This is a genomic window from Candidatus Avelusimicrobium sp. (assembly GCF_056976295.1).
Genome location: NZ_DBMCTG010000006.1, coordinates 1 through 57,671, shown reverse-complemented (window position 1 = coordinate 57,671; position 57,671 = coordinate 1). Strand labels below are relative to the sequence as shown.

Annotated in this window: 51 protein-coding genes and 2 tRNA genes (1 of these 53 running past the window's edge); 24 read left to right on the top strand and 29 right to left on the bottom strand. The window is 46.9% G+C overall.

Annotated elements, in window-relative coordinates; translation table 11 throughout:
* The 3 genes from ACZOTW_RS03835 to ACZOTW_RS03825 all read left to right on the top strand — a co-directional run.
* On the top strand, window positions 1–1,565 hold the 3' portion of the coding sequence (locus tag ACZOTW_RS03835; protein WP_483997535.1) for a ribonucleoside triphosphate reductase. 496 nt of this gene lie to the left of the window's left edge; the window shows 1,565 of its 2,061 coding nt (coding positions 497–2,061); its start codon lies off the left edge, out of view; it ends in the stop codon at window positions 1,563–1,565.
* Window positions 1,566–1,721: 156 nt separating this feature from the next.
* The gene (gene nrdD, locus ACZOTW_RS03830) at window positions 1,722–1,928 is read left to right on the top strand and encodes an anaerobic ribonucleoside-triphosphate reductase (protein WP_428039569.1); all 207 of its coding nucleotides are present in this window, start codon (window positions 1,722–1,724) and stop codon (window positions 1,926–1,928) included.
* A 29-nt stretch (window positions 1,929–1,957) separates the two neighbouring features.
* Window positions 1,958–2,581 carry an anaerobic ribonucleoside-triphosphate reductase activating protein gene (locus ACZOTW_RS03825; protein WP_428037743.1) on the top strand — a complete coding sequence of 208 codons (624 nt, stop codon included), beginning with the start codon at window positions 1,958–1,960 and terminating at the stop codon, window positions 2,579–2,581.
* Between the two features lie 159 nt (window positions 2,582–2,740).
* Here the strand turns inward: ACZOTW_RS03825 and ACZOTW_RS03820 are convergent, their stop codons facing one another.
* Entirely contained in the window at window positions 2,741–3,532 is a 792-nt protein-coding gene (locus ACZOTW_RS03820) for a hypothetical protein (protein ID WP_483997534.1), read from the bottom strand.
* A 103-nt stretch (window positions 3,533–3,635) separates the two neighbouring features.
* Complete coding sequence (locus tag ACZOTW_RS03815) at window positions 3,636–4,841, bottom strand: aminopeptidase (protein ID WP_483997533.1); 1,206 nt, start codon at window positions 4,839–4,841, stop codon at window positions 3,636–3,638.
* A 63-nt stretch (window positions 4,842–4,904) separates the two neighbouring features.
* Between ACZOTW_RS03815 and ACZOTW_RS03810 the strand changes: the two genes are divergently transcribed.
* From ACZOTW_RS03810 to ACZOTW_RS03795, 4 genes are all read left to right on the top strand, one after another.
* Window positions 4,905–5,663, top strand: a complete 759-nt coding sequence (locus ACZOTW_RS03810; RefSeq protein ID WP_428039572.1) for a hypothetical protein — start codon at window positions 4,905–4,907, stop codon at window positions 5,661–5,663.
* A gap of 510 nt (window positions 5,664–6,173) precedes the next feature.
* The gene (locus ACZOTW_RS03805; RefSeq protein ID WP_483997532.1) at window positions 6,174–6,647 is read left to right on the top strand and encodes a zinc-ribbon domain-containing protein; all 474 of its coding nucleotides are present in this window, start codon (window positions 6,174–6,176) and stop codon (window positions 6,645–6,647) included.
* 19 nt (window positions 6,648–6,666) lie between these two features.
* Window positions 6,667–7,212, top strand: a complete 546-nt coding sequence (locus ACZOTW_RS03800; RefSeq protein ID WP_483997531.1) for a uracil-DNA glycosylase family protein — start codon at window positions 6,667–6,669, stop codon at window positions 7,210–7,212.
* Window position 7,213: 1 nt separating this feature from the next.
* Window positions 7,214–8,131, top strand: coding sequence for a hypothetical protein (locus ACZOTW_RS03795; protein ID WP_483997530.1), 918 nt, complete (start codon window positions 7,214–7,216; stop codon window positions 8,129–8,131).
* Window positions 8,132–8,135: 4 nt separating this feature from the next.
* Here ACZOTW_RS03795 and ACZOTW_RS03790 read toward each other — a convergent pair whose 3' ends face one another.
* The gene (locus ACZOTW_RS03790; protein WP_483997529.1) at window positions 8,136–8,399 is read right to left on the bottom strand and encodes a hypothetical protein; all 264 of its coding nucleotides are present in this window, start codon (window positions 8,397–8,399) and stop codon (window positions 8,136–8,138) included.
* 95 nt (window positions 8,400–8,494) lie between these two features.
* Window positions 8,495–8,578: transfer RNA gene (locus ACZOTW_RS03785), tRNA-Leu, on the bottom strand.
* A 199-nt stretch (window positions 8,579–8,777) separates the two neighbouring features.
* Here ACZOTW_RS03785 and ACZOTW_RS03780 point away from each other — a divergent pair.
* Window positions 8,778–9,368: an outer membrane beta-barrel protein gene (locus ACZOTW_RS03780; protein ID WP_483997528.1), complete on the top strand. Its 591-nt coding sequence runs from the start codon at window positions 8,778–8,780 to the stop codon at window positions 9,366–9,368.
* Between the two features lie 197 nt (window positions 9,369–9,565).
* On the opposite strand, the gene ACZOTW_RS03775 is transcribed toward ACZOTW_RS03780, so the two are convergent.
* Window positions 9,566–9,655: transfer RNA gene (locus ACZOTW_RS03775), tRNA-Ser, on the bottom strand.
* A gap of 76 nt (window positions 9,656–9,731) precedes the next feature.
* Complete coding sequence (locus ACZOTW_RS03770) at window positions 9,732–9,998, bottom strand: hypothetical protein (RefSeq protein WP_428039577.1); 267 nt, start codon at window positions 9,996–9,998, stop codon at window positions 9,732–9,734.
* 110 nt (window positions 9,999–10,108) lie between these two features.
* Between ACZOTW_RS03770 and ACZOTW_RS03765 the strand changes: the two genes are divergently transcribed.
* The 5 genes from ACZOTW_RS03765 (at window position 10,109) to rdgB (ending at window position 18,139) form a co-directional block, all read left to right on the top strand.
* A complete protein-coding gene (locus ACZOTW_RS03765; RefSeq protein ID WP_483997527.1) occupies window positions 10,109–11,764 on the top strand; it encodes a phosphoethanolamine transferase in 1,656 nt (551 codons plus the stop codon).
* A 124-nt stretch (window positions 11,765–11,888) separates the two neighbouring features.
* A complete protein-coding gene (locus ACZOTW_RS03760) occupies window positions 11,889–14,600 on the top strand; it encodes a valine--tRNA ligase (protein WP_483997526.1) in 2,712 nt (903 codons plus the stop codon).
* Window positions 14,600–15,964: a peptidase T gene (gene pepT / locus ACZOTW_RS03755; RefSeq protein ID WP_483997525.1), complete on the top strand. Its 1,365-nt coding sequence runs from the start codon at window positions 14,600–14,602 to the stop codon at window positions 15,962–15,964. The genes ACZOTW_RS03760 and pepT (ACZOTW_RS03755) overlap by 1 nt, the downstream gene beginning before the upstream one ends.
* A 145-nt stretch (window positions 15,965–16,109) precedes the next feature.
* Window positions 16,110–17,510, top strand: a complete 1,401-nt coding sequence (pepT, locus tag ACZOTW_RS03750) for a tripeptide aminopeptidase PepT (protein ID WP_177748657.1) — start codon at window positions 16,110–16,112, stop codon at window positions 17,508–17,510.
* Between the two features lie 14 nt (window positions 17,511–17,524).
* Window positions 17,525–18,139 carry an RdgB/HAM1 family non-canonical purine NTP pyrophosphatase gene (gene rdgB / locus ACZOTW_RS03745; RefSeq protein WP_177748766.1) on the top strand — a complete coding sequence of 205 codons (615 nt, stop codon included), beginning with the start codon at window positions 17,525–17,527 and terminating at the stop codon, window positions 18,137–18,139.
* 48 nt (window positions 18,140–18,187) lie between these two features.
* Here rdgB and ACZOTW_RS03740 read toward each other — a convergent pair whose 3' ends face one another.
* The 5 genes from ACZOTW_RS03740 to ACZOTW_RS03720 all read right to left on the bottom strand — a co-directional run bounded on the left by ACZOTW_RS03740 (window position 18,188) and on the right by ACZOTW_RS03720 (window position 22,541).
* A complete protein-coding gene (locus ACZOTW_RS03740) occupies window positions 18,188–18,844 on the bottom strand; it encodes a type IV pilin protein (protein ID WP_483997524.1) in 657 nt (218 codons plus the stop codon).
* Window positions 18,845–19,273: 429 nt separating this feature from the next.
* Window positions 19,274–20,056, bottom strand: coding sequence for a prepilin peptidase (locus ACZOTW_RS03735; RefSeq protein ID WP_483997523.1), 783 nt, complete (start codon window positions 20,054–20,056; stop codon window positions 19,274–19,276).
* A 55-nt stretch (window positions 20,057–20,111) separates the two neighbouring features.
* Entirely contained in the window at window positions 20,112–20,528 is a 417-nt protein-coding gene (locus tag ACZOTW_RS03730; protein WP_177748653.1) for a type II secretion system protein, read from the bottom strand.
* 8 nt (window positions 20,529–20,536) lie between these two features.
* A complete protein-coding gene (locus ACZOTW_RS03725; protein WP_428040787.1) occupies window positions 20,537–21,766 on the bottom strand; it encodes a M20 family metallo-hydrolase in 1,230 nt (409 codons plus the stop codon).
* A gap of 19 nt (window positions 21,767–21,785) precedes the next feature.
* Window positions 21,786–22,541, bottom strand: a complete 756-nt coding sequence (locus tag ACZOTW_RS03720) for a Nif3-like dinuclear metal center hexameric protein (RefSeq protein ID WP_428040786.1) — start codon at window positions 22,539–22,541, stop codon at window positions 21,786–21,788.
* Between the two features lie 24 nt (window positions 22,542–22,565).
* On the opposite strand from ACZOTW_RS03720, the gene ACZOTW_RS03715 reads away from it, so the two are divergent.
* Window positions 22,566–24,482 (top strand): N-acetylmuramoyl-L-alanine amidase family protein, encoded by a 1,917-nt coding sequence (locus ACZOTW_RS03715; protein ID WP_483997522.1) that lies wholly within the window; start codon window positions 22,566–22,568, stop codon window positions 24,480–24,482.
* 130 nt (window positions 24,483–24,612) lie between these two features.
* Here ACZOTW_RS03715 and ACZOTW_RS03710 read toward each other — a convergent pair whose 3' ends face one another.
* The 4 genes from ACZOTW_RS03710 to ACZOTW_RS03695 are packed head-to-tail and all read right to left on the bottom strand — an operon-like array spanning window position 24,613 to window position 27,563.
* Window positions 24,613–25,521, bottom strand: coding sequence for a PfkB family carbohydrate kinase (locus ACZOTW_RS03710; RefSeq protein WP_428037522.1), 909 nt, complete (start codon window positions 25,519–25,521; stop codon window positions 24,613–24,615).
* A gap of 3 nt (window positions 25,522–25,524) precedes the next feature.
* Window positions 25,525–26,208: a SurA N-terminal domain-containing protein gene (locus ACZOTW_RS03705; RefSeq protein ID WP_428039585.1), complete on the bottom strand. Its 684-nt coding sequence runs from the start codon at window positions 26,206–26,208 to the stop codon at window positions 25,525–25,527.
* Between the two features lie 17 nt (window positions 26,209–26,225).
* Complete coding sequence (locus ACZOTW_RS03700; RefSeq protein WP_177748635.1) at window positions 26,226–26,618, bottom strand: bactofilin family protein; 393 nt, start codon at window positions 26,616–26,618, stop codon at window positions 26,226–26,228.
* Between the two features lie 24 nt (window positions 26,619–26,642).
* Window positions 26,643–27,563, bottom strand: coding sequence for a M23 family metallopeptidase (locus tag ACZOTW_RS03695; RefSeq protein ID WP_177748633.1), 921 nt, complete (start codon window positions 27,561–27,563; stop codon window positions 26,643–26,645).
* Window positions 27,564–27,626: 63 nt separating this feature from the next.
* Here ACZOTW_RS03695 and ACZOTW_RS03690 point away from each other — a divergent pair, with 63 nt between their 5' ends.
* Genes ACZOTW_RS03690 through ACZOTW_RS03680 form a run of 3 tightly spaced genes read left to right on the top strand, consistent with a single transcriptional unit; the run spans window position 27,627 to window position 31,120 of the window.
* On the top strand, window positions 27,627–28,106 hold the full coding sequence (locus ACZOTW_RS03690; RefSeq protein ID WP_428045512.1) for a TlpA family protein disulfide reductase: 480 nt from the start codon (window positions 27,627–27,629) through the stop codon (window positions 28,104–28,106).
* A gap of 43 nt (window positions 28,107–28,149) precedes the next feature.
* A complete protein-coding gene (locus ACZOTW_RS03685; RefSeq protein WP_483997521.1) occupies window positions 28,150–30,084 on the top strand; it encodes a DUF2339 domain-containing protein in 1,935 nt (644 codons plus the stop codon).
* A gap of 28 nt (window positions 30,085–30,112) precedes the next feature.
* On the top strand, window positions 30,113–31,120 hold the full coding sequence (locus ACZOTW_RS03680) for an ankyrin repeat domain-containing protein (protein ID WP_483997520.1): 1,008 nt from the start codon (window positions 30,113–30,115) through the stop codon (window positions 31,118–31,120).
* Between the two features lie 37 nt (window positions 31,121–31,157).
* On the opposite strand, the gene ACZOTW_RS03675 is transcribed toward ACZOTW_RS03680, so the two are convergent.
* The 6 genes from ACZOTW_RS03675 to ACZOTW_RS03650 form a co-directional block, all read right to left on the bottom strand.
* The gene (locus ACZOTW_RS03675) at window positions 31,158–31,628 is read right to left on the bottom strand and encodes a type IV pilin protein (protein ID WP_483997519.1); all 471 of its coding nucleotides are present in this window, start codon (window positions 31,626–31,628) and stop codon (window positions 31,158–31,160) included.
* A 280-nt stretch (window positions 31,629–31,908) separates the two neighbouring features.
* Window positions 31,909–33,213, bottom strand: coding sequence for a spore photoproduct lyase family protein (locus ACZOTW_RS03670; protein WP_483997518.1), 1,305 nt, complete (start codon window positions 33,211–33,213; stop codon window positions 31,909–31,911).
* Window positions 33,192–34,130, bottom strand: a complete 939-nt coding sequence (locus ACZOTW_RS03665; protein ID WP_483997517.1) for an aldo/keto reductase — start codon at window positions 34,128–34,130, stop codon at window positions 33,192–33,194. Before ACZOTW_RS03665 ends, ACZOTW_RS03670 begins: the two co-directional genes overlap by 22 nt.
* Window positions 34,131–34,151: 21 nt before the next feature.
* Window positions 34,152–34,445 carry a YbaB/EbfC family nucleoid-associated protein gene (locus ACZOTW_RS03660; RefSeq protein WP_177748621.1) on the bottom strand — a complete coding sequence of 98 codons (294 nt, stop codon included), beginning with the start codon at window positions 34,443–34,445 and terminating at the stop codon, window positions 34,152–34,154.
* A gap of 33 nt (window positions 34,446–34,478) precedes the next feature.
* Window positions 34,479–37,775, bottom strand: coding sequence for a UvrD-helicase domain-containing protein (locus ACZOTW_RS03655; protein WP_483997516.1), 3,297 nt, complete (start codon window positions 37,773–37,775; stop codon window positions 34,479–34,481).
* Window positions 37,772–40,789 carry a PD-(D/E)XK nuclease family protein gene (locus tag ACZOTW_RS03650; RefSeq protein ID WP_483997515.1) on the bottom strand — a complete coding sequence of 1,006 codons (3,018 nt, stop codon included), beginning with the start codon at window positions 40,787–40,789 and terminating at the stop codon, window positions 37,772–37,774. Before ACZOTW_RS03650 ends, ACZOTW_RS03655 begins: the two co-directional genes overlap by 4 nt.
* Before the next feature lie 50 nt (window positions 40,790–40,839).
* Between ACZOTW_RS03650 and ACZOTW_RS03645 the strand changes: the two genes are divergently transcribed.
* Window positions 40,840–41,295 (top strand): SixA phosphatase family protein, encoded by a 456-nt coding sequence (locus ACZOTW_RS03645; RefSeq protein ID WP_483997514.1) that lies wholly within the window; start codon window positions 40,840–40,842, stop codon window positions 41,293–41,295.
* A gap of 3 nt (window positions 41,296–41,298) precedes the next feature.
* Window positions 41,299–42,078, top strand: coding sequence for an undecaprenyl-diphosphate phosphatase (locus tag ACZOTW_RS03640; RefSeq protein WP_483997513.1), 780 nt, complete (start codon window positions 41,299–41,301; stop codon window positions 42,076–42,078).
* A gap of 51 nt (window positions 42,079–42,129) precedes the next feature.
* Here the strand turns inward: ACZOTW_RS03640 and proC are convergent, their stop codons facing one another.
* The 7 genes from proC to ACZOTW_RS03605 are packed head-to-tail and all read right to left on the bottom strand — an operon-like array spanning window position 42,130 to window position 48,493.
* Window positions 42,130–42,924 (bottom strand): pyrroline-5-carboxylate reductase, encoded by a 795-nt coding sequence (gene proC / locus ACZOTW_RS03635; protein WP_483997512.1) that lies wholly within the window; start codon window positions 42,922–42,924, stop codon window positions 42,130–42,132.
* Complete coding sequence (locus ACZOTW_RS03630) at window positions 42,924–44,225, bottom strand: glutamate-5-semialdehyde dehydrogenase (RefSeq protein ID WP_483997511.1); 1,302 nt, start codon at window positions 44,223–44,225, stop codon at window positions 42,924–42,926. The genes proC and ACZOTW_RS03630 overlap by 1 nt, the downstream gene beginning before the upstream one ends.
* An 8-nt stretch (window positions 44,226–44,233) precedes the next feature.
* Complete coding sequence (proB, locus tag ACZOTW_RS03625) at window positions 44,234–45,376, bottom strand: glutamate 5-kinase (protein ID WP_177748605.1); 1,143 nt, start codon at window positions 45,374–45,376, stop codon at window positions 44,234–44,236.
* A 3-nt stretch (window positions 45,377–45,379) separates the two neighbouring features.
* Window positions 45,380–46,114, bottom strand: coding sequence for a RecB family exonuclease (locus ACZOTW_RS03620; RefSeq protein WP_177748603.1), 735 nt, complete (start codon window positions 46,112–46,114; stop codon window positions 45,380–45,382).
* A complete protein-coding gene (gene rsmD / locus ACZOTW_RS03615) occupies window positions 46,107–46,709 on the bottom strand; it encodes a 16S rRNA (guanine(966)-N(2))-methyltransferase RsmD (RefSeq protein WP_428037689.1) in 603 nt (200 codons plus the stop codon). The genes ACZOTW_RS03620 and rsmD overlap by 8 nt, the downstream gene beginning before the upstream one ends.
* A 9-nt stretch (window positions 46,710–46,718) precedes the next feature.
* Entirely contained in the window at window positions 46,719–47,366 is a 648-nt protein-coding gene (locus ACZOTW_RS03610) for a response regulator (protein ID WP_177748599.1), read from the bottom strand.
* On the bottom strand, window positions 47,363–48,493 hold the full coding sequence (locus ACZOTW_RS03605) for a sensor histidine kinase (protein WP_483997510.1): 1,131 nt from the start codon (window positions 48,491–48,493) through the stop codon (window positions 47,363–47,365). Before ACZOTW_RS03605 ends, ACZOTW_RS03610 begins: the two co-directional genes overlap by 4 nt.
* A 117-nt stretch (window positions 48,494–48,610) precedes the next feature.
* Here ACZOTW_RS03605 and ACZOTW_RS03600 point away from each other — a divergent pair, with 117 nt between their 5' ends.
* From ACZOTW_RS03600 to ACZOTW_RS03580, 5 genes are all read left to right on the top strand, one after another.
* Complete coding sequence (locus tag ACZOTW_RS03600) at window positions 48,611–50,731, top strand: penicillin-binding protein 1A (protein WP_483997509.1); 2,121 nt, start codon at window positions 48,611–48,613, stop codon at window positions 50,729–50,731.
* 18 nt (window positions 50,732–50,749) lie between these two features.
* Window positions 50,750–53,884: a transcription-repair coupling factor gene (locus ACZOTW_RS03595; protein WP_483997508.1), complete on the top strand. Its 3,135-nt coding sequence runs from the start codon at window positions 50,750–50,752 to the stop codon at window positions 53,882–53,884.
* A 24-nt stretch (window positions 53,885–53,908) separates the two neighbouring features.
* Window positions 53,909–54,724 (top strand): peptidylprolyl isomerase, encoded by an 816-nt coding sequence (locus ACZOTW_RS03590; protein ID WP_483997507.1) that lies wholly within the window; start codon window positions 53,909–53,911, stop codon window positions 54,722–54,724.
* Window positions 54,708–55,877 (top strand): peptidylprolyl isomerase, encoded by a 1,170-nt coding sequence (locus tag ACZOTW_RS03585; RefSeq protein WP_483997506.1) that lies wholly within the window; start codon window positions 54,708–54,710, stop codon window positions 55,875–55,877. The genes ACZOTW_RS03590 and ACZOTW_RS03585 overlap by 17 nt, the downstream gene beginning before the upstream one ends.
* A gap of 82 nt (window positions 55,878–55,959) precedes the next feature.
* The gene (locus ACZOTW_RS03580) at window positions 55,960–56,892 is read left to right on the top strand and encodes a PdxA family dehydrogenase (RefSeq protein WP_483997505.1); all 933 of its coding nucleotides are present in this window, start codon (window positions 55,960–55,962) and stop codon (window positions 56,890–56,892) included.
* A 46-nt stretch (window positions 56,893–56,938) separates the two neighbouring features.
* Here the strand turns inward: ACZOTW_RS03580 and ACZOTW_RS03575 are convergent, their stop codons facing one another.
* Entirely contained in the window at window positions 56,939–57,571 is a 633-nt protein-coding gene (locus ACZOTW_RS03575) for a prepilin-type N-terminal cleavage/methylation domain-containing protein (protein ID WP_483997504.1), read from the bottom strand.
* Between the last annotated feature and the right edge of the window lie 100 nt (window positions 57,572–57,671).

The window sequence follows — 57,671 nt, the reverse complement described above, 5'->3', positions numbered from 1 at the left end:
TTCACTTGCACGATTTAGGATTGTTGGGTGCTTACTGTGTCGGTTGGGACTTGCAAGACCTGCTTTTAAGCGGTTTTACGGGCGTAGTCGGCAAGGCTGAAAGTAAACCTGCCAAGCACTTACGCACCGCATTAGGCCAAGTGGTAAACTTCTTTTACACCTTACAGGGCGAAAGTGCGGGGGCGCAGGCTTTCAGCAACTTTGATACCTTGCTCGCGCCGTTTATCTACTACGATAAACTTTCTTACAATGATGTAAAACAAGCCTTACAGGAATTTTTGTTTAACGTAAACGTGCCCACCCGCGTAGGGTTCCAAACACCGTTTACCAACTTAACGTTGGACTTAACCGTACCGTCCTACTACAAGGACCAGCCGGTTATTATCGGCGGTAAATTGCAGGATAAAACTTACGGCGAATTCCAAGCGGAAATGGATATGTTGAACCGCGCGTTCTGCGAAGTAATGCTCGCGGGTGATGCCAAAGGCCGCGTGTTTACGTTCCCGATTCCGACGTATAACATTACCAAAGATTTTGATTGGGACAACCCCAAACTTACCCCTCTGTGGGAAATGACAGCCAAATATGGTATCCCGTACTTTGCCAACTTTATCAATTCCGATATGAACCCCGAAGATGCGCGTTCTATGTGCTGCCGCTTACGCATTGATAACCGCGAACTGCGCAAACGCGGCGGCGGGCTCTTTGGTTCTGCCCCGTTGACCGGCTCTATCGGCGTAGTAACCATCAACTTGCCCCGGCTGGGTTATTTGGCCAAAGACGAAAAAGACTTTTTCGCCCTCTTAAAAGACCGTATGGAAGTAGCCAAAACCAGTTTGGAAATCAAACGCAAAATTATTGAGCGCTTTACGAAAGGGAATCTCTATCCGTATATGAGTTTCTATCTGCGCTCGGTGCGCCAACGCTTTGGCGAATTTTGGAAGAACCACTTTTCCACCATCGGGCTTGTCGGCTTAAATGATGCGACCGTCAACCTGTTGGGCGAAGATATCGGCACCGAAAAAGGCAAAAAATTTGCCGAGGACGTGCTGACCTATATGCGCGAAACGCTTGTAAAATTCCAGGAAGAAACCGGCAACAATTATAACTTGGAAGCCACTCCGGCGGAAGGGACCTCCTACCGTTTGGCTAAACTGGATAAAGAGCGCTACCCCGAAATCATCTGCGCCGATGAAGAATTGTACAAGCAAGGCCATCAGCCTTTCTACACCAACTCTTCGCAGTTGCCCGTCAACTATACGGATGATGTGTTTGAAATGTTGGACTTGCAAAGCACTATCCAATCCAAATACACCGGCGGCACGGTGCAACATATCTTTACAGGGGAAAAGATTAAAGACTTGGAAGCGATGAAGAAATTCATCAAAACCGTCTGTGAAAAGTACACATTACCCTACTTTTCCATTACCCCTACGTTCAGCGTCTGCCCCAAGTGCGGCTACATTGAAGGCGAACACTTTGAATGCCCCAAATGCAAAGCCGAACGGATGCAGGAACTGGAACACAAAATTAAACTGTTGGAAGAACAGTTATACAGCAAATAGATCTGTAAGATATTACCTTTTTTGGGTTACTTTGCCCGTCAAAGATAACCCAAAAAAGCGGTTGCGGCCGGCGCTGTAAAGTGCCATAATAAAAGTAACGGGTTTTCACGGGCCCGTTCCCGTCAACATAGGTTATTAATCGTCAGGAGACACACAATGACTGCACAGGAAAAACAAGTAGTTGAAAACAAAATCTCGGAACTTAAAAAAGAATTGAACGACGTTCACGGTTCCAAATGCGAAGTTTATTCCAGAGTGGTAGGCTATCTGCGCCCCGTACAAAACTGGAACAAAGGCAAAAAAGAAGAATTTGCAATGAGAAAAACGATGCACGTCGGTTGCTCTTGCGGCTGTGATAAATAATTTTTTGCTTTGAACGCAACGGATTCGGTATGAAGATAGGCGGATTATTAAAATTTACATTGATTGACTTTCCCGGACGGCCAGCCGCGGTAGTTTTTACGCAAGGGTGTAACTTTCGTTGCCGCTACTGCCACAATCCGGAATTGGTCTATCCGCATATGTTCGCCGAACCCGTTGCCGAAGAAGAAATAGACGCCTTTTTAAAGCGCCGCCAAGGCACACTGGAAGGGATTGTGGTATCCGGCGGGGAACCCACCCTGCACGAAGATTTACCGCAGTTTCTAGCCAAATTAAAAGGGATGGGATATGCCACCAAGTTGGACACCAATGGTACCCGCCCGGAAGTGCTAAAACAATTAATTCAAGGCAAACTGTTGGATTTTATTGCTATGGATTTAAAGGCTCCGCTGGAAAAATATTCACTCATCACGGGAGTGGATTTTAATCCGGCGGTGTTGCGCGAATCTATGAAATTAATTGTGGAAAGCGGGCTTGGGTACGAATTCCGTACCACCTATGACAAGGAAGTGCTGACCGATACCGACATTGCGGCTATCACGCAATTGACTGACGGCAAGCACTACCGCGTACAGGAATGTCTGCCCGTCGCCAAAGAAAAGGCCGCCTTAAAAGTTTTGCATACCGAGTTATAGAATTTATTTCTATTACAAAAACGCGCTTTCGGGCGCGTTTTTTTATGGTTTTTTAGGGGTTTTATCCGCAATAATTTCCCCATTTTTTAATCTGTCTGACTACAAAAAAACCGCCTGGAACGGTTATTGTTCCAAGCGGTTTCTGTGAAAAAAAGGCTATTATTTAGCACCCAAGCGGACCAAATTGTCGCGGAAATCAAACAAATCGTCCTGTACCGGGCCTTGTAAGGTAATGGCATACTCGTTGATGATATCCAACGGTTTTACCGTACCCCAAGAGGTTTTAATCGGCTTTACAAATTCCTTCGCCATAGCCGGGCCCAACTGCGGGTTCTTTTGCAACTGGGCGTTAAATTCGTCCATCGGGTTCATCATACTTTGCAAAATCCAGTTAGCATTAAGTTCCTTGGTGCCACTTACAAACTTACGAAACGCCACCACCGATTCGGCATACGCTTTCGGCAATTTGTTATTTACCGTCACCACATCATATGTATTTAAAGCGTTTACCAAAGCGGTATAGAACGCATCAAATTTCACTTGTTCGCTTTGGGACAAGTTAATCGTTTCCATACGCAAGTAACTTTCAAGCGTTAAGAAATAAGAACCGTTGGCAATCGCCACCGGGCGGTTAATGAATTTGGCAACCTGCGCCGCGGCTTCCGGCGATTTGGTTTGCAGTTTCATAAAGGTTACACGAACTTCATCCATTACCTGAAAGATGTAGTTAAAATCGTGGTATTGTCTGCCTTTAACCGCCTGGGCAAAAGTGTCATAGGCTTCCAGCACGCGGGTCGCTTCGCCAATAGAGGCAGGGGCCTGGGTCGCAATAGTTGCGGCAATCGCCTTGCTTAGTTGCGAATCCAGCGCACCGTTTTTCTCAATTCTCTTTTGAGCAAAGGCCCCTGTTGTCAGCAACAACGCAAGGGCTACTGTTAAAAATCTTTTCATAGTTTTCTCTCCTTTTTTTTAAGTAACTTCCTTATTATTAGTTTAAAATAATACAACCTTTTTTACCAGGGTCTTTGGACCTAGGCCCAAGGGGCAAAAGGTCCTAGTATTTAAATTGGCCCTTTTCATATACCGTAACCAAAGAGCCGTCCTTTAAGCGGGCCGTAACCTTTTTGTCCTCGGTGTTGATTAAATCCCAATGGAGGGAAGAATCGTTAAAGCCCAGTTTTTCTTTTTCGGCCTTAGTCAGTTTATCTTGCGGGCCGGTGTAGGTATCTGCATAACTGGCTCCGACGGCAACGTGGCAATTACCGTATTTGCCGCCAAAGTTTTCATCATACAAGATATCTGCCATAAACTTGGTAATTTTGGAAAAGCGTCTGTCTGTCAACGAAAACTCGCCGATTTGCGCCGCGCCTTTATCCATAGCCAGCATTTTACGCACAAAAGCCGCGCCTTGCTCCGCATCTGCCTTGACGGCGCGCCCGTCTTTAAATTCCAAGCGCACCCCTTTTACATAATTACCGCTCCGGTAAGAGGACAAATCGGCAAAATACACTCCGCGCGTACCGCGCCAATCGGGTGATGTAAAAATTTCAAAAGACGGGATATTGCACCCTCCGCCTGCTACAAAGCGGCGTTTTTCGCCCAAAAGCACTTCAAAATCCATTGATTTAGACTCAATATGCAAGGTACGAATCGGCAAGTTGGAAAGCCAATCGCCGATTTCGGTAACGGCTTGGGCTACCTCTTGCCATTTTGTAACAGGGTCCTTTTCGTTCAAAAAACAGGCACGGGCAATTTGCGCGGCATATTCCTTGCCGGAAAGTCCCGCGCGCTTGGCAAGTTCAGCCGTCGGGTAATTGCATAACGTCCACGCGAAGAAACCCTTTTGTTCCCGCACATCTAAAATTTCGCGCAAGGGTTTATGCGCCACCGCACTTTTGGCAATGCGCGAAGGGTCCACTTTTTTTAAGTGAGTTAAATCCTCCGGCGCGCGCAAGGAAATCAAGCCGTTAATGCCACCTTGAAATTCTTTTTCGCCCGGGGCCAAAAAGGCCAGTTGCTTGTCATCAGCCAAAGAGTAGAAAGTTTTAGAAAAATTTTCCGGCGCGTTCCAACGCAACACAACGTGGTAGCGTTTTTCCAACAATTTGGTATAAATTTGCTCTGCCAAGGGCCGAGCGGAAAAATCACTACGCAAAAGCACCGTATCATACGGTTTAAATTTTCCGTTTTTGCGGGCTGATTCCATCGCCCATATCATTACATCGGCATATTTTTCGTTTTGCTTCTTGGTAAAAAACATTTTATGTTTCCCCCTATCTTATATTAATGTTATAATACAAAATATAATATCCCGAGTAAAAAAATGAAAAAATTATTACTTTTTATCTTTACGTTTTTCTGCTTCTGCCCCGCTTGGGCGGACGTATCTCCCAAGCCGGAAATGGAATTTTCGTTCATCTACGAAACCGCAACCAAACCGGCCATTGACCCCTTGCACAGCGAGCAAATCCAATGTGAGGATAACCAATGTCTTTCTGCCAAACCGCTAGGCTCCTACGGCTTGCAAAAATTACGCTGTACGGAAAACACTTGTTTTTCTATTGCGTACGATTACGAGCCTTTCCAAAAGTTGGTTATTGCGTTTGCAGACGGCTCCAAACGCGAAAGCCAGGTGTTTGCCGCGCCGGACACCTTGCGGGCACATTTTAACGTAAAAGTTGGCGCGGATACGCTAGACGTTACCCCTGCGGGTTTGGCGGAAAATGTCGGCCCTTGGGCGCGCCGGGATGCGTGGACCTCACTCGCCGTTATTTTAATTTTGGAACTCTTGGCTGCGGCGGCTTTTTTAAACTATACGCAAAAGAGTTTCACTATTTTGTACAGCGTGGGGTTAGCAAATTTGCTTACAACGGCAGCCTCGTGGATTTTGCTGGTGCGGTATGTAAAGGAAACGGCGCTTTTGTGGATTTTCTGCCTGTTGGCGGAGACACTCATCATCCGTCTAATGAACCGCAAAAAAATATCCCTTCACGATGCGTTTATGTTAAGTTTAACCACCAATGTAACCAGTTATTCGCTAGGACTGATGATATCCTTTGTGATAGCACCGTTACTCTTTTAAAAATTAACCCCGCCCGGTGCGGGGTCTTTTACGGGCAAATAAAGGAAAGCTGTTGGTGCGCTTCCCTGTATAACCCTTCTAAAATAATATATATAGTTGATAGAAAGAACAGAAAAAATTCTCGGAATAGATTGCCACAATATACCCAAATGTTTTATAATACTGATAAATTGTTAGTAGTTGGAGAAATGTAATTTGCAAAATAAGCCTTAAACGCGGCTTATATATAATTTTATTCTGTTTTTGGAACCGTATGTAGAATACGGTGCGCTATTGGGATACCAACGGCACATGAACACTCCAAAAACAGCCGATTTAGACAGAGTACGCTCGAACTGATCCCTTGGGTGTACTCTGTCGAGTGCTTCCTGCCATATTTTATATATGGCGGGGGCCACGGCTGTTATTATTTGGGTTAGTGTTCATGGCTCAAATATAACAGCCGTTTTTATTTGCCTACTTTTGCTTCTTGTTATAGTTGAGCCTGAAAAATAATAAGGAGATAATATCATGGCGTTAATTAAATGTAAAGAATGCGGAAAAGAATATTCTGATAGGGCTGAGGTTTGCCCTAATTGCGGTTACAGCGAGAAAAAAGCAAAGGAAAAAGAAACTCTTTGCGTAAGTTCATCCAGAAAAAATAAATATGCGGCGGGTGCTTTTACACTGCTCTTCTGGTTTGTTGGTGGGCAATATATTTACCTCGGTTTAGAAAAAAAAGCAACTTGGTATGCGGCTTGTGCACAAGCCTTAATCTATATAAGCATAATCGCGCCCGCATTTTGGATATTGTTGCTGGTTCCTATTATACAGAGTATTTTGTTTTGCGCTATGCCGCAAGAAAAGTTCAATGCAAAATATAACAGAAAAGACTCCCCCAGAATTTCTGTCGGCAGATTGCCGCTAGTATTTTTAGGAATTTTGATTAGATGCTTCCTAATTAATACTGTACTCTTCTTTATATTAAGCGTAATTTTGGGATAAATATTAAAAAGGAATAAAAATGAAACATAAATTTTTATCTAGAAAACTCAACCCGGAGACGGAAATTTTGATTGTCGGAACATTTAATCCTGATGTTTCCAAAAATCCCGCCAATTTCTTTTACAGCCGGGGCCACACCAGTTTTTGGGAATTAATGTCTGCCATTTTTGGGGAGAAATGTTTAAGATACAGCGAGAAACAAGAAAAAGAAGATTTCATAAAACGGCATAAAATAGATTTTGCCGATTTAATTGAGGAAATTGATATAGCTGCGCAAGATCTTTCCTCTTATAAAGATATAACCCTTGATGAGAATTGGAATGTGGTAAAATGCAAAAATCTTCCGCAGGAAATTTCTCATTTGAATAAACTAAAAAAAGTTTGTTTTACGCGAAGAACATTTCAGCATATTCCAAATATTCAAAAAAAGGTGGAAGAGTTGGAACGCTGGTGTAAAAACAAGGGAATTGAATTTAGTTGTCTAACCACTCCCGCAAACTATGGGAAGGTGGATGCCGAGACGCGATTTAACGAATGGAAAAACTTTTTTCAGGAGATAAAATAATATGAAAAAAATGTTTATTTTATGTGTACTCATCAGTACATTATGCGCCTGTAACACTATGCAAGGACTACGAGTACATAACGAAGCCCCTGTGGGAAAGCAGCAAATTAACGGCGGGCTATATTACAACGACCGGCAGGCCATTGGCCACGACGACCAAGTAAAACATAAAGTAATAGATAAAACCCACGCCCAGATTGAAATTCCCGTACAATATCAGGAAACAATGGCGCCACTTTCCAAGCGACTACCCGATAGTTTAAAAGAAGCCCTAAAAGAATATGATTTAAACTCCGTCGGCAAATGCACCTATCCCGGCTCTTTAACAAAACAGGCTCTCACGTTGGATTTGAATTATAAACAAATAGAGGGTGGGGAAGAATTGCTATTATTGTCCGTTTTTATATGGCCATTGTTGCCTTTGACCGTGCCTGCTTATATTTACAACAATACCGGGATAGAGTTGAAGGAGCAAGGAGCGTTCTCCATCGCAAATCCTTTTGAATCCCTCAATGAGAAAAATTTGGGCGTTCAGATAAGTTATGAAGCGGAACCAAAAGAAATGGTTTTGTCTTGTGACAGAAAATCCTGCGCAGTGCAAGACAAACAAGGAAATCCAGTAAATAAAATCAATATAATCAAAAAAATGTCGGTTAATCAAAAAAGAATTAAACAATTACTGGACGCGGAAGCCGCCGCAGCCGCCAAAAGAAAACGTCAAAAAGAGGAGCAAGCCAAAGAAGATGCCAGAATGCGGAAGCAAAGCGACAGAATTTGCCCCCAATTATATGATGAATGGTGGGGTAGTGGCAATTTGCAATACCGCAAAAGCGATGTGATTGCCGTCCATCGTTGGGCTAAGCGATGGCAGTCCTATGAATGCGATTCTTGGCTACAAAGAACAATCGGAGGTTATTAAGTTATTAAGTTTTTTTGGCATACCAATGAAACTCCCCGGGCTTATGCCCGGGGTTTTTAGTGGTTAAAAGTAAAGTCCCTACGCGCACCAAGCAGTTGGTGCGCTTCCCCGTATAAAATGAAAATGCCACCTGAACGGTGGCTTCTAATCTTTTACCGGGGAAAGATACTTCCCTACGGTCTTTTTCCTGACGGAAAAAGCCTTCGGGCCGGGCCTCGCGGTTTTCGCCTTGCGCGATGCGGTACTTTTTGCGCGCAAACTCAAACATCGCTCCGGCCTTCAAGTCCCTACGCGCACCAAGCAGTTGGTGCGCTTCCCCGTATAAAATAAAAATGCCACCTAAATGGTGGCTTCTAAATCTTTTACCGGGGAAGGGACTTGAACCCTTAAGCCCGTGCGGGCAATAGTTTTTGAGACTATCCTGTATACCAATTCCAGCACCCCGGCATAAATCTTACATATTTATTTTAGCAAATTTATTTAAAAAAGAAAATATTTCTTTTTAGTTTTCTCCATTTTCCTTAAAATACCAAGGAAATTACCCTTCGTGCTTTTCTTGTTTTGGCACGCTCATATAAAAAGAGTTATTCTAAGTTAATCAGATTGGGGTATTTAATAAGGGATTATTAGTTGTTAAAATATATTTATGAAACATTTGTTGCTTCTCGCTTTGCTCTTATTTTCTGTTTCATCATATGCTCAAATTTACCGTGCCGAACAGGGTACACCTGTTAATTTTTCCCGTTTAGAAGTTTCCGTCGGTATGGGATTGGCCTCCTCTTCTTTGCAAGACCCGTCCGGCGACACCATCATCCACGATAAAAACTTTACAGATTTCCGCCTATTATACGGCCTTTCCTCTCGCTTTGCCCTAGGCCCGGCAATTTATTTTAGCAAGAAGCAAGACAACCAACCGCTGATTTCCTCGTACAAAACCCGCCGCTTGGGCGTACTGGGCAAATTCAATTTATCGCCTAATACTACTCCGCGCTCGTATGCGGTAGCAGAAGCCGGCGCAATGAAAAGGTCTCTTTCTTATTTGCGGTCGTTGGAAGATTCTTCCACAAGCCCTTACTTAATGTTCGGGCTGGGAACAGAGGTTGATATTTACAGCGGTTTTTTCTTGGGATTAGAAGGACAAGTATCTTATTTTTTTAAAGACAAACTAGGGCCTTTCTTTCAGTTAAACTCCCCGTGGGAAGCCTCTTTTACACTCCGTACCGGATTTCACTTTTAGCCATTAAAAAACACCCTTTCGGGTGCTTTTTAAATTCATACTACAAGAGAAATTTCATTTTACGTCTAACTGCCCTCGGTTTTATTCCTAATAAAAGATTGGGAGTTTTCAAAATAAAAAGCCCTAATTCTAGGTGTTAGCGCGGAGGTATCCGACCGAGCAAACAACAAAGAAGTAAGACTTTTTAGTAAGAAAACTGGCGGAGAGGGAGAGATTCGAACTCTCGATACGGTTTCCCGTATGCAGTCTTTCCAGGACTGTGCCTTAAACCGCTCGGCCACCTCTCCAAAATCGGTGTGCGATCTGATGACTACCTGTTTATTATAGCAAAAAAAGAAGCAGAAGGAAAAGATTTCGTTGAAATTAGCGTTTAAATGTACGCACTTGGAAGCCCAACACCCGCCCGATAAGCATTAGCGGCACCACCACTAACAGGCTAAATGCCGCCACGAGAAGCGTCATTATAAATCCGAGTGCCAATACTAAAACACCGCCGAAAATTCCTCCGTTATCGCCTTTTCGGCGTGCGGAGTCCTTGGGGGTATGTTCTCCCCCAATGGGGTTGCCGTTTTCGTCCAAAATTTCCGGCTCTATAATTTCTTCCGTGCGGACCAGGTCTTTATTTTCCATACTTATATTATGGCATAATCGGGGCCATTTGCACAGCCCGCACCGGCCAGGCAGGCATTTTTCCAAATTTAGTAAAATATAAGTATATATTAAAACAGGAATATCTAAAAATGAGAAAACTACTCTCTCTGCTTGCCCGCAGACCCGAAGTCCCCGCTACCCGCTTGGTGGCTATATTATCCGCCTATTTCTTGGTACTAATGAACATCAGTTTTTGGCGTTTTGTTTTTACGCATATCAGCATATCCGGCTTTACGGACGGAGTGTTTTTACTGTCCTTACCTGTGCTGGTTTTTACCATTATTTATGCAGCCTTTTGCATACTGCTATTGCCGTATGTGGGCAAACCGCTGATGGTACTGTTGCTGGTTGTATCGGCAGCGGTAAACTATTTAACCTATCAGTTTGGCGTGTTTATTGATGCGGATATGATTCGCAACACCTTTGAAACAAACCCCGGAGAAGTAAAAGATTTAATTACCCTGCGTTCCGTTTCGTGGCTGGTTCTATTGGGCATTTTGCCATCGCTTATTTTGTGCCGCGTAAAAATTATTTTTAAACCCTTTTTAAAAGAATTGACCGGACGCTTGGCCCGCGTGGGCATTTTGCTTTTGTGCCTTTTGATATTAACACCGTTTGTATATAAAGAATACGCTTCTTTCGGGCGCAACAACCGCCAAGTGCGCCGCTTGGTAATTCCGCACAATTATATTTATGCCACCATACGTTATTTCCAGATAGAAGCCCAGCACCGCCGACCGTTTACAACGTTGGATAAAGATGCCAAACATATTCCGTATCCGGATGAAAAGAAAACGGTGTTTGTACTGGTTTTGGGAGAAACAGCCCGCGCGCAAAATTTCTCGTTAAACGGATATGAACGGAAAACCAACCCGCGGCTAGCCAAAGAAGATATCGTTAATTTTCCACACGTTACGTCCGCCGGCACGGCTACGGCTGTTTCTGTACCGGCTATTTTTTCGTTTGTTTCACGCAATGATTTTAACCCCACGGATGCGCGCTATACCGAAAACCTGTTGGATTTGTTACAGCAAACGGGCTACAAAGTCTTTTGGCTGGAAAATGATAACGGATGTAAAGGGGTTTGCACCCGCGTACCTAACAAAGAAATGGACGTAAAAAATAAAAAATTTTGCGACGGGCTTTATTGCCACGACGAAATTATGTTAGGTGAACTGCGTGATTATTTAAAAAACTCCAAGGACGAGCACCTGTTTATCGTTCTGCACACTATCGGAAGCCACGGACCGACGTATTTCCGCCGTTATCCCAAGGAGTTCAAAAAATTCACCCCCACCTGCGACACGGAAGAAATACAAACCTGCACGCGGGAACAAATTGTCAATACTTACGACAACACCATTTTGTATGCGGACCATATTTCCGCCAGTGTGATTGATATCTTAAAGGAACACCCCAAATGGGAATCCGGGATGATGTATGTATCCGACCACGGGGAATCATTAGGCGAAAACGGTGTCTATTTGCACGGACTTCCGTATGCGATTGCCCCCGAAACGCAAACCCGCGTGCCAATGGTAATCTGGATGAGTAATACAATGAAGGAAGCCGACCATATTGATTACGCGTGCCTGAAAAAGAAAGCCGCCGAAGGGAAATTCTCGCACGATAATATATCCCACTCGCTTTTAACATTAATGGAATTGCAAAGCAAAGTGTACGACCCCAAATTAGACATCTTTGATTCGTGCCGCACTTTACCGCTTCCGCAAGAACAAAAATAATTTTTCCCCCGGGACTGTCCCCGGGGTTTTTTATGCCGTGCCGTGGGGCGGCATAATTGGTAAAATATATATAGGTTACGCGTGAAGTCACATCACGCAAATTCAAAAAACCGAGGAAGAATTTATGTTACCCAAAGCGTATGAACCGCAAGAAGTAGAACAAAAACTGGCCGACAAATGGCAAAATGCCAAATTATTTGCCGCTAAAAATGATAAAACTAAAAAACCTTTTGTTATTGTTATCCCGCCGCCTAACATTACGGGGGCTCTCCATATGGGGCACGCCTCAACCAATACTTTACAAGATGTTTTAATCCGCGCCCACCGTATGTTTGGCGAGGACGCCTATTGGGTACCGGGTACGGACCACGGCGGCATTGCCACGCAAAACGTCATTGAAAAGAAACTGGCCAAAGAACAACACAAATCCCGCCACGACCTGGGCCGCGAAGCCTTTGTGCAAACCGTTTGGGATTGGTATAAGGAATGCGGCAACGCTATTTTCAACCAGTTCCGCAAAATGGGCTGGGCGTTGGATTTGTCCGATATCCGCTTTACGATGGACGAAAAACGCGCGCAAGCCGTTTACGAGTGTTTCCGCCAATGGTGGGAAAAGAAATATATTTACCGGGGCAAACGCTTAATCAACTGGTGCGTGCGCTGTTCTACGGCGCTTTCCGATATTGAAGTGGAACACGAACAGCACGCGGGCAAATTGTGGTACTTGCGCTATAAAGGCGAAGACGGTTCCGACGGTATTATTATTGCTACCACGCGCCCGGAAACCATTTATGCTGATGCTGCCATTGCCGTCAACCCCAAAGACGAACGCTATAAAGATATGGTGGGCAAAAAAGTAATTATCCCGCTTGCCAACCGCGCTATTCCGATTATTGCTGATGAAGCCGTAGAACTCGGCTTCGGTACCGGTGCTTTAAAAATTACCCCGGCGCACGATGCCACCGACTACGAAGTCGGCCAGCGCCACAATCTGCCCATTATGACCGTTATCAACGATAAAGGCAAAATGATTAACTGCCCCGAAAAATATTTGGGTATGGACCGCGAACTCTGCCGGAAAGAAACGGTAAAAGATTTGGAAGAGGCGGGACTTCTTGTAAAAGAAGAAAAATATAATAATGCCGTTTCCACTTGCTACCGCTGCCACAGCCCTATTGAGCCTTTTATGAGCGAACAATGGTTTGTAAAAATGGATAAACTGGCCGCCCCGGCTATTAAAGCCGCGGAATCGGGCGAATTGCAATTTCACCCGGCCAGTTGGAAAAACCCGTTTTTGGGCTGGCTTAAAAACATACAGGATTGGTGCATTTCCCGTCAAATCTGGTGGGGCCACCGTATTCCGGTGTGGTATTGCCGCCATTGCAGCGAAAAAGGCCTTACTTTTGCCACCGACCAACAAGGCCACGAACAATTAACCAAGGTATCGTTTGAAGACGGTGCTAAACCGATTGTTTCCTTTAAAAAGCCCGAAAAATGCCCCATTTGCGGCGGACACGATTTGGTGCAGGACCCCGACGTGTTAGACACTTGGTTCTCCTCTGCCTTGTGGCCGATGTCGGTATTCGGTTGGCCGGAAAAAACGCCCGAAATGGAACACTTTTATCCCACCAGCGTAATGGTAACCGGATACGAAATCTTGTATCTGTGGGTGGCCCGTATGGTAATGACCGGGCTTGATTTTACGGGCAAATTGCCCTTTAAAGACGTGTATTTGAACGGGATTATCCGCGATAAGCGCGGTAAAAAAATGTCCAAGTCCCTGGGCAACGTCATTGACCCCTTGGATATGACCGCCAAATACGGCACGGACGCGGTGCGCTTCTCGCTCTTAATGCAGGCCGTTCCCAGCAAAGATATTCCTTATTCCGAAGAAAGCATTACAGGCGCACGCAACTTCTGCAACAAGATTTACAACGCCTCCCGCTTTATCTTAATGAATATGGAAGGCTTAACAGGCCCGCTCAAAATGCCGGCGCACGTTACGGAATTGGCCGACCAATGGATTTTGGACCGCTATACCAATGCTATCAAAACCGCACGCGAAGGCATTGAAAAATACAACCTCGCGTTGACCGCAAATACCCTTTACCACTTTTTGTGGGGCGATTTTTGCGATTGGTATGTGGAACTGGCCAAGCAACGCTTCCAAACGGCGGAAAAAGAACAGGTTATGGCGCTTTGCGTACATATTTTGTACGGCACGTTAAAGGCCTTACACCCGTTAATTCCCTACATCACGGAAGAAATTGCCGCCTCCTTGCGCCCTTATGTCGGCGAAACGGAAGAATTTTTGCTAAACCAGTCTTATCCGGAATTTAACCCGGTACTGGTAAACGCCGAAGCCGTAGCCAAAATGCAGGCCGTACAGAATGTTACGCGCGAAATCCGCACGATCCGCGCCCAGTTCAATGTGCCGCCCGGCCTCAAAATTGCAGCCGTGTTATCCGCCAAAGACGAGACTGATTTGGCTGTTGTAAAGGCCTATGAGGGCTACATTAAATTAATGGCTAAAATTGAAAATTTGGATATCGGCATTAATTTAGCAAAACCCAAACAAACGGCTACTGCGGTGGCGGACAATATTGCCATTTATGTACCGCTTACCGGGTTAATTGACTTTGAAAAGGAAAAGAAACGCTTGGAAAAGGACCTCGCTATTGCCAAGGCCAACATTGCATCACGCGAAGCGCGCCTGTCCCAAGAAAGTTTCATTAAAAACGCACCCAAAGAGCAAGTGGAAAAAACCAAAAACGAACTGGCCGCCGCCCGCCTTACCTTGGCGCAGGTTACGGCTTCGTTGGAGGATTTGGCCTAATGAACAAACTTTATGGTACAGTCGCGTGTGTGGCTGCCCTGTGCTTGCCGATTTTTGTGCAGGCACAGGATTTGGAGTGGAAAACCGTAACTAAATACAATAAAGCCGAGGCCAAAAAACAACTGACCGACCGCTTTACCAAGTACGTTACGTTTGATACGCAATCTAACGACCAAACAGATAAAGTGCCCAGCACGCCCGGCCAGGTAAAATTGGCTAAGGCTCTTGCCAAGGAACTCAAAAAATACGGCGCAAAAAACGTAAAGGTAGATGCCCACGCCATTGTTACCGGAGAAATCCCCGCCACCTCAGCAAACTCCTCTGCCGTAGTGGCATTTCTCGCGCATATGGATACGGCGTTGGAAGTTTCCGGCAAGGACGTCCAACCCCAGGTACATAAAAACTACCAAGGGGGCGATATCGTTATTAATGCCGAAAAAAAATTAGTTATTAATCCAGCCAATTCCCCCCAACTTTCCCGCGCACGCGGGCACGATATTATTACCGCTTCCGGCGGCACCTTGTTGGGTGCAGACGACAAAACGGGTATAGCCGTGATTATGACAATGGTGCAATACCTCTACGACCATCCTGAACTGGAACACGGCCTCATTAAAGTAGCCTTTACGCCGGATGAAGAAGTTGGAACGGGCGCCGGGAAAATGGACGTAGCCGCATTTGGGGCTGATTATGCCTATACGCTGGACGGAGGCGACCTAGGCCAACTGACAGACGAAACATTTAATGCCAAGTCCTTTACCGCCGTATTTAAGGGATTGCGCGCCGTACACCCCGGCGAAGCAATGAACTCCGCCTTTGCGGATAACCTGTTAATGGCTTCGGATTTTCACACACTCTTGCCGCGCCAAAGCCGCCCGGAAAACACAGCAGGACGCCGCGGTTTTATCTTGGTGGACTCCATTGTTACAAACGGAGACGAAAGCACGGTAAAAGGAATTATCCGCGCCTTTACCGACGAGGAGATGCAAGGCTTTGTAAGCGAAGTTACCCGCGCTTTTAATACCGTTAAAGCAATGAACTACAAAGGCACCGGCTTTGAACTTACGTTTGAAGACCAGTATAAAAATATGAAAACAGTTCTGCCCGCACAAGTAGTAAATTTGGCCGAAACGGCTATGCGTCAAGAGGATATTACACCTCGCCGTATGGCGGCACGCGGCGGAACGGACGGGTCCACCCTCTCGTTTATGGGGTTACCCACGCCGGATATTTTCTCCGGCCAGTATAATCTGCACAGCGAACGGGAATATGCCGATGTGGATGTAATGGAAGCCTCCCTGCGCACGGTGTTGCGGCTTATAACCTTGTGGGATATGCAACCTGTACCGCAAGCAGAAAAATAAAACTTTTAACCCCCGCTCCTGGCGGGGTTTTTATTTGCTCTCTTTGCATCTAATTAAGGTCCCAAGTTTTATTTAGGTCTTTTGGCCCTTGCAGTAAAAGAGGCAGATTCATAAAATAATAGTAATATCACTTAAAGGAGATTTTATGCCAATCAAACAGTTGTTCGCCGTTTTGTCCGTATTTGTTTTCGGCATTTCTTTTGCCAGCCAAGCCTATGCCGCTGTTGCCTGGCCTACCAACAATGCTCCGCGGGAACGCACCTATGTAAAAGATTCCGTACGCAAAAACCTGGGGCAAAAAAACGCCTCTTTGGCCGCTAAATACCGCACCACGATGCTAGACCGTTTTATGAAGTACACCACTTATGACAGCCAAAGCAGCGATGCCGCAGACATTACACCGGAACAAATTGAAACTGCAAAAAAACTCTATGCCGAAATCCAAAAATTCGGTTTTAAAACTACCTTATCCGAACATTACTATATTTATGTGGAAATTCCTTCCAATGTAAATTGGAAAACCCCGACTTTGGGTTTTAGTTGCCACTATGATACCACCCCCGATATCATCGGCAAAAACATCAAGGCGCAAAAAATCTCCAAATACGACGGGAAACCTATTCAACTGAAAGAGGGGCACACGCTGAGCGTGGAAACCGACCCGTATTTGAAAAAAATGATTGGTAAAACCATTGTTACCTCCGACGGAACAACTATGTTATCCGCCGACGATAAAGCCGGTGTTTCCGTTATTGTAACATTGATTCAGACTTTGGCGGAAAACCCGTCTAAAAAACACGGAAACATCCAAATCGTCATTACACCGAACGAGGACGTAGGCCGCTCGGCTGATTATATTGAAGAAACCCCCTATAACCCGGATATCGCCTTTGACTTTGACGGCGGCGTAAATGGCGAAGTGGTGGTGAGCAACTTCAATGCCGAAAAAGTAATTTACCGCGTGCACGGGATAAACGGACACCAGTCTATGGCTGCCGAAAACGGATACAGAAATGCTTGGAAACCCGCCTGCGAATTGGGTGCCGCCTGCTCCAAAGACGAATGGTTGCCCAACAACAGCCGCGGGCAACAGGGCTATGTGGAATTGCACCATATGGATATGAGCGACGGCAAAGTAAATGTAGCCGAATTGGATTTCCGCCTGCGCGATTTTCACCAACAAAACATTGACAACTGGAAGAATTATGCCGACAGCGTAGCCAAAGATATCAGCGCCAAATACGGTGTGAAAATTGAACGCGCTATTGCCAAACAATACGGCAACGTAGCCGAAAACATCCACCCGCAAGCGCACCAAGTGGTTGCCAACGCGCTTAAAAATGCAGGCGTAACACCGAACTTTAAAGAAGAACGCGCCGGGACAACAGCCTCTATGTTAATGCTTAAACTGGGCAAAGGGGCTTACACCGTCTTTACGGGGCAGAACAACCCCCACGCTTTTACCGAGTGGCTCAGTGAAGAAGATATGTATAAAGCCTACTTAGTGGCGCTGAATATGACCGACGAAGTCGTAATGATGAAATAAGGCGCAGAAGTTTGATGAAAATTTTAATTGCTACGGGTAATTCAAATAAGTTTAAAGAACTAATGGCTATTTTGCCCGTAAAAACTAAAAACGGAACCCCGATAGAATACGTCAGTTTGGCGGATTTTAAGGGGCTGACACTCCCGCCCGAAACGGGCCTAACGCTAGAAGACAATGCGGAAATAAAAGCCGTTTATGCTTCCCGCCAAACAGGGCTTCCGGCTATTTCGGACGATACGGGATTGGAAGTTAAATTTTTAAACGGCGCACCCGGCGTGCATACGGCCCGATACGCGGGGGAGCACGCCGACACGGACGATAACAACCGCAAATTGTTATCCGCCTTGGAAGGGCAGTTGCTTCCGCAGCGCGGAGCCAGTTTCCGCACCGTAGCCTGTTTGGCCACCCCGCAAGGGTGCGTACAAACCTTTGAAGGCTCGTTAGACGGCTACATTGGTTTTGGCTATCGCGGCGAAAACGGCTTTGGCTATGACCCGTTGTTTTTAGTGGGCGATAGCAAAAAAACCCTCGCGGAACTGACGGAAACAGAAAAAAATAAAATCAGCCACCGCGCCCGCGCTTTTGAAAAACTAGCCGAACGGCTGGTGCTGTTAAAACCGCAAAAATAAGTTGGATTTTATAAGGCCCCCGCGCATTAAACGCGGGGGTTTTTATTGTTAAGGAAGTTGGTATTGGTTAGTGCCGGCAATCAGTGAGCCACCCATACTTTTGCAAACCGCTTCGTTGCCGTCGCAAACCCGCATATTGGGGCGGGAAGAGTGTTCTAAATACTGAATATAACGGAGTCCGTCTTTCAAACGCGCTACTACATACAAGGAACTGCCACCGCCGGGTTGATGCCCTATACCCGCTAATAAATCTATCACCGTTCCATCTGGAAAGCGCAAATAGCCGTCGTCCGTGCTTATCCCGGCCAAGGTACCGCCTGCGGGCATATCCACATCCAGTTCGCTCACGTTACCGGTGTAATACCCATTAGACATATAAAACACCTCTTCCGCATTAGCCAGCGTTTTCACGAGTGGAATTACTTTGGTCAGGCGCGCCTTTTTGACGGCTTTTTCGTACTGCGGTACCGCCACCGATGCCAAAATGCCAATGATAAGAACAACTACTAAAAGTTCAATTAAAGTAAAACCTGCATTTGTTATGTGGAAAGTATTAACCGTGCGGCCACCCCAAACAGACGTCATTCCGTAAGGTTTCTGTACGGAATCTCGTCGTTTCGCAACAACAGATTCTGGACTACAACTTTCCAGAATGACGCCACTAGCACAAGTGGCCGCACGGCTAACATTACTAAAACCTTTCATTTTTTCTCCTTTTTAGGCCTTTATATTTGAGCAAAACGGTCTTTTATACGCATTTTATACAACAGATACATCCGGGTACACCAACCGCGATTTATCAAAATTTTAACAAAAAAAAAAAACGAAACAACCCCTTTACAATAAACAGCCAAACAACAACGACAAAAACGACATTGTTTAGTTCTCATCTCCGAAGAATTGGCGGCTCGCAGGCTTCGGGGATGACGAAGAAAGAATATACTCGCCAAACCCGCGGGAATGACAACAACGACTAACAACTCAATCGGTAACTCTTAAAGCCCTGATGTCCACCCGTTCAGGATGATCTCATTTTTTAATTTTTTCCCCCACACTTTACGGGTTTCTCGGCCCACAAAAAAGCCGGAACGCAAACAACACGTTCCGGCTTCCCTTTACAGCATTTTCTAAAAATTAGAACTCTATTACCAACATAGAGGGCAATACCAAATAGAATAAATTAATAAGCGCCCCCATACTTAAAAATGGCCCAAACGGAATAGCATCCGCGCCTTTTTTGCCCTTAAAAATCATTAGGAAAATAGCGTAAATCAGCCCCAAGAAAGAAGCAAAAATCAGCGTAGTAATTACACCTTCCCAACCGATAAGCGCGCCAATGCCGCCCATTAATTTAACGTCGCCGCCGCCCATTGCTTCTTTTTTAAACCACCAAGTACCGATAAGCGCAATCGCCAGCACGCCAAAAAGCCCCACTCCGGCCCCTAAAAGCGCCGCAAGTTCCTTCTGCCACCAGATACCCTCAAAATTGGGATTCAGCCACGCAAACGCTAAGCCAAGGCCGATAAGCCCCAGGGAAAAACGGTCCGGGATAATCATCAGTTCCAAATCAATGACGGACAAAATAACCAGCGCATATACCGCCGCCAAAACCACAAACGTCCACGGGGTCAGGCCATACCGCCAAACAAACAAAAAGGTCAGCACTCCCGTTAAAAGTTCCACCAGCGGGTATTGCACCGAAATAGGTTGTTTGCAGTTCCGGCATTTGCCGCGCAACCACAAAAAACTAAACACGGGGATATTATCATACCATTTAATATGTGCGTTGCACTTAGGACAAGCCGAAGGCGGCCACGCAATGGATTTCTCACGCGGAATGCGGTAAATGCACACATTTAAAAAACTGCCAAAAATTAAACCGAAGATAGCGGAAAAAACTAAAATCAAGGTTTCCATAACACTCCTTATACAAAAAAATCCCCCGCCCGTTTTAACAGGCGGAGGACAAAACTTAATGCATATTCCAAGGTTTACCGTAACTGTCTTCTTTATCGGTATTTACGAAGAAATCGCCGTAGCGCGGGTCGGCCGGGTCGCTTACATAGGCCCAACCGCCTGTTTTGGTAAAACACTCTTCAAAGTTTCCGGTAGAAACGTGTGAAGACGGCGGATAACCCGGCACGGTGGCCTGCGGAATACGCTCAATATACGCCGGCACTAAACTGGCCAAATTATCCGTAGGATACGTTCCTTGGTGTTCGCCGTAATAGGCGGCAATGGCACTGCGGACCTTAACCAATTTGTGCTTGGTGCTGCCCTCTTGGGCTTTGTGCACGAGCGTTAAGAATTTCGGCACCGTAAAGCCTAGCAGCAGGGCAAACACCACCACCGTAATCAAGATTTCCACGACCGTAAAACCTTTCTTCATACGCGCCCCTATTTAAAATTTAACGCCACCAAGGTAAACACTTTGGCATCGCCCAGCGTATTTTTAATGCTGGAATATTCATTGGGCTGGTGGGCCATATCATCCAGTTTAGAGAACACTACCACCGGGTAACCCGCGTTGCGCAAATACGCACCCACGGTGCCGCCGCCTACGCCCATAGCGCGCGGAGAGTTTTTATAAACCGTTTTGGCCGCAGCCTGCGTCAATTTGACGATAGAAGCGTTTTTATCCGTCGGCAACGAGGATTCGTTGATTTCCGTCTCCACCTTTACCGTTACTTTAAATTGCTTTTCAATGGCTTTTACCATTTTGGCAATTTCAGCCAAAACATCGGCATTTTTATAGCAAGGAAGTACGCGGCAATCCAAATAAAACACATCTGTACCCGGAATCGTATTTACGTTGGGCACATTGGCTAAACGTTTTGTCGGCTCAAAGGTGCAAGTGCTTTCAGGAGCAAACACCTTATCTTTTTTGTTGAAAATCTTATACAAATCGCCCAGTTTTACCACCAAGTGGGCCGAAGCCCGCGCCGCGTTGTTACCAAAGTGCGGAGTGGAAGCGTGGGTCTGTTTGCCCTGTACGGTAAATTTTACCCACAGCATATTCTTTTCGGCAATTTCCACCATTGTACCTTCCGGGTTACCGCCGTCTGGAACCAAGAAAGCATCCTCCTTGCCAAAGGTTTTGCCGTATTTCTTTAAAATCGCACGGATACCAAATTCACTGCCGATTTCTTCATCAGCATTTAACAAAAGGGCATAAGTGCACGGCGGGCGGACATTGCTTTCCATCATTGCTTTTACCGTCAGCAACGCGGACACCAACCCCTGTTGGTTATCTTCGGAACCGCGTCCGTAAATTTTATCGCCCTTTACCACGGCTTTATAAGGGTCGGTCTTCCACAAATTTAAATCGCCGGGAGGTACAATGTCCATATGCGCCATTACCCACAAGGTTTTCTTTTTATTTTCGCCGTAATATTTGGCAACAATGTTGGGGCGCACGCCGTCTTTGGCTTTGGGGTCTTTTACATTAATATAGTAGAGTTCGTCAAAATTCATTTCCTTCAAAACGGAAAACAGATACTCTGCTTTGGCATTTTCGCCGGGGCCGCCCGCGTGCGGCGATACCGCCGGGCAGGCAATCATATGGGTTTGCAAATCAATGACAGTCTGTTTATAGGAATCAATTTTTTTGAATAATTCTTTTTCCATTTTTTCCTCCGGTCCGTTCTTATAATGGATTGGGTACATCAATAAATTCTGTTTGCACGTCAAAGCGTTTGGCAATTAACTCCATTAAAGCCAAAACGCCAGGCTTTTCTGAATTGTAATGGCCCAAGGCCAAGCAATTAATATGCCCCTCACGGCACCACTCTTGGGCGGGCTCGTCCAATACGCCTGTAATATACAAATCTAAACGCTTTTCAATCGCCTGCGGGAGCATACTATACGCTCCGCCGCTCACAATACCAACCGATTCAATACGGTTCGTGCCAAACGGCAGGCGCACCGCCTTGGTTTGGCAATATGCTTCCAAGGTTTGGGCTACTTGGTCCAAAGTTTGCGGTTCGGGCAACACACCGCAAAAGCCAATCGTTTGCCCGTGATATACACCAAAAGGCTGTTCCCGCTGGGCACCCAATGCGCGAATTAAGCAAGCGTTGTGCCCCACTACGGGGTGTTTATCAAGCGGCAAGTGGTACGCCGCCAAATTGATATCGTTTTTGAGCAAAAAAGCAACGCGTTCTTTAAAAAGTCCCGTTACAGCCTGCTCCTGCCCCCACAAAAGCCCGTGGTGGACAAGAACCATATCTGCCCCGGCCTCTTTGGCTTGGCGGAATAACGCAAGTGAAGCAGACACTCCAAATACAATTTTTCCCACGCGCGGAGTCCCTTCCACTTGCAAACCGTTATGGCTCATATCCGGGATTTGGGCACTGTTCAAATATGTATCTAAGAAATGTAAAACGTCTTCGCAATTCACCATAGAATTATGTTATCATTTTATAAGATGAAAAAAATAGTTTTTTTTACTTTTTTTCTAATCTTTTTTTCCTCCTTTATCTATGGCAGCACTATTGCCACCGCTCCCTACCTGCCCGCACAGGCCGGGCCGCAGACGCAAAATGCCCCGATAACGGTGCAATATCCGCACGAGAAAATGACGGTAGCACGGGGAGCCAAAAAAATTTTTATCTTCGGGCAAGTCAATTTACCCGGAGCCTTAACGCTTGATATTAACGGTGAGACTGTCCCCTTGCACGACAACGGTGCCTTTTTGGCCTATTTGCCTGTGCAAAACGGAGAATTTGCCTTTGTGCTAACCGCCTGGAACGGCAAAGAAACCGTCCAGGCCGTACGCCGTATTACCGTGCCCGGGGCGGATATCAAAGACTTCTCCGCCAAGGCCGAGTTTGACCCCGAAGAAGTATTCCCGCAAACGCCTGTGGAATTACTGCCGGGAGATGTGATTGGCTTGTCCGTACGCGGAACACCGGGTGCGGAGGTAACTTATACGTTAACCGGATTAAATGATGCCAAAAATATGCCCATGAAAGAGGACGTTTCGTCCCCCGGTATGTACCGTGCTAAATATTTAATTGATGACACACAAAAGGCCAAAACCGCCAAGGTAATTTATAAAATGCAAAACGGTCCGGGCGAAACCGAGGCCAAAATTACGGCCCCCGCCAAAATTAAAGTGTTAAACAAAAAGGCTCCGTTTACCCGTGCCAAAATTTTATCTCCCGGGGTAAAACTGCGCAAAATTCCCACTCCAAGGGAAAACTTATATCCCTTTTACCGCGCATATGGCGAAGTGCTTATAAACGGGCGGTTAAACAAGCAATACCGCATAGCCTTAAACGAAAGCGAATCCGCGTGGCTGGAAGAAGAGAAACTAAAACCGCTCTCGTCCGCCGACTACAAACCCGGGAGAGTTACTTCGTTGCGCACGATATCCACGGACGAAAAAACGCGCCTGGTTTTTGTGGGTTCCCGCCAAGGGCCTATAAGCGTACACGAGTTTAATGACCGCTTGGAACTGACCTTTTACTATGTAAACGGGTTTGACGAAAATTTCAGTTTTGATACATTAAGCCCCATTGTGGACAGCATCACCTGGTCCCAACCCGAGCAAGACACACTGCTTTTTAAAATTTACTTCAAAAAAGGCACGCCCCTATGGGGACACTCGTATAATTTTGAGGAAAGCAACCTGCTGTTGGACTTAATCCACAAACCCGCCTTAACCCCCACTAAGGAACAGCCGTTAAAGGGGGCGCGCATTTTGCTGGATGCCGGGCACAGCCCGCGCCGCGCCGTACCTTACGACGGCGCCGTCGGTCCGACAGGCTATTTGGAATATGAGGCTAATTTGGCCCTGGCTAACGAATTGAAACCGCTTTTAGAAAAAGCAGGCGCCACCGTAATTATGACCCGCCACGGCAACAACCGTATGGGTTTACAGGCGCGTTACGAACTGGCCCTTGCCCAGCAGGCGCATATCTTTGTCAGCCTGCACTATAACGCCCTGCCGGAAACCATTAACCCTCTTTCACGCGCGCGCGGCTATTCGGTTTATTACAACTATCCGCACAGTTTTCAACTGGCCCAGGCCGTGTATGATTCTTACACACGAAATGTGCCGCTGCCGGATAACGGGATGATTGCCAACGATGTTTTGTTTATTCCGCGTATTCCGCAGATGCCGAGCATTTTGGTAGAAAGTGCCTACATTATTCTGCCCGAACAGGAACAAATGGCTAAAACCGCCGACGGGCGTGCGCCTTTGGTACAAGCCTTGTACGAGGGAATTTTGAACTTTTACGGTGTAAAACTACCCGTTAAAAAGAAGCCCACTCGCCGGAACTCGTTTAAAAAGCCGTCGCGCAAACTGGTTTTAAAATCCGGTAAAACAGGCAAATAAATTTTGATAGAAGATAACCGCCGGCACTAAAATTTGATATAGTTAAGTTGTCCTTAAAAATACCGGCCCGGGGCGGAAAGCCTCGGGCCGGTTTTTTGATTCCGTTTCGCAAGTTTCGTAATTTAAAACACTAGAACTGCAACATTTTTACATAGTCTTTCAGGCGTTTGTTAATGTCGCGCTTGGTTAAATTGGCCAGGCGGTCCACGCTGAAAGATTCAATCGTAAACGAGGCCATTACGTTGCCAATCATCATCGCGCGCTTAATGGCCTGCAAGGAATTCCAGTTTTTCAGGCTCGCCAAATAGCCAGTAAAACCACCGCCAAAGGTATCGCCCGCCCCGGTGGTATCGTGGACGTGCTCCAAGATAAACGGCGGCAACTGCGCAATGCCCTTTTTGCTTACCAGCATTGCTCCGTTGGACCCCAGTTTAATTACCACATATTTTACCCCTTGCGAGAGCAAAATCTTGCCGGCTTTAATCAGGTTGTATTCGCCCGTTAATTGGCGCGCTTCGGTTTCGTTTAAAAAGAAGATATCTATCTTTTTGACTACTTCCAGCAGTTGCGCTTTTTTAGACGAAATCCAATAGTTCATTGTATCGCACGCCACCAAACGCGGGTGCTTGACCTGCTTTAAAACAGACAGTTGGAGTTCCGGGTCAATATTAGCCAAAAACACAGCCTTGGCGTTCTTCTGCTCGTCGGTTAATACCGGGTTAAAATTTTGGAATACATTTAAATCCGTAAACTTGGTTACAGCCGTATTAAAATCTTTATCGTAACTGCCGCCCCAATGGAACGTTTTTCCCTCTTTTACCTCTAAACCGGAAAGGTCCACCCCGCGTTTAACAAAAGGGGCGCGGTCCGTGGAAGTAAAATCCGTTCCCACCACGGCCACCACGGACGGATTGGAAAAATAACTCGCGCAGACGGAGGCATAACTTGCCGCCCCGCCCAACACGCGCTGTACGCTTCCGTTGGCGTTTTCTATCGTATCAAAGGCTACTGAACCTACTACCAATACATCATTTTTCACGGGTTAATCCTGTAAGAAAGTTTTAATTTCCACTTCGTTATTGAACTGGTCAAAAAACGCCTTTTGGGCCGTTTCCATTTTGGTTTCCATTAATTGCAGGGCAAAATCGGCGCGGTTCTTGTCAAAATTCTTCATAGAGCCGTGCTGTGTTTTATAAGCATATTTAATTTCTTCGGGCGTTAATTTATAAAAGGAATACAGCACTCCGCGGAAGCGGTCCGCCATTTTACCTTTGCGCAACTGCGCCTCAAACTCGGCCGGGGTTAAACCCAAAGTACGTTTGAGTGCATACTCATATGCAGTCTTGCTGAAATAACCGTTCTGCGTAAAGAAAGGAGAGTTTTTAATATCGTAGGCTACTTCGTAATCGGACACAGCCAATTCCGATTTTTGCGCGGCCTGGTTCAATACTTCTTCGCTGATAAGCGCGGCCAACATCTGCTGGCGCAAATATTTCATTGTATCCTCGTCCACGTCAATACCTTGGTTACGCAAGGCACGGGCGCGGTCCTCCGCCACGCGGTAGAGTTGGCGGTAAGTAATATCCTCGGAACCGACTTTGGCGGCGGTACTGCTGAAATTACCGCGGCGGTAGGCATCTGCCCCTAAATACACAATGCTTCCTAAAAAGAAAGCCAACGTAACAATGAGAATAATTTTTTTATGCTTAATCAGAAACGAAATCATATGCAAAACTCCTGTTGTTATTTAGATTCTTCCTCGTTTTCTTCGTCCTTGCCGGCGGCTTCGTCCTCTGCTCCGCCAATGGTGCATTGTCCGTCAATGCGCCCGCCTTCTTCCACAATCATTTTTTTAGCGCGGATATCTCCTTTAATAGAAGCCGCAGAAGAAATTTCCAGCATATCGGCGCACACATTACCTTCAATCACACCGCCGCAAACAATAATTTCCGCCGTTACATCACCCACAATTTTGCCGTCCGTACCCACAATAACGTGGCGGGCATTATCCACAGAGCCTTCCAAGGTGCCGTCCACGCGCAGAGACCCCTGCACGCTTAACGTACCTTGAAAATAACACTCCGCACTGACGACGGAAAAATGTTCACCGGACGAAAAATCTGAATCCTTCTTCAAAAACCCCATAAACTCCTCCTAGAATTATTTAAAATAGTTACGCGGATTGACGGCTTGTCCGTCTTTCCACACCTCGTAATGCAAATGCGTGCCGGTGGAACGTCCGCTAGAACCCATAGTGGCGATTTTATCACCGCGCTTGACCACATCACCCGCCTTTACGCGAATACCCGTGGTGTGGGCATAAAGCGTGGAATAACCAAGCCCGTGGTCCACCAAAATAGCCTGTCCGTAACTGGGAACCCACCCGGCGTGGCGCACCACACCGTCCGCAGTAACCACAATCGGGCTGTCGGGCTTACCCGCAAAATCAAGTCCGTTATGACGTTTGGTACTGCGGTGTCCGAACGGGTCCAAGCGGTAGCCGAAACCCGAACTGATACGGGCAGAAGACGGCCGGATAGAGGGCGTAGAGTTCAATCCCTCGCGGCGGTTGGCAAAGTACCAAGCAATCTCTTGGAACGAAGCCAAACGCGTTTTGGCCGCATCTTCAATCACATCAATATATTCCCCAAACTCATCTGCGTCCAACTCGGTTAAATCTTTATCCCACATTTCCTTAAAGCGGGCATTTTCTTTTTCTTTGGCGGCTTCCCACCCTTTGGGTAAATTGATAAACTTCCCGCCGGGCATACCCAGCATTTGCCGCATTTGCGTATCGGTGGTGCGGGTAAGGTCCAGGTATTTGCGTCCGCGTTCCAACTCGTCGGCAATGAGTTTCATTTTTACACGCATTAAATTGTTTTCGGCCTTGGTAATATTATAGTCGTATGTGCGGATAAAAAAAACAAAACCGCACAAGGTAATTACCAGCCACAGCACAAACACCAACACAAGCGTAAGCACGCGCACTTTAAATTTTTTAGAGGCCCCCAGGCGAGGCATTATCAAAATGTCCACCCGTTCCCCCAGCGCACGCACCAAATGATTGATTAATTTACCCATCTTTTGTATTCTATCATATACGGAGCCCGCACGGGCAGATTTCAATGCTTTAAGGAGAAAAAGATGAAAAAGATATTTTTGGTACTGGCATTAGCCCTTTTGGCCGCCGCTTGTATGCGCTTGCCGCAGGTGCCGACGCTGGGAGAGTTCACTTTACCCATTTCCGGGCAAAAAACCGAGTGGACCTCTACCGATTACGAGGGGAAACCCGTCTTAATCGTATTTATGGGGTCCTGGTGTCCGTATTGCAAAATGGCTATGCCGTTTATTGATGCCGCCAATGAAAACTTTGGCGGGCAAGTAGAAATTGTGGCTGCTTTCTTAGATGATACCCCCGAACCCGTAGCCAAAGCGGTAAAAGAGCATAATTTTAAAACAAAAGCACTCTATAATGCCGGGAATATTGCCGAAAGTATGGAAGTAAGCGGTCTCCCGCACGTAGTGATATTTGACAAAAAGCACAATGCCGTAAAAATGTGGGAAGGATTTTCCCCCAGTTTGGGACAAGAAATACACGATTATTTAAAGAAAATCAGCAAATAACCCTCACCCGCCGCAATCCGGCGGGTATTTTATAGGAGACAATATGGAAATTTTGTGCGTTATTTTGGTGCTGGCCTGCTTGGGGCTGTTTATTTGGTTAGCCATCGTGCAGGGCAACGTAAGCGACCTCGCTTGGAAAATCGGTAAACTGGAAAAGAAACTGGCGGAATTACAAACCAACAAAGAATTTACCAAAACCAGTAACGAGACCGTTCAACCGGCTCCGTTACCGCCCGCGCCTGTGGCAGAAAAGCCAACCGACACGGTGGCTCCGCAAGAGATAATCCCTAAACCCCAAAATGAATTTACCATTGTAAAACTATTTTCTTGGATTGGCGGCTTCGCCCTGCTGCTTGCGGCAGGCTTTTGGGTAAAATATGCTCTGGAAAATAACCTCATCTCGCCGCAAATGCGTATCGGCGCGGGGTTACTCTGCGGGCTTGCCCTGTGGGTGTGCGGGCTACACCTTAAAAACCCAGGTTATAAAACCACGGCCAATACCCTTTGCGGCTGTGGGTTAGCCATTTGCTACCTGATCGTTTTTGCGGGACACGCGCTGTATCATTTATTTGGTTTGCCTTTTACCTTTGGGCTAATGGCGTTTACTTCCTTGGCTGCCTTTGGCACCGCCTTTTATAAGAAAACAGCCTACTTGGGCATCCTCGCCCAAATCGGCGCGTTTTTAACGCCGTTTTTATTCTCCGCATCCAACCCCAATTTGCCCTTATTGCTTGTTTACTTTGTTGGTGTAAACATAGCCGCTTTGGGCACGGCCTACTTACAAAAATGGAACAAGCAATTCATCGTTTCCGCTATCTTTACGGCGTGCTGTTTGCTGACGGTTCTTGCCGATATAGATACCCCCGGCGCGCAAACGAATTTAATCGCCGGCTTTATTACGCTGTTTGCCTGTTTTTATACGGTTGGGGCCGTGCTGTTAAAAGACAGCCGCATTTTAACTGCGGGCTTTATCGCTCTTACCGTTTGTCTGTTTACCTGTCCGGACAAACCCGGGGCACACCTTTCGGCAGTAGTGGTATGGACCGCTATCACCCACCTGCTTTTTGCCGCAGTGCCCTTTGCATTTCAAGAGCGTTTTGCTACGGACAAACTGGCGTGGGGAACCGGATTGCTTGCGGGCGTTTGCCTGTGCTGCTTTTTACAACACCGTTTGGACCTGTCTAACGGACTTATTCCGTGGATTTTTTCCGTCATTTATAGTGGCTTAACGGCCTATGTGTGGCATTGGGACACGCTGGGCAATGAACACCAAAACAAACGGCTGGCTTGGATACTTGGAACGGTTGTCCTGTTTTTGACATTTGGAATTGCCTCCCAGTTTGAAAAAGGTTGGCTGACCGTGGTACTTGCCTTGGAAGGGTGTGGGCTTATATGGCTCTACCGCCTGCTTTATGTAAAAGCCTTGATAGGCTTTGGCAAGTGGCTTTTAATCGCCGCCACGGTGCGCTTGGTCTTAAACCCGGCGGTATTAGATTACTATACGACCAGCAGCATTTGGAACTGGTTTTTGGCTACTTACTGCGCTTGCGCGGCCGCTATGTTTGCGGCGGCCAAGGGTTGGCCACAGCCTGAAACGGGCCACACCCGCGCGCTTTTACAAGGGCTTGGCGGACTTATTTTATTTGTGTTGCTTAACATAGAAATTGCGGTGGCATATTCCAACGGAGGAATACTGCATTTTGATTTCTTTGGCGAAGTTTCCGCCGCCGCGGCCTACACGTTGGCTTGGGCGTTAAGCGGTGCGCTGTGCTTGTGCTTTGCACTTAAACAAAAGGGCACTTGGCTGACCAAATCCGGCCTTATCCTTATCGGTGTGGCCTTAGCCAAACTGTTTTTATGCGACGTGTGGAAACTATCGTTAGGGGCACGGATTATCACGCTTATTGGCGTAGCACTCGTACTGCTAGCGATGTCTTTCCTCTACCAGCAAGTGCGGCTAAAAATAATGCAAAAATAAAAATATAATTTTAACAGGAGTTAAGTTGATGAAAAATTTTTATAAAAGAGGACTTGCTATTCTTGCGCTGGCCTTTCTAATGGCACCCATTGGACAAGGTAAAAATAATACGCCAGCGGCACAGCCCACCAAGTTAGAGATTTCTATGTTGCAAGAGTTGGAGAAAGATTCCCTTTCCTTGGCAAAAATGAAGCAATACATACAAATGGGAGCAAGATTAGAAGTAAAAAATGAAAAAGGCAGCACTCCCCTAATATTGGCCGCCTATAATGGAAATTATCCGATAGCGCTTTATTTGGTTAAAAAAGGGGCTAATGTAAATGCGGTCAATAACAACGAGGACACACCTCTTATATTAGCAGCAAGCCATAAACATTCTTGTGTAAAAGAACATATTGATTTAGTTAAATTGCTTGTGGCAAATGGAGCAAACATAAATTACGATTCCGGACAGGGCTTTTCCGCCTTAGGACGCACAAGTTATACCGGGCACGTGGAAATAGCCAAATTTTTAATTAATAACGGTGCAAAAGTAAATGCTGGGGAAATTTCCCCTCTATGGTGGGCGGCTTTTGCTGGCAATTTAAGAATGATGGAAGATTTAATTCAATATGGTGCGGATATTAATAAAAAGGGTCTTATCAACAACCAACAAGTTCCTCTAACTTGGTGGGCAATTATGAACAAAAATATTCCGGTTCTCTCTTTCGCGCTCAATCACGGAGCAAACCCAAATGTTTTTTTTGAAGAAGAGCCCTTACTATTTACAGCCATTTTGGAAAAACAATGGAAGGCGGTTGAACTATTGGTTTTAGCAGGAGCCAATGTAAACACAAAATACATAGGCGATACGCCACTTATGTTTGCTGTTAGAACGGGAAACCTAACTCTAATGAAATATTTGATAGAACACGGCGCAGATGTAAATCTGTGTGATGATAACAAACAAACCCCTTTATTTTATGCAAAAAATTCTACACTTGCCAATTATTTAAAAGGGAAAGGGGCAACCCTTACCTGTTCAACTTTCAAATAGCAAAGTGGGCCCGGAGCAAATGCCCCGGGCCTTTTTATTATTTAACCAAATAACAATTATAACCGCTTTCGGTGGAGCAGGTTTCTGCTTCGCTGTTTGTCAGCCCTTTGCAAAAGGTGTTGCCCGCCGTATTGCCCTTAGCAGTGTGGCAATAAAGGCCTTTCCCCGGTAAAACAATAAGCCATCTTCCGCTATATTGCCGACGGCTAATATGCGGCACTCCGCCCGCGCCAAAATGATATGTAAAATTTTTAGTAGTATATTGCGTTCCGGCCGTATTTCCCGTACCGGGAAGTGTAATATCCAAATCACTATAACTGGTGGCATAACTGCCGTTTGCCATTTTATAGACTTCCTGTGCCTGATAAATAGACTTTCCCACCGCCAGGGCTTCCGTCCAACGGCTTTTTTCTACGGCTTTTTCGTACTGTGGCACAGCAACAGCCGCCAAAATGCCAATAATCAATACCACTACCAACAGTTCAATGAGGGTAAAACCTTTCTTCATATTTTCTCCTTTTGTTTTTGGAAAAAATATAACAAAAACGGCTGTTATATTTGAGCCATTCCGAGTAACCCAAATACAAACAGCCGCGGTTTATTGCCACCCGAAGGCGGCAATAAACACTCGGCACAAAACCGCCGGGTAATTAGTCCGGCCATCTTGCGCCTAAATCGGCTGTTTTTGGACTCGGAATGTGCATTTTTCAATGCTCGCCGTATTCTGCATACGGTTCCAAAAACAGATTAAATTTTTGAACCTTTACAGGCTTTGTGCAACCATTTAATTATAACAAAAAGCCACGGGTAATTTGCGGATCTTCCATACACAAATAAACGTGCGCTTTGGGAAATGCCTTGCGCAGCAGCGGCACTAAAAAGCGGTATGCTTCCACGCGCTGACCGTCGCCATAGCGCATTTTCCCGTCAAAATCCAGCAGGAATTCCCCGTCCAAAATCGTATTGTCCGGAAAGCGGTTTTCCACCATTTTTTTAAGTTCCCGGCTAAACCGCAAGGTTCCCACGCTAATCCAAGCCACCTTATCATTAGGCAAAACGTCGGCCATTTCCTGTACGGTGCGTGCATAGTCCGGCTGGTATCCGTCGTAAATAACGACCGGGTCAAAATGAAAACCCAACCGGTACCCGGCCCGGGCCACTTGGCTGGCCGCCGCCAAACGCGCGGATAATTGGGGCGTAAAATGTTCGGCATAGTCCGTAATTTTAGCGGAATTTACCGACCACGAAACCACCACATTTTCGCATCCGCCCGCTTGCAACAGGCCGCCAATATTCACACTCTTGGTTTTAAATTCAAATTGCAAGTGCGGGCGCGCACGGAAGAACGGCACAATTTTTTGGGAATACCGGGTTAAATCATCAAACACCAAGGAATCGGTAAACTCCCCACTGCCGATACGGGGACGGTCAAACGGCCCTTTGTTAAAAGATGCCCCGTCAATTTTTGCCAAAAATTCCTCCACATTGGCCGGGAGTAATACTGCGTGCAAATTTTGGTATTGCTGTAAAAAGCAATATTCACACTCAAAACGGCACCCAAACCCCAAATTAATTAAATTGTAGCCACACCCCGCCGCCGTACACGAACACGGACAAGGCTTTAAAAAATCGTACTTTTCGCGGTGGATAAATAAAGTTTCCAAACGCTTGGAAAAGTTGGGGCTGCCCACTTGGGTTTTTCCGTCCGTTTCCTTAAAGTCGGCTTTGGGAAAAGCGGCCCGCGCCCGGTCGGCCAATTCACTATCCGCTACCGATTTTTCAATATAGACGGTTTTAGGATAAAAGGGACGGACGGTTAAGTCCGCCCGCAAGGCCGGGTCTAACTCCAATTTAGGCAGGTAAAACCGGTTTTTGGGTGCGGCCTTAAAATTGACGGGATACCGCCGAGCCAAGAGTTGTTTTTTGACTCCTTCAAAAGTTAAATTTTTTTGTGCCGGCACGACCGCTTGCGGGTCCGCATTTTCCCTTTTGCAAATTTCATACACCAGGCGCGTTAATTCACGCAGTTTATTGACACCCAAGGCGGGCAAAAGAGTCAGTAAATATTTTTCTATTTCATCAGGCAGGTACACGTTTCTCCCTCCAAATATAATAATTGCTGTGCGGATAATACCACCTCGGCGCCCAATACATTTTGGCGCACCTGTTCGGGTTTTCTGGCCCCCAAAAGCACGCTGGTTGCCCCGGTAGCCAAAGCCCACGCACCGGCCACCGCACCGGGCGGGACACCTAATTCTTGGGCTATATTTTTTACGCGCAAAACAGTTTTATTGGCTTCCTCAAAAGCGGAACCGCGGTAACATTTATAAAAATAATTGCGGGCATCTGCACGGCGGAAATTGGGGGCTTTTTTATATTTTCCGCTTAATATCCCCCCGCATAAAGTGCCATAGCCGATAAAACCTGCGCCCAATTCACGACAAGCGGAAAAAACACTTTCGCCTTTTTGCGGATGCAAAAGAGAATATTCGTTTTGCACGCTGACAACAGAAGCCTGCCCACAGGCTTGGCGCAAGTCATCTGCCGAAAAATTACACACGCCTATATGGCGGATTTTACCTTGCTCTTGCAATTTAGTTAAGGTTTCCAGAGCCGATTCTAGCGGGATTTTTGGGTCTAAATAGTGAATTTGATACAAATCTAAATAATCGGTTTGTAAACGGGCAAGCGAAGTTTCCAATTGGCGGATAATGGTTTGCGGGGATAAGTCGTGGTCCGTCCAAGAACCGTTTTTGATAAGGCCGCATTTACTGGCCAACAGCACTTGCCGTCTGCGCCCTTTTAATGCGCGCCCGAGCAAGACTTCACTTTCGCCATAAATAGGAGCGGTGTCCACCCAATTAATGCCTGTGTCTAGCGCAGCGGACACGGTGTTTACCACATCCTGCTCGTCCGTTATCCCCCAATCTAACCCGCCGCCAAAAGCCCAACCGCCCAGGCCCACAGCGGAAAGTGATAACTCCGTTCGTCCCAAGCGGTTGTATTTCATAAAGCAATCAATACCGGCCGGTTATGCTTGCGGCATACCGAAACTGCCCATCGCCTGGGCGGCCATACCTTGACTATCGCGTACGGCTTTATTGATAACGGCCTTCAAATCTTCGGCGATTTCGGCTTCTCCAAAGTTTTTAATAAGCGCATCCACGCGCACTTCTTTTACTTCCTGTGAGCCGGAAATAGTTACTTCAAACAAATGGCGCGGGCTATCCACTTTAATTACCATATTGTCCAAGCGTTTTTTGATTTCTTCCATTTGGCTTTTAAGTTTCCACAAATCTTTTAATTGTCCTAATTTATCAAACATAATCTCTCCTTCTAATTTTTTATATTGTAACTTTTATAAGTCCGCCGCCGCAAACGTACGCACAAAAACAGCACTGCACCGGACGGTTCTACCGGGGAAAATTTTTTCCGCCGCCCGGCGGTAAATATCCAACTGCAAACGGTATTTTTTTTCTAATAACTGCGGCTCTTGCCCCGGCTTAACCTTATCCGTTTTGTAATCTACAATCCACACGCGGTTGTCTGCCGTTGTTAATACGGCATCCATTACGCCGGATTCTACTTCGCCGTTTTCTTCCAAGTACGAAAAAGGCATCTCACACCCCAACACCCGGCACGCGGAAAGTTCGGCAAATAAAGAACTCTGCGCAAACGGCAACAATACTTCCCGCGCCTCGTTGGCTCTGTGTGGTGCGGCGCATTTGACGCAAGCCAATGCAACAGCCTGTTCGGGCATTTGCTTTTGCGAAAGCATTAATTCCAATGCCCGGTGGCACACCGTACCCAACTCCGCCCCGGCGCGCTGTTCCTCGGTCAGCAAATTAAGGTCAGCCAATTCGCTGGGAGCGCGCAACTGGTCCTCACTTATCCACTTTTGGTAACGGGCCTTGCGCGCGTCATATGCCGCGCGCCAACGCACAATATCCTGCTCCGCGCCTTGGCTGGCGGCACTTTCGTTATGACGGTAACGGAAATTTTCCGGAAGTTCATATGCCTCATAGCAAACAGGAACGGTTAATTCTCCGTCCGTCAATGTTCTGGGCAAGGGTTCCCCGTCCGGGAAGAGGCCCGCCGACACGAACGGAGCCGCCGCTTTGGCGGCATCTTTGCGGGCATCAGCAATTAAAAGCATTTTTTCCCGCGCACGTGTTAAAGCCACATACAGAACACGGACTTCTTCACACTTGCCGTGCTTTTTTTGTTCTTCTTCCAAAAAGGCTAAATTCACATCGCAAATTTTTCCCACACGCAGGCCGTGCATATTATACTGCCAGGAAAAAATATGCTTCACCGGGTCAGCAGACGAGGAGGAATCTTTTTTCGTCATATCCGCCAAAATGACCACAGGAAACTGCAACCCCTTGGACTTATGTACCGTTAAAACAGATACGGCATCCAACGCATCATCAGCGGTGGAAGCAGCCAAACGGTCGGGATGTTCCTCCAACAGCGTTTGCACATCAGCCAAAAATTGCGAAAGGGAAGCAGGCCCGTCCGCCGCATATCCGTCCGCCAGGCCTGCCAAACGTTTTAGATTTCCCAGTGTCCGCTCGCCCTCGTAGGCGGCCACACACGCTTCGGGCAGAAAAGTGTCTTCCAAAATATCGGTTAAAAAATCTTTTAGCCCCCGGCGCCCGGCCAAACGGCTGTATTTGTTCAAAACGGCAAATGCGCGGGCCAGTTTTTCTTCGGTTGGCCTAGCATAGAGGGAAAATTCCCCGCGCTTGGCAACTTGGTACAATTCCTCATCTGTAAACCCGAACAGCGGACTGCGCAGAGCACCCGCTAACGAAATTTTATCCTCCGGGTCCGATACGGCGCGTAAAAAGTTCAAAAAGTCGCTCACTTCCTGCTTGCGGTAAAACTTTTTGTCCGTTTCCACATTAAAAGCAATACCGCGGCGGCGCAGAGCCTCGGTATAGGGTGTGGCGGTGGTGGCGGCCCGCGTGAGCAGCGCAATATCCTTCAACTGCAATTTGTGCCCGTCAGCCAAGGTCAAAACCCCTACATTTTGACTAATCCAATCCGCCATACGTTCGGCCTGGTTATCGCGGAAGTCGTCCGCTGACGGCACCTTTTCCCCTTCGGGCGCAGGCACAAAAATCCATTGAACAGCCCCGTTGCGCAGCGTCTTGCTGGTGTAAATGGGCACATAAGCAGGCTGAAAAGCCGTTTGCTGAATCATCGCGCGGGAACAAACGGAATTGGCTGTTTCCACAATTTCGGGTGTGCTGCGGAAATTCTCCTGCAAAAAGCACTTCTCGCCGCCTTGGCGCAAAATCAAATCGGTAAACAATTCGTATGCCGTAATATCCGCCCCGCGAAAACGATAAATAGATTGTTTCGGGTCGCCTACGACATACAATTTCCCCGGCTCCAACCGCACATCCTGCCAGCGGGAAGCGTGCCTGTTTTTAGCCTCGGCCAAAAACAGCAACAATTCCCCCTGAACCGGGTCGGTGTCTTGAAATTCATCAATAAACAGCACATCAAATTTGGCTTTTAACTGCTCCCGCACAGACGGGTTTTGCAAGAGTAAATTGCGGGTTTTCACAATCAAATCGTCAAAACTAAGCAACCCTTCCCGCGCATAATCCTGGCGGATAAGGGCCGTAATGTCCTTGACCAAGTTATACGCGGACAGGAAAACATACTGTTTTTCGGGTGTGGTTTTACCCGCAAAATCAATAAGCGAGCAAGCCTCCTCAAAAGATTCGTCATCCCAACCTTTGGCTTGGTCCCCCGAATTTAGTTTCACATATTCGCCTGCGGGAGCCGAAAAGGTTTCCCCTTTCAAAAAAGCGGCTGTTCTTTTTAAGGATTCCGCCGCCCACACAAGCATTTTTTCCACTTTGCGGGGTTTCTTTATTTCCGCCGAAAAGGACTCCGCCATTTCCTTAGCGCGGGAGGATTTTTCCAGGCACGAGGCCGCCAGTAAATTTTGGTGGGCATAATAATCGTAAGATTCTATTTTGCCGCTGCACAGTTCCGCCGCGAAGTCTTTTAAGTCTGGTAAGGAAATTTCCCCCAACACCTGTTTCCATTGTGCGGCACGCGGAGCATTAAGGCCCAGTTCGCTATCCAAAAAAGCGTTCCAGCGGGCATTAAACAGTTGTGCGGCCTTTTGCCCCGCATCTATTTGGGCATTGGGCGAAAGCCCGGCTTCCAACGGGAACGATTTTAAAATATCCGCGCAAAAACCGTGAATTGTACCGATAGAAGCCCTGTCCAAACGCGAGAGCGCGGCTTCGGCACGCTGTACCAAATCTTCGCGTTGCACCTCCGGGAAATACTCCCGCAAAAGTGCCAGCGTACTGTCTTGCTTTTCTGGTTGTACACCGTCCGTTTTTTGCGGAGTTTCTTCCGCTCCTTGCTGTTCCCGGTCTATTTCTTTTTTGACGGCAGCCACCAAATTTTGCAGTTTGGCGACAAAGCGCGTTTTAATTTCGGCGGCGGCTTTTTCGGTAAATGTCAGCGCTACCAATTTTTCAACCGGCGTATTTTGCGCCAGCACCGCCAAACACAGGCGGTCAATCAGCAGGGTGGTTTTTCCTGTGCCGGCGCCGGCCTCCACCACAATATTTACGCCCATACGCGTTTGCGCTTTCAAACGGTCCTCGGTAAAACTCATTTAATCGCCTCCTGTAATGATTTATAGGCCGCACTCTTACGCGCCCGCAAAAGTGATTTGAAACTATCCCGGCGGCACAACGCGGCATACGGACAATATTGGCATTTTTTCTCTTTATCATCCGGATTGATAAAGAAAATTCCGTTTTTCACATAATCTGTCAGCAATACCAAAAACCGGCACGCACGCGGCAAAACATCTTCAAACGCGGCGGGAGGTAAATCGCTCCGGTGGTATTTGGGGCCAATAGCCAACAGGCAAGACCCAGCCGACCCGTATCCTTTCAGTTCCTGCATTTGGCGCGCAAGCAATACATACACAAAGGGCTGAAAAATCAAGTGTTTAAAAATATCCGAAGCCAAATCTTTCGTACCCTTGCGGGAAGATTTATAATCGTCAATGCGGAAAAGTTTATGCTTTTCATCCACGTCCACACGGTCAATAATTCCGCGCAAGCGCAAAGGTAATGCGGCAGAAGGCTCCAACGAAACGGGAATTTCAAACTTAGCGGGTACAAAATCGCCTTGGTCGTGCAAATCATCCAGTACGAAATTTCCCAATAACTCTTTAATATTTTGCAACAAAAGTTCCCACACCACGGGATAAATACCGAATTGGCGGTAACTGTCCGCGCCGTAATGTTTTTCAACCGCTTGGTTTAAATACTCCAAGGCGGCTTCATCAAACAATTCGTGAGTGAGGCCGCGCTGATACAGGTCCTCGTAAAAATCCTTTAAAATTTCGTGATAAACGGTACCGCGCAAATTGGGCGGGAGTTCCTGGCGGCTTAACGGCTCGTCCTCTTGGCGCAGTTTAAGTCCCTTTTCAAAAAAGATACGCATCGGGCATTGGCCTAACTTTTGCAAAGTAGAAGGAGAAAAGCCCAATTTATTTTCTTGCGCAAAAATCTCCGCACCGCTCGTAATCACGCCATCATAGGCATTTAACGGACCGTTTTTAGACAGCCCTGCCGAAGCGGCCAACGAATCCGCAATTCCGGGAGTAAGCATTTGCGCAAGGGTATATTTTTTAGCCGCATTTTCCGGGGTAAAAATAAAAGTATAGGAAAGTTCCTTCGGGGTGAGAAAAGGCTCCGCCACCGCGGATAACTTTTCAGACAGGCGGCCGCTGACACGCAAGGTGTCTTCCCCTTGCCAGTTTATAAGCGTGGCACGGGCCAGTTCAGCCAAATAAACGGACGGAGAAATTTCTTTTCCATCGGCGCCGCGCCGTGCAGAAAGCGCGTACAATTTTTCTTGCGCCGCCGACGACGACGCAAAAAAGAAAAGTTTTTCCTCATCTCCTCTATCTAAACTTTGGTTAATCCAGTAACCCAACACATCACGCAAAATATAGCGGTGATAATCACGCAAAACGGGGTCCTCGGGCATTAAAAGCGGAAAAACTTTATCGTTTAGCCCCAGCAAAAATACGGCCTTAAACGAAAGTCCGCGCGCACGCACGGCATCCGTAAATACTACTCCTCCGCGGACTGTTTCGGCTTCGTTAAATGTAAGCCCGCGCACCGCGTCGGACAATTCTTCCAAAAACTCGCCAGCCTGCGCCAGCGGACGCAACACACGGTATGAGGCCAAACTTTGAATACGCTCGCATACCGCGTGATAAATTTCCGCATCCTTTCCTTCAAAAACGGCTGTATCAGTCAGTTCTTCCAGCAAGACCAAGGCTTCCTGCGACAAAACGCCCCACTCCCCCGCACGGTCTAATTGTTCCAAGCGGTTTTTGATATGCGTAAGCCACGCTAAAAACTCCGGGTCATAATTTTTAGTTTGCGGGAGCAAATCCTGCCATTGGTTAAAATCGCGGTTTACCAGAGAGCGTGAAATGAGCGCGCGCCATTTATTTTTGGAAGAGTGTTTAAAGTATGGCGAGGACACCAAAGATAACACCAAATTACGTTCAAAACCATTTTGCGCCAAAGCAAACAAATTCAAGCAAAAAACTCCCAACGAATAATGCGTAACCGGGTACGAAAAGGACGCATTTAACGGAATACAATTTTGCTTGAACACGCGGCGGAGTTCATCTTGGTATGGAGTTACCGTGCGGGCGATAACCGCAATATCCGCAAAAGAATAGCCGTCCTTTTCCACCAGACGCAAAATTTCTTTGGCGGTAAAAAACAACTCGCCGGAAGCATCGGCCGCACTCACAATTTGCAACCCGGGGGAGGGTACTCCTTCCCCGGCAGAAAAAATGCTCTGCGCCGCTTTTCCCAATGCGCCAAAATCTCCCGTTTCCACATTTTCCCCGCCGGAAGATAACCAGTTCGTTTCAAAAAATTTCCGGGCAAAGCGGTATGCCGGGTGGTTCATATACGGCGCAAAAATAGCCCCCGGATAATGCCCGCGCAAACGGTTTACTAATTCCAACTGCCGGCCGGGCATATCGTAAAAACCATAAAATACAATTTGCTTAAATCCTTTTAAAAAGACGGATTTTTCCACTTGTGAAAGCGCCCGCTCAAAAGCCGCCTGATAGGGACGGTAACCCGGCACCTCTTGTTGGGCTTGCAAATAGCGGCGATAGAGACGGTTTAGCCAAGCCAGGCGCTCCTTATCCGTTTCCAAGGCGCCGTCGTCCGAGGTGCGCAAATATTCATCTATCACATCAGGGCAAGCCAAGGAATCTTCCAAATCGCGAAGAGAACTTTTCACCGCCTGCACAAATCCGCGCGAAACAGGATATCGGTTTAACCCTGGCTCCTGTAATAAGTTCTTTATCAAAAAATCGCGCAAATTATCTTGCGGCAGGAGCGGCAAGGTTTCGCCGGGGGCCTCGCTATCCAGAACGGACACCAATGCACCACCCGTCATAAAATGAATATTAGCCGCCGCGCCAAATTCCCGCGCTAAGCGTTTTTTTAACTGGTTGGCCACCAAGCCGGAAGAACAAATCACCAGCCACGGAGCCAACATATCCGCACGTTCGGCACGGACGTAACGGACAAAAGCATTTTCCAACGAAATGTAATGGGCGTAAAAGAGTTTCATAAAATTGTAAAATAGAGATATTATTTTATCTTACATTTTTGGAAGCAAATATGAAAACGCTTATTATCGTACGCCACGCCAATGCGTTATCCGGTTGGGAAGCCCGAGTAAATACCGACGCGGAACGCCCCCTTTCACCCGAAGGCATACAAAAGGCCAGCAAAACAGCCCAAGCCTTAAAAGCCCGAGCAATTGCGCCGGACATCATTTTAACAAGTCCTCTTTTGCGCGCGGTACAAACGGCTGAAACCATATCGCAAACCATAGGCGGACAAATTTCCAAAGAAACTGTTTTAAACGGTCTGCACGCAGACCGCGAAGTGTGCGAATTTTTAGCAAACCAAATGCAGGAGCATAATACGGTAATCGCCGTGGGGCACAACCCCAATGTAGCCTATGTGTTGCATTTATTTAGCAAAGAGATACACCATTTTGCACCCGGTTCCTTTGCTGTGCTGAATTTTGAAAATCCGCACCGCCCCCAATTAACCTATTTCGGAGAATAATCTATGACTATTTTTGATGCTGTTTTACTAGGCCTTTTACAAGCCTTAGGAGAATTTTTACCCATTTCCAGTTCGGCCCATTTAGCCCTGCTACCGTATTTTCGCGGGATGGAATATCAAGGACTTGCGTTTGACGTAATGCTCCACGCGGCCACGCTGCTCGCCGTACTTTTGTACTTTGCCAAAGATTGGTTTGTGCTCATTAAAGACGGACTTACCCGTCCTACCACCCAGGAAGGGCGCAAATTATGGTATTTAGCCGCCGCCACAGTGCCTGCCGCCATTGCCGGACTTTTGCTAAATGATTTAGCCGAAAACACTTTTAGAAACCCGCTGATGATAGCCGTTTGCTTAATGGTGTTTGCTGGCTTGCTCGGTTGGGCTGATAAAAAGGGGCGCAAAAATCCCGATACACCCATTTTATTTAGTACGCTAATGATTATCGGTTGTGCACAAGCACTGGCACTTATGCCCGGCGTATCACGCAGCGGCATTACCATTACGGCGGCACTCCTGCTGGGCTTATCCCGAAGCACCAGCGCCCGGATTTCCTTTTTGTTATCCACCCCGATTATTGGGGGGGCAACTTTACTAGAATTGCGCCATTTGACCCCGGCAGATTTTAATATGCCGCTTTTATGGGGCTTTGTCAGCGCATTTTTAGGGGCCTTACTCGTTATCGGCTGGTTGATGAAATATATCAAAACGCACAGTTTTAATGTGTTTGTTTATTACAGGCTGATTTTAGGCTTGGTAATTATAGCGTTTTACTTTTGGAAATAGTACAAAAAGGGCGGGTATAAAAACCCGCCCTTTTTGAATGGTGTAATTTGATTATTTGGCAAAGGCTTTGGCTTTTTCCACCGTGGCACCAATCGTGTCCGCCAAAATCTTTTTTAAGTCCGAAGCGGCCATAACGTCCATACCCGCCGCAGTACAACCGCCGGGAGTAGCCACCTTTTGGGCGAGTTCCGCCGCAGAAAGCCCCGTGCTTTCCAACATTTTAGCCGCGCCGATAACCGTTTGTAGCGCAAGTTCCGCCGCCTGTTCCTTGGGCAGCCCATAAGCAGCCCCCGCCTGCGATAAGGCATCAATAAAATAATATACAAACGCCGGGCCGGAACCGGATACCGCCGTCGCCGCATTAAATACAGGCAAAGAAACCTCAAAGGTTTTACCCAATCCGTCAAATACGCCCATTACTTCCCGGCGGGCGCGCTTGGGGGTTTCCGGCGCAAAGTGGAAAAGAGTTACCCCTTCCCCCAATGACAAAGGTGTATTGGGCATAATACGGATAACGGGCCATTTCGGAAGCACTTGCTGGATTTTTTCCACACTCCACCCCAAGGCCATACAAATAAGCGGCTTGGCATTTACGCCGCTAGCCACAATTTGCTCCAACACAGGCGGCACTTGCGCGGGCTTAACCGCAATAAACAGCCAGTTTGCATCGTGAATAACGCGCATATTGTCCGTGCCTGCTTCAATCCCCAGTTCACTGCGCAGTTTAGCGGCGGATGCTTCCGTATGAACAGAAGCCAAAATATCTTCTTTGGCCCAACCGTGCTTTAAAAGTCCTTTAATAATGGCACCGCCCATTTCTCCGGCACCAATAAAACCTAATTTCATTATTTGCTCCCTAATTTTCTATGCGTAAACGGTTTTGCATCCGGCCCCACATAATCGGCCACAATCTGCCCGTTTCCGTACAACTTATATTTATAAATCGTCAAACCGGCCAAGCCTACCGGGCCGCGCGCATGTGTTTTGCCGGTGCTGATACCCACTTCGGCACCAAAGCCATAACGGTAGCCGTCGGCAAAGCGCGTGGACGCGTTGTGATAGACCTCCGCCGAATCCACCAAATCCATAAAAATTTGGACCTCGTCGTGATTGGCAGTTAAAATACAATCCGTATGGTGCGAGCCATAGCGGTTGATATGTTCCACGGCTTCCAAAATATTTTTGACCTGCTTAACGGAAAGTTTTTTCTCCCCGTATTCCGTATGCCACTCCTCTACCGGGCCAGCAACCGGGGCCAGTTTTGCGATATCTTCCCCGCCAAACAGTTCCACCCCGTGCTTTACTAAATGTTCCAGCAAGTCCTTTTTAAAGGGTTCGGGCCATACTTCATCAATCAGCAGGGTTTCTACCGTATTGCAAGCCGAAGGATACTGCGTTTTGGCATCGGTGCAAATTTGCTTTGCCATTTGTACGTCAGCCGAGCGCGCCACATAAATATGGCACACCCCGTCTGCGTGCCCCAACACCGGTATTTTGGTATTGGCTTTTACATACGCTAACAGCGAATTGCCACCGCGCGGAATAATCAAATCAAAATATTGATCAAGTGCCAACATTTGCGCCGATTCCTCGCGCGAGTGAATTAAATTAAGCGCATACGGCGGATAACCGGGCACAGTAGCCAAGGCATTTTGAAGCACTTTGGCAAGCGCATCATTCGTATATTGCGCTTCTTTGCCGCCTTTTAACACCGTAGCATTGCCAGACTTAGCAGTAAGTGCGGCAATTTGCGGCACAACATCGGGACGGGCCTCAAAAATAACACCTATTAAACCAATGGGACAGGAAATTTTATATAGATTAAGCCCCTCGTCCAATTCCGTGGCGGACAACACTTGCCCGACAGGGTCCGGCAGTTCTACCATTTCTTCCACTCCGCGGATAACTGTTTCCAGTTTGTCGCGCGTCAGTTTCAGGCGTTCATAAAGAGCCGTCTTCATTTTTCCGGCTTCCACGGCTTCTTTTGCGGCCTGTAAATCTAATTGGTTGGCCTGCAAGATTTCATCCGCGTGCACACGCAAGGCACACGCCATTGCGTTTAAGGCGCGGTCTTTGGCTTCCGGCGGCAAGGCACCCAGCACATAAGAGGCTTCTTTGGCCTTGGCGGCAATTTCACTTACGTTCATACAAATCCTCACAATAAAACAATGTTGTCGCGGTGGACGGCTTCGTCATAATTTTTATAACCGATTTTCTTGGCGATTTCTTCCGAGCGGCGGCCGGCTATTTTACGGCACTCCTTGGATGAATAGTTTACAAGGCCGCGTGCAAATTCTTGGCCGGCTTCGTCCAAAATGGAAATGGAATCCCCGGCTTCAAACTCGCCCGCTACGGCTGTAATTCCGGCAGGGAGCAACGAAGACCCCTTTTCACACATTGCCTTTTTGGCGCCATCATTTACGGTAAGGCCGCCCGCCACATTGGTAGCGTAGGCAAGCCACAACTTTTTACCGGGCAAATCTTCCACAGGCAAAAAAAGTGTCCCTTTAAAATCAGGCCCGAATACCGCAGAAACCGCCCCCGGTTTTTTCCCATATGCAATAATCATAGCCGCACCCGAACGCGTAACCACTTTGGCGGCTTCCAGTTTTGTTTTCATACCGCCGCGGCCGCGGGAAGAGGCGCAAAAACCCAAGGCTTCTATTTCCGGAGTAACCCCCTTTACCACATCAATCAGTTTGGCATTTTTATCCTTGCGCGGATCGCCATTATACAATCCGTCCACATCGCTCATTACGCACAGCAAGTCGGCATCCATCCCGCTGGCAACCAATGCGGAAAGTTTATCGTTATCGCTAAAACACACATTAACGCCTTTTTCTTTATAGCCGCGTAATTCGTTGGTGGAAACGGTATCATTTTGGTTAATCACCGGAATACAACCCAGTTCAAGCAAGCGGTTTAAGGTATCACGCAAACTCAAATAGCGGCTTCTGTGGGAAAAATCATCTTCGGTGAGCAACACCTGTGCCGCCACCACGCCCAACTGTTTAAAACCGTCCTCGTACAATTTCATTAGGCTAATCTGCCCCACCGCCGCGCAGGCTTGCTTTAAAGACACCACATCCGGCGCACTCGTCAACCCCAGGCGGCGCTTGCCCACACCCACGGCCCCGGAGGTAACAATCATTACTTCCTTGCCTTGGGCACGCAAGGCGGCGATATCTTCCATAAAAGAATATAGGCGCGACAACGCCAAGTCGCCGTTATCGGTGCTTAATGCGTTGGTGCCGAATTTAAATACAATACGTTTTGCTTTTTTAATCAGGGCTTTCATAAATTACTGTTGCACGGCGGGTTTAACCGTGGAAAATTCACAACGGTTGTTAAACGGACACACGGCACAATGCTCCAAATTAGGCTCAAAATCCGCTACTTCAATTTTTTTGCCAATATTGATAAAAGTTTCCAAAATTTTCTTTTCATCAAAGGCTTCAAACGGCGCACTCATCTGTTTGTTAAATGCCACAAAATAAAAGGTGGCTTTGCCCTTTTTCATATTCCAAGCCCGTTGGGCGCCTACGGCATAAATGCCCATTTGCAGGGAATCGGTTACCGGCAAGGATAGGTCCACATCCGTTCCGGTTTTGTAATCAATTACTTCCCAAGAGCCGTCCGGCAGTTTATCTATACGGTCAATCTTGCCGCGCAAGGTCCATTGTCCTTCCTGAAAGATAAATTCCCTTTCGGTGCTGTCCACCGTGGTTTTGCGTTCATATTCGGCTTGGGCATAGGTTTCCAACATTTTTTTGCCCTTTAAATACCACTCCATCTGCTCCCCTGCGCTGGAATATCCGGCTCCCAACCAACAATCGTCGTAATAAGACAACAATTCCGACGGGTCGTTACTTTCTTTGTGGTATGCCTCCAACGCACGGTGGATAGACACGCCCAAAGAAGAAGCGGGCACTAATCCCTCGCGCTTGCCCTCTATATATTTGTATTTATACAAAACCGGACACTCCAAATAAGTTTTTATTTTGGAATAGTTTAATTCATATACGTCGCTATACATGGGCAGGTTCGTCCTTTTGAATCTTGGCACGCAAGAAATGCACGAGCGTATCGCCGTATTTTTCCACGCGGTAAATTTCCAGCGTGTCCGGCACGGCAAACTCTTCGGTCTTGTGTGTTTGCAAGACAATAATGCCGTTGGGAGCCAACAGACGGGCCTCGGCTACATTTTTTAATGCAGGCTCGGACAAGGCCAACATTTTGTTATTAATGTCGCGGTAGGGCGGGCCCATAAAAATAATGTCGTAGCCTTCGTTGTCGCTATATGCCAGCAGAAAATCAAGCGGCTTTAACACATCCCCGCGGATAACCTTCGCACGCTCCGCAAAACCCAGGTGTTCCAAGTTGCGGTGGATATTTTTAATGCAGGCAGGCTCTCTATCCAGCATTACCGTACGCAAAGCCCCTCTGGAAAGTGCTTCCAAAGATACGTTGCCCGTTCCGGCAAACAAATCTAACATCATTGCCCCCGTAATGCGGGGACGCAAAATGTCAAAAAGGGACTGTTTAATACGGTCCGAAATCGGTTTTACGGGCAAATTTTTAGATACGGAGAAAATTCTGCGCCCGCGGGCAGTTCCGGCAATAATACGCATAATAATCCTTTATAACTGTGCAATACCTTCTTTCAAGGCAAAGCGCACCAGTTCGGCCTGTTTGTGTATGCCGAGTTTCTTCATAATATTGTTACGGTGCACGTGAATTGTATTTAAAGAAAGATTAAAGGTTTTGGCTATTTGTTTACTGCTGTACCCTTCGGCAATCAGTTGCAAAACTTCTTTTTCTTTCGGGGTCAGGCCCGTGGAATCACGCTTGCGGGCCGAGGTTTTACCCAAAAAGCCCTGCACAATATATTTGGACACTTTACTGCACAAATAAAAGCGTCCGGCGGCTATCTCCTCAATAGCATCTACAATTTCATCAGCGGTGGATACCTTAACGATAAACCCCTTGGCCCCGGCTTTAAGCGATTTTTCCACCGAAACCCGGTCGTCATACATACTCAACATAACCACTTTGGCTTCGGGGTCGTTCTTTACAATGCGCTCGGTGGCTTCTATCCCGTTTAAAAGCGGCATAGAAATATCCACCACATACACATCAGCCGGAGTTTTTGCGGCATAGTCCACCAAATCTTTACCATTGGCAATTTCGGCCACTACTTCCATATTTTTGCCTAATTTTTCCAATACTGCACGAACGCCTTGGCGCACAATGGCGTGGTCGTCCGCCAATACAATTTTTATACTCATTTGTTCCCCCCGTAAACCACGCACGGGCACGACACTTCAATACGCGTCCCTTTGCCCGGTGCGCTTTTAATAGAAATAGACCCACCCAACAGATGCACGCTGTCCTTCATAGCGCGCAAACCTACTTGGCGGATGGAGCCGCCTTTCAGCGGCTTAAAACCAACACCGTCATCCTGCACTACCAAATGGACCGTAAACTCATCCCGTTTCAACAACACATAGATATTCTTGGCCTGTGCATATTTGGCAATATTGGTAAGTGCCTCCTGCACAATACGGTAGAGCAAAATCTTTACATTATCGGCCACTCTGGCGGAGTTGCTCGCTGATTTATAATCAAATTTGTATGGAATATGTAGCATTTGGCTAGTATTTTCCAACAGTTCCTTCACTGCCCCGCCCAACGCGCCGTCATTTTCCAAACTGGGCGGACGTAGTGATACTATTATGTTTTTTACCCGCTCAATGCTATTTTTAATTTGTGTATCCAACTTGGCTATTTCCACCAAGGCCTGTTTGGTATCGCCTTCTTTTACGCTGACCTTAACCAAACTTAAAAGGGCCGTTAAAATAACTGCCGATGAACCGATTTCATCGTGCAGAGATTTGGAAATTTCCCGCTTTTCCGCTTCCCGTTCCGCTAATAAAATCTGCGCAAAAGTCTGCGGAACGGCCCCTTCTTTAAGCATATTGGCTTCGTGATAATTTTTGGCCCAATGGGTAATATCCCGCGTGAGCGCCAGAACCGTCGCCACCGTACGCTCTTCCCCGCGCAAGGGGATTAAGGTTGTCTGGTAAAAGAAATGCTTTCCGTCCTTTTCAAAACCCCACTCGTAGTGATGCACTTTTCCTTTCAATGCCTGCTCCAAAGCCTGCAAATGAAGCGGCACCCCGCGTACATCTTCGGCAGAGCAATCTAACACATTACTAATGGCCGTAATTTGGCGTGTTTTTACGTCAATTAACACTACGGCATCATACCCTTCCACCCCGTGTTTTTTAATGCTTTCCAAATCTTTGGCGCAATAAGCGGTTGCGCGTGTAGTAACCGCGCCCGCCAGCTGCTTGCATTGGAAACAAAAGCGAGACGGCTTCTGCTTATTTTTGGAAATCGTTTTTTTTGTCATAGACGTCCCCTAATACATCCTATATGATATTCTACTATATTTTGCGTATTTTTCTATAAATAGGGTTCCTGCGCGCGTAAAAGGAGAAATCCACCCATATTTGATATAATTTTGTATATGTCTAAACGTTTAAAAAAATTAATTTTTTCCAAATTATTTCTTTTCTCCGTCTTAGCGGGGCTGTTTTTGTTTATTATTGTTTGCGCGGTTTTTATGCGTTTTATTTTTTCCGGGCTGCCGCCGGTGTACGAAATGGAAGAATATACCCCGGCTGTTACCACCAAAGTTTTTGACCGTAACAACAATTTAATTCACGAGTTTTCCATTGAAAAGCGCAGTATGGTACCCTTGGAAGATATCCCGGTGGATTTGCAAAATGCCGTCGTAGCCATGGAAGACCGGGATTTTTTTTCCCACCCCGGCATTTCCTTGCGCGGTATTTTTCGCGCCGGTTTATATGACCTTATTTCCGGACACGCCAAACAGGGTGCGTCCACACTTACCCAGCAACTTTCGCGCGGCGTCTTTTTAACGCAGGAAAAGAAAATTATCCGCAAAATCCGCGAGATTATTTTGGCTATTCAAATTGAACACCAGTTCAGTAAGCGGGAAATTTTACAGTTATACTTAAACGAAATTTATTTAGGCAGTGGAGCCTATGGGGTAAAGGCCGCCGCAAAAAAATATTTTAATAAAGAACTTTCCGACCTAACCACCGGCGAGGCCGCCCTTATCGTAGGCTTAATTCCCGCCCCGGGGCGCTATAATCCCTTTGCCAATCCGAATCTGGCACGCCAGCGCCGCAACTTAGTGTTAGACGTGATGCAACAGCAAAATTACATTTCTAAGGACGAGTTGGAAAAAGCAAAAGCAGAACCGCTGCCTGAAAAACAGGAACAGCAGGAAGCCCAACCCGGACAATATTTTATTGAGCATATCCGCCGCATTTTGGAACCCAAATATGGGATGGACGTATTGTGGAAGGCCGGCTTGAACATTTACACCACGATTGACATCAAAGAGCAAGCCCTGGCTGAAAAAATAATGAACAAAAAACTCCAAGAATACGATGAACAGGTAGCCAAAGGATTAGGTATTGAAATTGACCCTAATGACGCAGAAGCCGATGTCCCAAATGACGAGGAAGAATCTGCCCCCAGAGAAAACTATCCCCGTCTGCAAGGAGCCTTTATGGTGCGCGACGTCAAAACAGGTGCCGTACGCGTGATGATTGGCGGACGCGGCTTTGACGAAAGCAAATTTAACCGCGCCACCCAAGCCAAACGCCAGCCCGGCTCCTCTTTTAAACCTTATGTCTGGATGGCCGCCCTGCAAAAAGGCTATACCCCCGCCACCTTGGTAAAAGATTTGCCCACGATGTTCTATTATGACGGACGCAACTGGCGCACATTTAACGAAAACTCCGATTTATATTCGTTAGATTTAGCCAAACAATCTTTTATCGCCAGCAAAGATTTTAACGTATGGGTTCCCAAAAATTATGGAGAGCGAAATGAGGGCTGGATTACCCTGCGAAAAGCCTTGGAAAAATCCAAAAATCTGGTAGCCGTAAACCTGATTGACGCTATCGGTGTAAGCGAAGTAGTCCGCGTGGCGCGTAAAGCAGGTATCACCGCCCCGTTACCCCGCGTGCCGGCCTTGGCCTTGGGGGTCAGCGTACTTACGATGGACGAACATTTAGCCGCTCTTACCACCTTTGCTAACGGCGGTATTCACACCGATAACTATTATATTGAACGCGTGGAGGATGCAAACGGACGCATTTTGGAACAACACGTTCCCATAGAAGAAGCCTCGTTCTCTCCGCAAAACTCGTACCTGCTTATCAATATGATGAAAGGTGTCGTCCAGCGCGGGAGCGGTGCCTATGTTTCGCGTTTGGGCCGCAATATCGCCGGCAAAACGGGGACCACCCAAAGCCACCGCGATATGTGGTTTGTGGGGATAACCCCTCACACTGCCGCCGCCGCTTGGATGGGGTACGACGATGACGCCTCACACGAAAACGGCGCACGCTTTACCGGCAGTACCACTGCCCGTTGGTGGACCGAAATTATGCAGGAAATCTTAAAAGACGAACCTAACGACGATTTCGCCGTGCCGGAAGGTATTTCCTTTGCGTACGTAAACCCCATTACCGGCAAACTGGCTATGCCGAGCGAACGGAATAAATTTTTGGAAGCCTTTATATCCGGCACCGAACCGCAAAGTTTCTAGCGGCCTTGGGCAGTATTTATGAGCCACGCAACCAAAACGAATTTTACCCGGTACTACGGCTTACCCAACGGAGCCGCTAAGGCCTATTTTGCGTGCCAAACCTATCTAAACCATAATAAAAATGCGGTGTTTGTTACCGCGCACGATACGGACGATTTTGACAGCGGAGCCAAGGAATTCGCTCCACGCGGGGCGGAAACGCTTACCTTGCCGGAAACCGATACCGGGATAATGAGCGCACTCTTTACCCTAATTACCCCCGCCGCCGGGCCGCGTTTGTTAAGCACGCATTACGAAGCCCTTACCACCCCATTGCCAAGCCCGCACGATTTTACAAACCGTTTATTCACCGTCCGCCGCGGCGACACCTTGCGCCGCCAGGAATTGCTGGACCGATTGGAAAATTCCGGCTACGGGCGGGAAGAATATGCCGAAACCCCCGGCCAATATGCCGCACGCGGGAGCGTGGTGGATATCTTTTGTTTAAACCGCCCGGAACCCTTGCGCCTGTATTTTGCGGGCAACCGTGTGGAAATGATTAGCGCCTACGACCTGGACACGCAAAACACCAAAGAACACGTGGAAAAGGCTGATATTATTCCGCTAAAATTTGAAAACACACCGGCTACTTTGGCAGACTACCTGCCCGGATTTTCCTTTATTTTTGACGAACCGGATAAAGAGTTTAATCTTGGAGATTATCCTAATTGTGCGGTTACTTCGTTACTTCCATCGGCAGACGGAGTAAATTTTGGCTTAAAAGCCAACATCTCCTTTAATGCCAATATGGACCTATTGGATAAAGAAGTAGCCTCTTTACAGGCCCACAACATCGTGGTAACTATCTGCTGTTTAAACCGTGGGGAATTGGACCGTATGGGCGAACTGGCCGCTGATTACGAACATTTAAAAAAGGCCGCCTTTAAAATTTCCCCGCTCACCCAGGGTTTTTGCAGTCCGCAGGAGCGTTTTGCGCTGATTACCTCTAATGAGATTTTAAGCCGCCGCTACAATGCCGCACGGGTCATCAAACATTTTGACATAGAGGGTGCCAAGCGCGTGCGCTTTAAAGAATTACAGGCGGGCGATTATGTCGTTCACCAGGAACACGGCATCGGCCGTTACTTGGGATTGGAAGTAATGGATAAAGAGGAAAATCCCACCGACTGCCTGATTATTGAATACCGCCGAGGCAGCCGCCTGTATGTGCCTATGTATGATTTTAAAAAGGTTCAAAAATACATTGGGGCCGGGGGTAAACGGCCCACCTTGTCCGTCTTGGGTGGAGCGACTTGGAAAGATGTCAAAAACCGCGTAAAAGAAGAAGCCCAAAACGCCGCCAAGGAGATTTTAAAATTAGAAGCCTTACGCCAAGCCACCCCCGCACCCGAAATTACAGGAGATGAGCGTATTGAGCAAGAATTTGCCGACTCGTTCCCTTATGTTTTAACCCCGGGCCAAGAACAAGCCATACGCGAAACCTTGCACGATTTGGACCTTGCCAAGCCTATGGACCGCGTACTGGTGGGTGATGTTGGGTTTGGCAAAACCGAAGTAGCGATGCGCGCCGCCTTAAAAGTGGCTCTTTCGGGTAAACAAGTAATGCTTTTAGTTCCCACCACTATTTTGGCGGACCAGCACTATAAAACATTTTCCAAACGGCTGGCGGGCTTCCCCGTAGTAGTGCGTATGCTTTGCCGTTTCCAAACAGCCAAAGAGCAAAAGGCCGTTATTGAAGAATTAAAAAACGGCATATGCGACATTATCATCGGCACCCACCGGCTGATGAGCAAGGACATACGTTTCAAACAGTTAGGCCTTGTAATTATTGACGAAGAACACCGCTTCGGTGTAAAACAAAAGGAAAAAATCCGCGCTATGAGCGCCGGCGTACACTCCTTAATGTTAAGCGCTACACCAATTCCGCGCACATTAAACCAATCGCTTGCTTCCTTGCGCGACATTTCTCTCATTGATACGCCGCCCCGGGGCCGCACCCCTATCAAAACCGTAGTCACCGCTTGGAATAACGACTTGGCCGCCGCCGCTATTACGCAGGAACTGGCACGCGGCGGACAGATTTACTATGTTTACAATAGTGTGCAAAGTATGGAATCTCGCTATTTGTTTCTAAAACAACTCGTGCCGCAAGCGCGTATTTGTATGGCACACGGGCAAATGAACGAAAAGGAACTGGAACAAACCTTATGGGATTTTAATAAGGGCAAATACGATATTTTGTTGGCCTCTACCATTATTGAATCAGGTATAGACATTACCAATGCCAACACGCTTATTGTGGAAAATGCACAAAACTTTGGGCTTGCGCAGTTGTACCAGTTGCGCGGACGTATCGGGCGCGGCAGCACCAAAGCCTATTGCTATTTGTTCCACCCGGATTGGCTGCTTAAAAAACCGGCCGAACAAGAGGACAATTTTTCCGACTTGGCAGCCGTATATTGGAAACCCAAAGAAGAAAAGGACCCCACCGAAGAAGCCCGCCAACGGTTAGCCGCTCTTATGGAATTTAGCGATTTGGGCAGCGGTTTCCGCCTGGCCTTGCGTGATATGGAAATCCGCGGCGCAGGTGAATTATTAGGAGTAAAACAGCACGGATATGTAAACGAAGTGGGGCTTAGTTTGTATTGCGATTTAGTAGCCGCAGAAGTCAAAAAATTAAAAGGGGAACGCGTAGAACGCACCCTGCAAGCCAAGGTAAATTTACCCTTGCCCGCCTATATTCCGCCCAATTATTTGCCGGATGACGCAGAACGCCTAAAATATTACAAGGAACTTATGAGCGCGGACGAAGCCAAAACCAAAAGTCTTTTAGCCCGCTTACAAGATTTTTGCGGCCCTGTTCCGCCCGAAGTGGAAAATTTAACCAAATTATTTCTGCTTTCTAACCGTGCGGGCAAGTTGGAAATCTACCACATAGATTGGGTGGACGGCGCATTAGAAATGCTGTTTACGCACCGTTTTAAAATGCCTCCCGCATTTCCGGGGGAACTATTTAACCGTTTTGGCCCCGGAAACATAGAATTTGTAAAATCTAAAAACGGCGACGGCGTACACATAGCCGCTCCAAAGGGCAAGGACCCATTGGTTTTCACCCAGGAAACGCTGACGTTTTTTGAAACCATTTTACGATAGGAAAAAATGATATAGTATATGAATATGAAATATCCGTTTTTACTTTTATTGCCCTTGGTGCTCGCCGGGTGTCAACAAGATTCGGCCCCTACACGCGCATTACCGGCAGCCCGCATCGGCAAGCAAACCATTACCGAGCAAGACATTAACGACCGCTTGCCGTTTTTGTCTGCCGAAGACAGGGAATTTGCCAAAACGCCGCTGGGACACCAAAATTTGGTGCAAATCATCACACGCGAAAAATTAATTGCCGCCGATGCCCGCGCCACGGGGATAGCCGACTCGGACGAGTACCGCTCGCTATTGGCCGACAAACGCGCCCAACTGGACCAAATTTATAATGAATTTGCCGCCGACACGTTGGAACGCCTTTGGTATCATAAATTAGAAGAGTCCGGCTCTCTCGCCGTCAGCAACAGAGAAGTGGATGATTACTTTAAAAAATATCCATATGAAATGACAATTAAACAAATTATCGTGGATAATGCCCAAACCGCAGACCAAGTTTTGCGTACTTTAAAAGCCTACCCTTCCCGTTGGAAAGAAATGGAACGCCAATACAGCACTGCTCCGGAGGCTTTAAAACAGTTTTCCTTTATGCCGGGGGAATATCTAGATAATATTGCCGTCATCGCGGCAAATTCTCCTTCGGGAAAGCCGCAAGGCTTCTTCAAAACCGCACAGGGATTTCATATAATAATGAAAACAGGGGAACGCCGTTTGTCCAAAAAAGATGCCGAACCGCGCATACGGGAAGTGCTGAAAAATAAAAAAACGGACGACGTGTTGGACTCTTTAAAAAATAAATACGAGGTTGTAATCTATGAAAAAAGCGAATAAATTGTTTCTGGCCGCTTTACTGGCGGTGTTGGGGATGAATTTACAAGCCAAAGTGATGGAATCTTCCGTCGCCACGGTAAACGGCCGGCCTGTGCTGGCTTCGGAGTATGACAATTACTTGGAAGGCGTTGTGGAACAATACAAAGCCGCCGCGCCGGACTTTTTAAAACAGCCCTATGCCCAAGACCTTTTAGGGCGGGAAGTGTTAAAAGAACTTATTTCCAAGGAACTGTTATATCAAGCCGCCGAGGAAGCCAAAATCCAAGTAAAAGATTCCGAACTGGATGCCGGGCTAAACGAAATTAAGGCCCGCTTTATGGTTGACGAAACCACCGGCAAGCCGGATACAAAAGGTGCAGACAAACGCTTTACCGAAGCACTTAAAAAACAAGGGATGAGTTTAAAGGCATACAAAAATAAACTTTCCAAAGATATTGCCGTGCGCAAATTAATGGAACAAAAACTTCAAGCCACCGTTACTCCTGTGGAAGAAGCCGATGCCAAAGCCCTCTATGCTAATGTAGAAGCGGTCATGAAGAATAACACTAAAAAAATCAAGGCGCTTGAAAAAGAAAACCCTGTTAAACTCAAAGAAGCGCAAGCCATCGCCGCAAAACTAAAACAACTTACCGGCGAGCAAGTGCGTATCGGTCATATTTATTTGGCCACCACCAAAGATATGAAACCCGAAGAAATCGCCAAAAAAGAAGCCCTGGCTAAACAAATTAAAAAAGAATTGGACGGCGGGATGGATTTTTCCGTAGCCGTCAAAAAATACACCGAGGATAAAAATGCCCTCGCCAGTGGCGGAGATATGATTTTGATTAAAGGAATCGCTCCAAAGGCCATTGACGACAAAGCCTTTACCCTGGCGGTAGGAAAAGTCAGCGACCCGATTAAAAGCGAGGTCGGCATACACATTATCAAAATTAAAGAAAAACGCGCCGAACGCTCCATTTCCTACGAAGATATTTCGCGCGATTTAGCCCAGTATTTGGCCCAACAGCGCGTACAAACCGCTATGGGTAAATATATTGAAGAATTATATAATAAGGCCGACGTAAAAATTACGAAAACCTTTGAATCGGATGCTCTTTTGAAAGAAGAAGCCGCCAAGCAAACTGATGCCAAAAAAGCCGAAGTGAAAAAATAATTCTTGGCAAAGCCGTACAGATAGTTATAAAATAAAAGGGCAACTTGCTGCTTTTTCCCGAAACTTTATTTTGGAATACGGTATGAAGCCCATAGTTTTGATTACAGCCGGGGACCCGTTGGGGATTGGCCCGGAAGTAACAGTAAAATCTTTAAAGAACCCGCTCGTACAGCGCGTGTGTTTCCCAGTAGTAATCGGGGAGCCTACCTCGCTGGTGCGTGCGGGTTTTTCGGATAAATTAGCCCGCCTGATTGCCATAGATTCTTCGGTCCCGCTGCCGGATAAACCCGTTCCGTCTTTTGCGGGAGGAGAAACCTCCTTTAAGGCGGTTGAACTAGGTATTAAACTGGCCCTTAAAACCAAAACTCCGTTGGTTACGGCCCCTATTAACAAGCAAAGTTGGTCTCTGTACGGCGTCCCCTATACGGGTCATACGGAACTGCTGCGCGAACACGCAGGCAAAGAAGGGCTAATGATGTTTATCAGCGGAGACCTGCGCTGCGGGTTGGTAACGGAGCATTTTGCCATTGCGGATTTGCCCCACTTGCTGACGCAAGAACGTATTGTAGCGGCCGGAGTGCATTTTAACCGCGCCTTAAAGCAACTGGGTATTCAAAAACCCCATATTGCCGTATGCGCCTTAAATCCTCACGCCAGCGACAACGGCAAATTCGGCACAGAAGAAAATGAGGTAATTGCACCCGCGGTAAAAGCCTTGCATCGCCATAAAATAAAAGCGGTTGGACCTTTACCCGCCGATGCCTTGTGGCTTGCGCACGCATCAGGCCAATACGACGGGCTTTTATGTATGTACCACGACCAAGCCTTACTGGGCCTGAAACTGGCCGCTAAAAAACCGATTGTCCACATCACGGCCGGGCTAAAATTTTTGCGGGTTTCCCCCACCCACGGCACGGCCTTTGACATTGCGGAGCAAAATATTGCCAATCCGTCCAGTATGACGGACGCGATTTTATTTGCCGCAACCCGGCATTTGCCACCCCAAATCTTTTGAAAAATCCCCGCCCAGTATAACCAGGCGGGGATTTTTACAATAAGGCTTATTTTAAAATGCAACCATCAGCACCGCATAAAGATTCACACATCCGGTGATTATCATCATTAAAACAGTAAATATTTTCTTCCCCTTTATCTATATATAAACCGTAATTTTTCCCTTTTCTATTAGCGTTGAAAGAATCACTATCATAAGAATATTGCCAATCTTTCGTATCAAAACAAAAATCATCAGGGCACTCATATACTGCACCTGGTAAATTTATATCCAAATTCACTAATGTGTTATCTGCCAATGTATATTTACCTTCTCCACAATGGTCACCCAGATCAACCCCTTCCTCCAAACATTTGACCTTATACGCATTTAATAAATTTTTTAACATAATGCGGGCTTCTGCAATTCTACTTTTTTCCACCGCCTTAGTGTATTGTGGCACCGCCACCGCCGATAAAATGCCAATGATTAGAACGACAACTAAAAGTTCTATCAAGGTAAAGCCCGTTGTTGCCGTGCGAAAGATATTCGCCATGCGGCCACCCCAAGCAAACGTCATTCCGTAAGGTTGCTGTACGGAATCTCGTCGTTTCGCAACCACAGATTCCCGACTAAAACACTCGGGAATGACACCACTAGCACAAGTAGCCGCACTGCTAACAGTACTAAACCCTTTCATTTTTTCTCCTTTGTAAAACCTTTATATTTACGCAAAACAGCCTTTTATACGCATTTTTATACGGCAGACACATCCGGGTACAACCCATGCGGAATATCAA

Bases quoted from the DNA above. Each gene is read 5' to 3' on its own strand.
- ACZOTW_RS03765 (WP_483997527.1), top strand. From the start codon at position 10,109: ATGAGAAAACTACTCTCTCTGCTTGCCCGCAGACCCGAAGTCCCCGCT.
- ACZOTW_RS03640 (WP_483997513.1), top strand. From the start codon at position 41,299: ATGACTATTTTTGATGCTGTTTTACTAGGCCTTTTACAAGCCTTAGGA.
- ACZOTW_RS03575 (WP_483997504.1), bottom strand. From the start codon at position 57,571: ATGAAAGGGTTTAGTACTGTTAGCAGTGCGGCTACTTGTGCTAGTGGT.
- ACZOTW_RS03650 (WP_483997515.1), bottom strand. From the start codon at position 40,789: ATGAAACTCTTTTACGCCCATTACATTTCGTTGGAAAATGCTTTTGTC.
- ACZOTW_RS03690 (WP_428045512.1), top strand. From the start codon at position 27,627: ATGAAAAAGATATTTTTGGTACTGGCATTAGCCCTTTTGGCCGCCGCT.
- ACZOTW_RS03820 (WP_483997534.1), bottom strand. From the start codon at position 3,532: ATGAAAAGATTTTTAACAGTAGCCCTTGCGTTGTTGCTGACAACAGGG.
- ACZOTW_RS03705 (WP_428039585.1), bottom strand. From the start codon at position 26,208: ATGATTTCGTTTCTGATTAAGCATAAAAAAATTATTCTCATTGTTACG.
- ACZOTW_RS03655 (WP_483997516.1), bottom strand. From the start codon at position 37,775: ATGAGTTTTACCGAGGACCGTTTGAAAGCGCAAACGCGTATGGGCGTA.
- ACZOTW_RS03585 (WP_483997506.1), top strand. From the start codon at position 54,708: ATGAAAAAAGCGAATAAATTGTTTCTGGCCGCTTTACTGGCGGTGTTG.
- ACZOTW_RS03790 (WP_483997529.1), bottom strand. From the start codon at position 8,399: ATGTTTGAGTTTGCGCGCAAAAAGTACCGCATCGCGCAAGGCGAAAAC.
- ACZOTW_RS03825 (WP_428037743.1), top strand. From the start codon at position 1,958: ATGAAGATAGGCGGATTATTAAAATTTACATTGATTGACTTTCCCGGA.
- proB (WP_177748605.1), bottom strand. From the start codon at position 45,376: ATGAAAGCCCTGATTAAAAAAGCAAAACGTATTGTATTTAAATTCGGC.
- nrdD (WP_428039569.1), top strand. From the start codon at position 1,722: ATGACTGCACAGGAAAAACAAGTAGTTGAAAACAAAATCTCGGAACTT.
- ACZOTW_RS03610 (WP_177748599.1), bottom strand. From the start codon at position 47,366: ATGAGTATAAAAATTGTATTGGCGGACGACCACGCCATTGTGCGCCAA.
- pepT (WP_483997525.1), top strand. From the start codon at position 14,600: ATGAACAAACTTTATGGTACAGTCGCGTGTGTGGCTGCCCTGTGCTTG.
- ACZOTW_RS03660 (WP_177748621.1), bottom strand. From the start codon at position 34,445: ATGTTTGATAAATTAGGACAATTAAAAGATTTGTGGAAACTTAAAAGC.
- ACZOTW_RS03780 (WP_483997528.1), top strand. From the start codon at position 8,778: ATGAAACATTTGTTGCTTCTCGCTTTGCTCTTATTTTCTGTTTCATCA.
- rsmD (WP_428037689.1), bottom strand. From the start codon at position 46,709: ATGCGTATTATTGCCGGAACTGCCCGCGGGCGCAGAATTTTCTCCGTA.
- ACZOTW_RS03810 (WP_428039572.1), top strand. From the start codon at position 4,905: ATGAAAAAATTATTACTTTTTATCTTTACGTTTTTCTGCTTCTGCCCC.
- ACZOTW_RS03725 (WP_428040787.1), bottom strand. From the start codon at position 21,766: ATGGAAAAAGAATTATTCAAAAAAATTGATTCCTATAAACAGACTGTC.
- ACZOTW_RS03735 (WP_483997523.1), bottom strand. From the start codon at position 20,056: ATGGAAACCTTGATTTTAGTTTTTTCCGCTATCTTCGGTTTAATTTTT.
- ACZOTW_RS03720 (WP_428040786.1), bottom strand. From the start codon at position 22,541: ATGGTGAATTGCGAAGACGTTTTACATTTCTTAGATACATATTTGAAC.
- ACZOTW_RS03740 (WP_483997524.1), bottom strand. From the start codon at position 18,844: ATGAAAGGTTTTAGTAATGTTAGCCGTGCGGCCACTTGTGCTAGTGGC.
- ACZOTW_RS03805 (WP_483997532.1), top strand. From the start codon at position 6,174: ATGGCGTTAATTAAATGTAAAGAATGCGGAAAAGAATATTCTGATAGG.
- ACZOTW_RS03695 (WP_177748633.1), bottom strand. From the start codon at position 27,563: ATGGGTAAATTAATCAATCATTTGGTGCGTGCGCTGGGGGAACGGGTG.
- ACZOTW_RS03715 (WP_483997522.1), top strand. From the start codon at position 22,566: ATGAAAAAAATAGTTTTTTTTACTTTTTTTCTAATCTTTTTTTCCTCC.
- ACZOTW_RS03675 (WP_483997519.1), bottom strand. From the start codon at position 31,628: ATGAAGAAAGGTTTTACCCTCATTGAACTGTTGGTAGTGGTATTGATT.
- ACZOTW_RS03620 (WP_177748603.1), bottom strand. From the start codon at position 46,114: ATGTATAGCGACGTATATGAATTAAACTATTCCAAAATAAAAACTTAT.
- ACZOTW_RS03590 (WP_483997507.1), top strand. From the start codon at position 53,909: ATGAAATATCCGTTTTTACTTTTATTGCCCTTGGTGCTCGCCGGGTGT.
- ACZOTW_RS03730 (WP_177748653.1), bottom strand. From the start codon at position 20,528: ATGAAGAAAGGTTTTACGGTCGTGGAAATCTTGATTACGGTGGTGGTG.
- ACZOTW_RS03680 (WP_483997520.1), top strand. From the start codon at position 30,113: ATGAAAAATTTTTATAAAAGAGGACTTGCTATTCTTGCGCTGGCCTTT.
- ACZOTW_RS03770 (WP_428039577.1), bottom strand. From the start codon at position 9,998: ATGGAAAATAAAGACCTGGTCCGCACGGAAGAAATTATAGAGCCGGAA.
- ACZOTW_RS03685 (WP_483997521.1), top strand. From the start codon at position 28,150: ATGGAAATTTTGTGCGTTATTTTGGTGCTGGCCTGCTTGGGGCTGTTT.
- ACZOTW_RS03605 (WP_483997510.1), bottom strand. From the start codon at position 48,493: ATGACAAAAAAAACGATTTCCAAAAATAAGCAGAAGCCGTCTCGCTTT.
- pepT (WP_177748657.1), top strand. From the start codon at position 16,110: ATGCCAATCAAACAGTTGTTCGCCGTTTTGTCCGTATTTGTTTTCGGC.
- ACZOTW_RS03595 (WP_483997508.1), top strand. From the start codon at position 50,750: ATGAGCCACGCAACCAAAACGAATTTTACCCGGTACTACGGCTTACCC.
- ACZOTW_RS03815 (WP_483997533.1), bottom strand. From the start codon at position 4,841: ATGTTTTTTACCAAGAAGCAAAACGAAAAATATGCCGATGTAATGATA.
- ACZOTW_RS03580 (WP_483997505.1), top strand. From the start codon at position 55,960: ATGAAGCCCATAGTTTTGATTACAGCCGGGGACCCGTTGGGGATTGGC.
- ACZOTW_RS03600 (WP_483997509.1), top strand. From the start codon at position 48,611: ATGTCTAAACGTTTAAAAAAATTAATTTTTTCCAAATTATTTCTTTTC.
- proC (WP_483997512.1), bottom strand. From the start codon at position 42,924: ATGAAATTAGGTTTTATTGGTGCCGGAGAAATGGGCGGTGCCATTATT.
- ACZOTW_RS03665 (WP_483997517.1), bottom strand. From the start codon at position 34,130: ATGAAATACAACCGCTTGGGACGAACGGAGTTATCACTTTCCGCTGTG.
- ACZOTW_RS03760 (WP_483997526.1), top strand. From the start codon at position 11,889: ATGTTACCCAAAGCGTATGAACCGCAAGAAGTAGAACAAAAACTGGCC.
- ACZOTW_RS03630 (WP_483997511.1), bottom strand. From the start codon at position 44,225: ATGAACGTAAGTGAAATTGCCGCCAAGGCCAAAGAAGCCTCTTATGTG.
- ACZOTW_RS03645 (WP_483997514.1), top strand. From the start codon at position 40,840: ATGAAAACGCTTATTATCGTACGCCACGCCAATGCGTTATCCGGTTGG.
- rdgB (WP_177748766.1), top strand. From the start codon at position 17,525: ATGAAAATTTTAATTGCTACGGGTAATTCAAATAAGTTTAAAGAACTA.
- ACZOTW_RS03795 (WP_483997530.1), top strand. From the start codon at position 7,214: ATGAAAAAAATGTTTATTTTATGTGTACTCATCAGTACATTATGCGCC.
- ACZOTW_RS03800 (WP_483997531.1), top strand. From the start codon at position 6,667: ATGAAACATAAATTTTTATCTAGAAAACTCAACCCGGAGACGGAAATT.